At 65.2% G+C, this 54,118-nt stretch carries 62 protein-coding genes (1 of these 62 only partly in view); 20 read left to right on the top strand and 42 right to left on the bottom strand.

Annotated elements, in window-relative coordinates; translation table 11 throughout:
* Both BMX78_RS15830 and BMX78_RS15825 read right to left on the bottom strand, forming a co-directional pair.
* On the bottom strand, positions 1–118 hold the 5' end (the start) of the coding sequence (locus BMX78_RS15830; RefSeq protein WP_091421119.1) for a S8 family serine peptidase. The gene continues 3,011 nt to the left of window position 1, outside the view; 118 of the gene's 3,129 nt are visible here — the first part of the coding sequence; it begins with the start codon at positions 116–118; its stop codon lies beyond the left edge, outside the window.
* 258 nt (positions 119–376) lie between these two features.
* Entirely contained in the window at positions 377–562 is a 186-nt protein-coding gene (locus BMX78_RS15825; protein WP_091421117.1) for a hypothetical protein, read from the bottom strand.
* A gap of 282 nt (positions 563–844) precedes the next feature.
* On the opposite strand from BMX78_RS15825, the gene purS reads away from it, so the two are divergent.
* Genes purS through purL form a run of 3 tightly spaced genes read left to right on the top strand, consistent with a single transcriptional unit; the run spans position 845 to position 4,177 of the window.
* Positions 845–1,096 (top strand): phosphoribosylformylglycinamidine synthase subunit PurS, encoded by a 252-nt coding sequence (purS, locus tag BMX78_RS15820; protein ID WP_091421115.1) that lies wholly within the window; start codon positions 845–847, stop codon positions 1,094–1,096.
* A 1-nt stretch (position 1,097) separates the two neighbouring features.
* Entirely contained in the window at positions 1,098–1,871 is a 774-nt protein-coding gene (gene purQ, locus BMX78_RS15815) for a phosphoribosylformylglycinamidine synthase subunit PurQ (RefSeq protein ID WP_091421111.1), read from the top strand.
* Positions 1,868–4,177 carry a phosphoribosylformylglycinamidine synthase subunit PurL gene (gene purL / locus BMX78_RS15810; RefSeq protein WP_091421109.1) on the top strand — a complete coding sequence of 770 codons (2,310 nt, stop codon included), beginning with the start codon at positions 1,868–1,870 and terminating at the stop codon, positions 4,175–4,177. The genes purQ and purL overlap by 4 nt, the downstream gene beginning before the upstream one ends.
* 94 nt (positions 4,178–4,271) lie before the next feature.
* Here purL and BMX78_RS15805 read toward each other — a convergent pair whose 3' ends face one another.
* From BMX78_RS15805 to BMX78_RS15790, 4 genes are read right to left on the bottom strand one after another with little or no spacing between them, the layout of a single operon-like run.
* Positions 4,272–4,565, bottom strand: coding sequence for a DUF503 domain-containing protein (locus BMX78_RS15805; protein WP_091421106.1), 294 nt, complete (start codon positions 4,563–4,565; stop codon positions 4,272–4,274).
* Positions 4,565–4,882, bottom strand: a complete 318-nt coding sequence (locus BMX78_RS15800; RefSeq protein WP_091421104.1) for a putative quinol monooxygenase — start codon at positions 4,880–4,882, stop codon at positions 4,565–4,567. The genes BMX78_RS15805 and BMX78_RS15800 overlap by 1 nt, the downstream gene beginning before the upstream one ends.
* On the bottom strand, positions 4,879–5,439 hold the full coding sequence (locus BMX78_RS15795; RefSeq protein ID WP_286139065.1) for a DUF1990 domain-containing protein: 561 nt from the start codon (positions 5,437–5,439) through the stop codon (positions 4,879–4,881). The genes BMX78_RS15800 and BMX78_RS15795 overlap by 4 nt, the downstream gene beginning before the upstream one ends.
* Positions 5,439–5,855, bottom strand: coding sequence for an MmcQ/YjbR family DNA-binding protein (locus tag BMX78_RS15790; protein ID WP_091421101.1), 417 nt, complete (start codon positions 5,853–5,855; stop codon positions 5,439–5,441). The genes BMX78_RS15795 and BMX78_RS15790 overlap by 1 nt, the downstream gene beginning before the upstream one ends.
* Positions 5,856–5,900: 45 nt before the next feature.
* Between BMX78_RS15790 and BMX78_RS15785 the strand changes: the two genes are divergently transcribed.
* On the top strand, positions 5,901–6,929 hold the full coding sequence (locus BMX78_RS15785; protein ID WP_091421100.1) for an isopenicillin N synthase family dioxygenase: 1,029 nt from the start codon (positions 5,901–5,903) through the stop codon (positions 6,927–6,929).
* A 13-nt stretch (positions 6,930–6,942) separates the two neighbouring features.
* On the opposite strand, the gene BMX78_RS15780 is transcribed toward BMX78_RS15785, so the two are convergent.
* The 6 genes from BMX78_RS15780 to BMX78_RS15755 form a co-directional block, all read right to left on the bottom strand.
* Positions 6,943–7,368, bottom strand: a complete 426-nt coding sequence (locus tag BMX78_RS15780) for a CoA-binding protein (RefSeq protein WP_091421095.1) — start codon at positions 7,366–7,368, stop codon at positions 6,943–6,945.
* 24 nt (positions 7,369–7,392) lie between these two features.
* Positions 7,393–8,259 carry a hypothetical protein gene (locus BMX78_RS15775; RefSeq protein ID WP_091421092.1) on the bottom strand — a complete coding sequence of 289 codons (867 nt, stop codon included), beginning with the start codon at positions 8,257–8,259 and terminating at the stop codon, positions 7,393–7,395.
* Complete coding sequence (locus BMX78_RS15770) at positions 8,256–8,807, bottom strand: RNA polymerase sigma factor (RefSeq protein WP_091421089.1); 552 nt, start codon at positions 8,805–8,807, stop codon at positions 8,256–8,258. Before BMX78_RS15770 ends, BMX78_RS15775 begins: the two co-directional genes overlap by 4 nt.
* A 285-nt stretch (positions 8,808–9,092) precedes the next feature.
* The gene (locus tag BMX78_RS15765) at positions 9,093–9,446 is read right to left on the bottom strand and encodes a YegP family protein (RefSeq protein WP_091421086.1); all 354 of its coding nucleotides are present in this window, start codon (positions 9,444–9,446) and stop codon (positions 9,093–9,095) included.
* A 305-nt stretch (positions 9,447–9,751) separates the two neighbouring features.
* Positions 9,752–11,041, bottom strand: a complete 1,290-nt coding sequence (locus BMX78_RS15760; RefSeq protein ID WP_091421083.1) for an adenylosuccinate synthase — start codon at positions 11,039–11,041, stop codon at positions 9,752–9,754.
* 252 nt (positions 11,042–11,293) lie between these two features.
* Positions 11,294–12,355: a M14 family zinc carboxypeptidase gene (locus BMX78_RS15755; RefSeq protein ID WP_091421081.1), complete on the bottom strand. Its 1,062-nt coding sequence runs from the start codon at positions 12,353–12,355 to the stop codon at positions 11,294–11,296.
* Positions 12,356–12,695: 340 nt separating this feature from the next.
* Here BMX78_RS15755 and BMX78_RS15750 point away from each other — a divergent pair, with 340 nt between their 5' ends.
* Positions 12,696–13,325 (top strand): uracil-DNA glycosylase family protein, encoded by a 630-nt coding sequence (locus BMX78_RS15750; RefSeq protein WP_091421078.1) that lies wholly within the window; start codon positions 12,696–12,698, stop codon positions 13,323–13,325.
* Between the two features lie 203 nt (positions 13,326–13,528).
* On the opposite strand, the gene BMX78_RS15745 is transcribed toward BMX78_RS15750, so the two are convergent.
* The 4 genes from BMX78_RS15745 to BMX78_RS15730 all read right to left on the bottom strand — a co-directional run bounded on the left by BMX78_RS15745 (position 13,529) and on the right by BMX78_RS15730 (position 16,871).
* Positions 13,529–13,951, bottom strand: a complete 423-nt coding sequence (locus BMX78_RS15745; protein WP_091421076.1) for a DUF3151 domain-containing protein — start codon at positions 13,949–13,951, stop codon at positions 13,529–13,531.
* 2 nt (positions 13,952–13,953) lie between these two features.
* Complete coding sequence (gene fbaA / locus BMX78_RS15740) at positions 13,954–14,973, bottom strand: class II fructose-bisphosphate aldolase (RefSeq protein ID WP_091421073.1); 1,020 nt, start codon at positions 14,971–14,973, stop codon at positions 13,954–13,956.
* 174 nt (positions 14,974–15,147) lie between these two features.
* Positions 15,148–16,086 (bottom strand): putative endonuclease domain-containing protein, encoded by a 939-nt coding sequence (locus tag BMX78_RS15735; protein ID WP_091421071.1) that lies wholly within the window; start codon positions 16,084–16,086, stop codon positions 15,148–15,150.
* Positions 16,087–16,214: 128 nt separating this feature from the next.
* A complete protein-coding gene (locus tag BMX78_RS15730; RefSeq protein ID WP_255470962.1) occupies positions 16,215–16,871 on the bottom strand; it encodes a TrmH family RNA methyltransferase in 657 nt (218 codons plus the stop codon).
* 73 nt (positions 16,872–16,944) lie between these two features.
* Here BMX78_RS15730 and BMX78_RS15725 point away from each other — a divergent pair, with 73 nt between their 5' ends.
* Complete coding sequence (locus BMX78_RS15725; RefSeq protein ID WP_091421066.1) at positions 16,945–17,775, top strand: HAD-IIA family hydrolase; 831 nt, start codon at positions 16,945–16,947, stop codon at positions 17,773–17,775.
* Between the two features lie 2 nt (positions 17,776–17,777).
* Here the strand turns inward: BMX78_RS15725 and BMX78_RS15720 are convergent, their stop codons facing one another.
* The 4 genes from BMX78_RS15720 to pyrE all read right to left on the bottom strand — a co-directional run bounded on the left by BMX78_RS15720 (position 17,778) and on the right by pyrE (position 21,091).
* Complete coding sequence (locus BMX78_RS15720) at positions 17,778–18,818, bottom strand: alpha/beta fold hydrolase (RefSeq protein WP_091421063.1); 1,041 nt, start codon at positions 18,816–18,818, stop codon at positions 17,778–17,780.
* 83 nt (positions 18,819–18,901) lie between these two features.
* Entirely contained in the window at positions 18,902–19,555 is a 654-nt protein-coding gene (locus BMX78_RS15715) for a hypothetical protein (RefSeq protein ID WP_091421061.1), read from the bottom strand.
* 85 nt (positions 19,556–19,640) lie between these two features.
* Complete coding sequence (locus BMX78_RS15710) at positions 19,641–20,408, bottom strand: GAF and ANTAR domain-containing protein (RefSeq protein ID WP_091421059.1); 768 nt, start codon at positions 20,406–20,408, stop codon at positions 19,641–19,643.
* Between the two features lie 98 nt (positions 20,409–20,506).
* Positions 20,507–21,091, bottom strand: coding sequence for an orotate phosphoribosyltransferase (gene pyrE / locus BMX78_RS15705; RefSeq protein WP_091421057.1), 585 nt, complete (start codon positions 21,089–21,091; stop codon positions 20,507–20,509).
* A 74-nt stretch (positions 21,092–21,165) separates the two neighbouring features.
* Between pyrE and nadE the strand changes: the two genes are divergently transcribed.
* Entirely contained in the window at positions 21,166–22,020 is an 855-nt protein-coding gene (gene nadE / locus BMX78_RS15700; RefSeq protein ID WP_091421054.1) for an NAD(+) synthase, read from the top strand.
* 76 nt (positions 22,021–22,096) lie between these two features.
* Here the strand turns inward: nadE and BMX78_RS15695 are convergent, their stop codons facing one another.
* Positions 22,097–22,891, bottom strand: a complete 795-nt coding sequence (locus BMX78_RS15695; RefSeq protein ID WP_091421052.1) for an IclR family transcriptional regulator — start codon at positions 22,889–22,891, stop codon at positions 22,097–22,099.
* 182 nt (positions 22,892–23,073) lie between these two features.
* Between BMX78_RS15695 and BMX78_RS15690 the strand changes: the two genes are divergently transcribed.
* Genes BMX78_RS15690 through BMX78_RS15680 form a run of 3 tightly spaced genes read left to right on the top strand, consistent with a single transcriptional unit; the run spans position 23,074 to position 25,728 of the window.
* On the top strand, positions 23,074–23,805 hold the full coding sequence (locus BMX78_RS15690) for a CoA transferase subunit A (protein WP_091421050.1): 732 nt from the start codon (positions 23,074–23,076) through the stop codon (positions 23,803–23,805).
* Between the two features lie 31 nt (positions 23,806–23,836).
* Positions 23,837–24,547 (top strand): CoA transferase subunit B, encoded by a 711-nt coding sequence (locus BMX78_RS15685; RefSeq protein ID WP_091421047.1) that lies wholly within the window; start codon positions 23,837–23,839, stop codon positions 24,545–24,547.
* Positions 24,544–25,728 carry an acetyl-CoA acetyltransferase gene (locus BMX78_RS15680; RefSeq protein WP_091421044.1) on the top strand — a complete coding sequence of 395 codons (1,185 nt, stop codon included), beginning with the start codon at positions 24,544–24,546 and terminating at the stop codon, positions 25,726–25,728. Before BMX78_RS15685 ends, BMX78_RS15680 begins: the two co-directional genes overlap by 4 nt.
* 81 nt (positions 25,729–25,809) lie before the next feature.
* Here the strand turns inward: BMX78_RS15680 and BMX78_RS15675 are convergent, their stop codons facing one another.
* Both BMX78_RS15675 and BMX78_RS15670 read right to left on the bottom strand, forming a co-directional pair.
* Entirely contained in the window at positions 25,810–26,277 is a 468-nt protein-coding gene (locus tag BMX78_RS15675; RefSeq protein WP_091421041.1) for an ankyrin repeat domain-containing protein, read from the bottom strand.
* Positions 26,278–26,524: 247 nt separating this feature from the next.
* Positions 26,525–27,091 carry a GlcG/HbpS family heme-binding protein gene (locus tag BMX78_RS15670; protein WP_091421200.1) on the bottom strand — a complete coding sequence of 189 codons (567 nt, stop codon included), beginning with the start codon at positions 27,089–27,091 and terminating at the stop codon, positions 26,525–26,527.
* A 209-nt stretch (positions 27,092–27,300) separates the two neighbouring features.
* Between BMX78_RS15670 and BMX78_RS15665 the strand changes: the two genes are divergently transcribed.
* The 5 genes from BMX78_RS15665 (at position 27,301) to BMX78_RS15645 (ending at position 31,155) form a co-directional block, all read left to right on the top strand.
* Entirely contained in the window at positions 27,301–28,560 is a 1,260-nt protein-coding gene (locus BMX78_RS15665) for a sensor histidine kinase (protein ID WP_091421039.1), read from the top strand.
* Positions 28,557–29,183: a response regulator gene (locus BMX78_RS15660; RefSeq protein ID WP_091421036.1), complete on the top strand. Its 627-nt coding sequence runs from the start codon at positions 28,557–28,559 to the stop codon at positions 29,181–29,183. The genes BMX78_RS15665 and BMX78_RS15660 overlap by 4 nt, the downstream gene beginning before the upstream one ends.
* Positions 29,184–29,315: 132 nt before the next feature.
* A complete protein-coding gene (locus BMX78_RS15655) occupies positions 29,316–29,519 on the top strand; it encodes a cold-shock protein (protein ID WP_013599688.1) in 204 nt (67 codons plus the stop codon).
* A gap of 433 nt (positions 29,520–29,952) precedes the next feature.
* Positions 29,953–30,336: a hypothetical protein gene (locus BMX78_RS15650; protein ID WP_091421198.1), complete on the top strand. Its 384-nt coding sequence runs from the start codon at positions 29,953–29,955 to the stop codon at positions 30,334–30,336.
* A 33-nt stretch (positions 30,337–30,369) separates the two neighbouring features.
* The gene (locus BMX78_RS15645; RefSeq protein WP_170850840.1) at positions 30,370–31,155 is read left to right on the top strand and encodes a MerR family transcriptional regulator; all 786 of its coding nucleotides are present in this window, start codon (positions 30,370–30,372) and stop codon (positions 31,153–31,155) included.
* 56 nt (positions 31,156–31,211) lie between these two features.
* Here the strand turns inward: BMX78_RS15645 and BMX78_RS15640 are convergent, their stop codons facing one another.
* Together BMX78_RS15640 and BMX78_RS15635 are read right to left on the bottom strand one after the other, a co-directional pair.
* Complete coding sequence (locus BMX78_RS15640; protein ID WP_091421034.1) at positions 31,212–32,189, bottom strand: SDR family oxidoreductase; 978 nt, start codon at positions 32,187–32,189, stop codon at positions 31,212–31,214.
* 118 nt (positions 32,190–32,307) lie between these two features.
* Positions 32,308–33,498 (bottom strand): acyl-CoA dehydrogenase family protein, encoded by a 1,191-nt coding sequence (locus tag BMX78_RS15635; RefSeq protein ID WP_091421032.1) that lies wholly within the window; start codon positions 33,496–33,498, stop codon positions 32,308–32,310.
* A 104-nt stretch (positions 33,499–33,602) separates the two neighbouring features.
* Here BMX78_RS15635 and BMX78_RS15630 point away from each other — a divergent pair, with 104 nt between their 5' ends.
* On the top strand, positions 33,603–34,112 hold the full coding sequence (locus tag BMX78_RS15630; protein ID WP_091421030.1) for a MarR family winged helix-turn-helix transcriptional regulator: 510 nt from the start codon (positions 33,603–33,605) through the stop codon (positions 34,110–34,112).
* Positions 34,113–34,199: 87 nt separating this feature from the next.
* On the opposite strand, the gene BMX78_RS15625 is transcribed toward BMX78_RS15630, so the two are convergent.
* Positions 34,200–34,853: a DedA family protein gene (locus BMX78_RS15625; protein ID WP_091421027.1), complete on the bottom strand. Its 654-nt coding sequence runs from the start codon at positions 34,851–34,853 to the stop codon at positions 34,200–34,202.
* A gap of 150 nt (positions 34,854–35,003) precedes the next feature.
* Positions 35,004–35,579, bottom strand: a complete 576-nt coding sequence (locus BMX78_RS15620) for a helix-turn-helix domain-containing protein (RefSeq protein ID WP_091421025.1) — start codon at positions 35,577–35,579, stop codon at positions 35,004–35,006.
* A gap of 67 nt (positions 35,580–35,646) precedes the next feature.
* Here BMX78_RS15620 and BMX78_RS15615 point away from each other — a divergent pair, with 67 nt between their 5' ends.
* Positions 35,647–36,648, top strand: a complete 1,002-nt coding sequence (locus BMX78_RS15615) for an NAD(P)/FAD-dependent oxidoreductase (RefSeq protein ID WP_211482585.1) — start codon at positions 35,647–35,649, stop codon at positions 36,646–36,648.
* Here BMX78_RS15615 and BMX78_RS15610 read toward each other — a convergent pair.
* From BMX78_RS15610 to BMX78_RS15595, 4 genes are read right to left on the bottom strand one after another with little or no spacing between them, the layout of a single operon-like run.
* The gene (locus BMX78_RS15610; protein WP_091421021.1) at positions 36,611–37,387 is read right to left on the bottom strand and encodes an enoyl-CoA hydratase; all 777 of its coding nucleotides are present in this window, start codon (positions 37,385–37,387) and stop codon (positions 36,611–36,613) included. The two genes, BMX78_RS15615 and BMX78_RS15610, sit on opposite strands and share 38 nt — an antisense overlap.
* Positions 37,384–38,409, bottom strand: a complete 1,026-nt coding sequence (mmsB, locus tag BMX78_RS15605) for a 3-hydroxyisobutyrate dehydrogenase (RefSeq protein ID WP_091421018.1) — start codon at positions 38,407–38,409, stop codon at positions 37,384–37,386. Before mmsB ends, BMX78_RS15610 begins: the two co-directional genes overlap by 4 nt.
* Before the next feature lie 12 nt (positions 38,410–38,421).
* Complete coding sequence (locus BMX78_RS15600) at positions 38,422–39,507, bottom strand: enoyl-CoA hydratase/isomerase family protein (RefSeq protein ID WP_091421015.1); 1,086 nt, start codon at positions 39,505–39,507, stop codon at positions 38,422–38,424.
* On the bottom strand, positions 39,507–41,006 hold the full coding sequence (locus tag BMX78_RS15595; RefSeq protein WP_091421013.1) for a CoA-acylating methylmalonate-semialdehyde dehydrogenase: 1,500 nt from the start codon (positions 41,004–41,006) through the stop codon (positions 39,507–39,509). The genes BMX78_RS15600 and BMX78_RS15595 overlap by 1 nt, the downstream gene beginning before the upstream one ends.
* Positions 41,007–41,167: 161 nt before the next feature.
* On the opposite strand from BMX78_RS15595, the gene BMX78_RS15590 reads away from it, so the two are divergent.
* Both BMX78_RS15590 and BMX78_RS15585 read left to right on the top strand, forming a co-directional pair.
* Entirely contained in the window at positions 41,168–41,974 is an 807-nt protein-coding gene (locus tag BMX78_RS15590; RefSeq protein ID WP_091421010.1) for an exodeoxyribonuclease III, read from the top strand.
* A 34-nt stretch (positions 41,975–42,008) separates the two neighbouring features.
* Entirely contained in the window at positions 42,009–42,890 is an 882-nt protein-coding gene (locus tag BMX78_RS15585) for a DUF8083 family protein (RefSeq protein ID WP_091421007.1), read from the top strand.
* A 39-nt stretch (positions 42,891–42,929) separates the two neighbouring features.
* Here BMX78_RS15585 and BMX78_RS15580 read toward each other — a convergent pair whose 3' ends face one another.
* The 5 genes from BMX78_RS15580 to BMX78_RS15560 all read right to left on the bottom strand — a co-directional run bounded on the left by BMX78_RS15580 (position 42,930) and on the right by BMX78_RS15560 (position 47,593).
* Positions 42,930–43,982, bottom strand: a complete 1,053-nt coding sequence (locus tag BMX78_RS15580) for a LacI family DNA-binding transcriptional regulator (RefSeq protein WP_091421005.1) — start codon at positions 43,980–43,982, stop codon at positions 42,930–42,932.
* A 138-nt stretch (positions 43,983–44,120) separates the two neighbouring features.
* Positions 44,121–44,369, bottom strand: a complete 249-nt coding sequence (locus BMX78_RS15575) for a hypothetical protein (RefSeq protein ID WP_091421002.1) — start codon at positions 44,367–44,369, stop codon at positions 44,121–44,123.
* Positions 44,366–45,262 carry a carbohydrate ABC transporter permease gene (locus tag BMX78_RS15570; protein ID WP_091420999.1) on the bottom strand — a complete coding sequence of 299 codons (897 nt, stop codon included), beginning with the start codon at positions 45,260–45,262 and terminating at the stop codon, positions 44,366–44,368. Before BMX78_RS15570 ends, BMX78_RS15575 begins: the two co-directional genes overlap by 4 nt.
* Positions 45,259–46,296, bottom strand: coding sequence for a carbohydrate ABC transporter permease (locus tag BMX78_RS15565; protein ID WP_091420997.1), 1,038 nt, complete (start codon positions 46,294–46,296; stop codon positions 45,259–45,261). Before BMX78_RS15565 ends, BMX78_RS15570 begins: the two co-directional genes overlap by 4 nt.
* Positions 46,297–46,303: 7 nt before the next feature.
* Entirely contained in the window at positions 46,304–47,593 is a 1,290-nt protein-coding gene (locus BMX78_RS15560; RefSeq protein ID WP_091420994.1) for an ABC transporter substrate-binding protein, read from the bottom strand.
* 140 nt (positions 47,594–47,733) lie between these two features.
* Here BMX78_RS15560 and BMX78_RS15555 point away from each other — a divergent pair, with 140 nt between their 5' ends.
* Positions 47,734–49,536 carry a glycoside hydrolase family 13 protein gene (locus tag BMX78_RS15555; protein ID WP_091420992.1) on the top strand — a complete coding sequence of 601 codons (1,803 nt, stop codon included), beginning with the start codon at positions 47,734–47,736 and terminating at the stop codon, positions 49,534–49,536.
* Between the two features lie 11 nt (positions 49,537–49,547).
* Here BMX78_RS15555 and BMX78_RS15550 read toward each other — a convergent pair whose 3' ends face one another.
* The 6 genes from BMX78_RS15550 to BMX78_RS15525 all read right to left on the bottom strand — a co-directional run bounded on the left by BMX78_RS15550 (position 49,548) and on the right by BMX78_RS15525 (position 53,543).
* Positions 49,548–50,159 (bottom strand): hypothetical protein, encoded by a 612-nt coding sequence (locus BMX78_RS15550; protein ID WP_091420990.1) that lies wholly within the window; start codon positions 50,157–50,159, stop codon positions 49,548–49,550.
* Positions 50,156–50,764: a hypothetical protein gene (locus tag BMX78_RS15545; RefSeq protein WP_091420987.1), complete on the bottom strand. Its 609-nt coding sequence runs from the start codon at positions 50,762–50,764 to the stop codon at positions 50,156–50,158. Before BMX78_RS15545 ends, BMX78_RS15550 begins: the two co-directional genes overlap by 4 nt.
* Complete coding sequence (locus tag BMX78_RS15540) at positions 50,761–51,141, bottom strand: hypothetical protein (protein ID WP_091420984.1); 381 nt, start codon at positions 51,139–51,141, stop codon at positions 50,761–50,763. Before BMX78_RS15540 ends, BMX78_RS15545 begins: the two co-directional genes overlap by 4 nt.
* Positions 51,138–51,329 (bottom strand): DUF2273 domain-containing protein, encoded by a 192-nt coding sequence (locus BMX78_RS15535; RefSeq protein WP_091420981.1) that lies wholly within the window; start codon positions 51,327–51,329, stop codon positions 51,138–51,140. The genes BMX78_RS15540 and BMX78_RS15535 overlap by 4 nt, the downstream gene beginning before the upstream one ends.
* Positions 51,326–51,781, bottom strand: coding sequence for an Asp23/Gls24 family envelope stress response protein (locus BMX78_RS15530; RefSeq protein ID WP_091420980.1), 456 nt, complete (start codon positions 51,779–51,781; stop codon positions 51,326–51,328). Before BMX78_RS15530 ends, BMX78_RS15535 begins: the two co-directional genes overlap by 4 nt.
* Before the next feature lie 163 nt (positions 51,782–51,944).
* On the bottom strand, positions 51,945–53,543 hold the full coding sequence (locus tag BMX78_RS15525; protein WP_091420977.1) for a glycoside hydrolase family 68 protein: 1,599 nt from the start codon (positions 53,541–53,543) through the stop codon (positions 51,945–51,947).
* Positions 53,544–54,118 lie beyond the last annotated feature (575 nt).

Below are 54,118 nucleotides of genomic sequence, written 5' to 3'. Positions count from 1 at the left end.
GCGCCGCGGTGGCGGGAGTGACGGCCATCGGGGTGAGGAGAAGCGGCAGGGCCACGGCCAGCGCCGCAGCCCTCCGGAATCCCCCGCCCCTTACGGGGCTCTTTCCAGTTGATCTCACGTGCAACCCTTTCGAGAGGTACCGGCCCAGCCATGGTTGGGGGCCCGAAACGACTGGCCCGGCACACGAAGTTACAGATCTTGTCATTCCGTGACACCGGCCGATTCAAAGGGTACAGAGTGAGAGCCAAATATGACATAGGACACCAAGGCAGATTTTTTCTAGTCATGCGGTTCGCGGGCAGGCCCGGTTGCCGGGCACGAAAAAGGGCGCCCCGCAGGGCACCCCGACTACCTCACGCTGCTGTGTCCCGCGCTGTTATTGGCGGGGCGTCCTGACGACGTCGCTGATCCACTGCCTGGTTTTTTCGTCCACCGGTCCGGCAACACGGTTCTCCCGGGCAAACCGGTCTGCCTTGATCTTCTGCAGGACCATCCGGCCCAGCCCGGCGAATACAGCCGCGGCCATCACCGGCAACAGCACGGATCTCGATTTCTCAGCCATTCAGCAATCCTAATGACCCCACCCGCACAACTCCAGAATCTCTTCAATATGGGACTGCGGCGGAACCCTGTGAGTCCGGCTCCATATGCTGCCCGAACCGGTCAGCACGGCAGGAATCAGCCGAATACAGGGTGGGACGCTCCGGCCGGTAGAATGGACTAGCAAGCTCGCGGAGCGCCCGTCCACCAAGTCTTTCAAAGTGTCCCCCAAACACCTCGGTACGGCGTGAGACGGCACCACTGAGCTGCGCCCTTACCCAAGCTCACGCACAGGAGTTACCGGATGCCCCGGATCGTTGTTGACGTTATGCCCAAGCCCGAGATTCTGGACCCGCAGGGGAAGGCTATCGTCGGCGCTCTGCCCCGGCTGGGCTTCACCAGCTTCAGCTCTGTCCGCCAGGGCAAGCGTTTTGAACTGACTGTCGACGGCGAGGTGACCGAGGACATCCTGGCCCAGGCACGCGATGCCGCAAAGACCCTGCTGTCCAACCCCGTGATCGAGGACGTCGTCAACGTCGAGGTCGTCGAGGCCTGACATGACTGAACTCCCCCTGATCGGAGAAGCCGTCGCCGTCGCGGCGGAGCCGCGCCTCGCCGGGGCCCGGATCGGCGTCGTCACCTTCCCCGGGACCCTGGATGACCGCGACGCTGCCCGCGCCGTGCGCCTGGCCGGTGGCACCGCCGTCGAACTTTGGCACGCGGATACGGAACTTGGCGACGTGGACGCGGTGGTTATTCCCGGCGGTTTCTCCTACGGTGACTACCTCCGCGCCGGAGCGATCGCCCGGTTTGCACCGCTGATGTCCAAAATCATTGACGCGGCCAACAGCGAGGCCAAGCTGCCCGTGCTCGGCATCTGCAACGGCTTCCAGATCCTCACCGAGTCGCACCTGCTGCCCGGTTCGATGATCAAGAACGACCACCTGAAGTTCATGTGCCGCGACCAGGTGCTGCGCGTCGAGAACAGCAACACCGCCTGGACGCTGGACTACCAGGCGGGCCAGGAAATCACTGTGCCGCTGAAGAACCAGGACGGCCAGTACATCGCGGACGAGAAGACCCTCGATGCCCTTGAGGCTGAGGGCCGCGTGGTGTTCCGCTACGTCGGATTCAACCCCAACGGTTCCCGCCGCGACATCGCGGGCATCTCCAACGCCGCCGGCAACGTGGTGGGCCTCATGCCGCACCCCGAGCACGCGGTGGAGGCCGGATTCGGCCCCGAGTCGCTTGATGGCATCGGCGGGTCCGACACCGACGGCCTCGGCTTCTTCACCTCCGTTTTGACCAAGATTGTGGGAGGCGACAAGTGAGCATCGAAACCACCAAGAAGTTCAATATCGACACTGTCGAGAACGCCGCGAAAACCCCGGACACCGAACTGCCGTGGGCCGAGCTGGGCCTGAAGCAGAACGAGTTCGACGAGATCCTCAAGGTCCTGGGCCGCCGTCCCACCGGCGCCGAGCTCGCCATGTACTCCGTGATGTGGAGCGAGCACTGCTCCTACAAGTCCTCCAAGAACCACCTGCGCCAGTTCGGCGAAAAGGTGACCCCGGAGATGAAGAAGGACATGCTGGTGGGCATCGGCGAAAACGCCGGCGTGACCAACCTCGGGGACGGCTGGGCCGTGACCTTCAAGATCGAATCGCACAACTCGCCGTCGTTCGTTGAGCCCTACCAGGGTGCCGCGACCGGCATCGGCGGCATTGTCCGCGACATCATCTCCATGGGCGCCCGCCCTGTTGCCGTGATGGATCCGCTGCGCTTCGGCGCCATCGACCACCCGGACACCGCGCGCGTGATGCACGGTGCGGTGGCCGGTATCGGCGGCTACGGCAACTCCCTGGGCCTGCCGAACATCGGCGGCGAAATGGTGTTCGACTCCGTGTACCAGGGCAACCCGCTGGTCAACGCCCTCGCAGTGGGCGTGATGCGCCACGAGGACATCCGCCTCGCCAACGCCTCCGGCAAGGGCAACAAGGTGGTGCTGTTTGGTGCCCGCACCGGCGGCGACGGCATCGGCGGCGCCTCCGTGCTCGCCTCCGAATCCTTCGACGACACCAAGCCCTCGAAGCGCCCCGCGGTGCAGGTGGGCGACCCGTTCGCCGAGAAGGTCCTCATCGAGTGCTGCCTGGAGCTGTTCAAGGGCTCCCTGGTGGAAGGCATCCAGGACCTCGGCGCCGCCGGCATCTCCTGCGCCACCTCCGAGCTGGCCTCCAATGGCGACGGCGGCATGCAGGTTGAGCTGACTTCCGTGCTGCTGCGCGACCCCACGCTGACCCCGGGCGAAATCCTGATGTCCGAGTCGCAGGAACGCATGATGGCGGTTGTCACCCCGGAGAACGTTGCGGCGTTCGAAGCCGTGATGGACAAGTGGGCTGTCGAATACGCGTGGCTGGGCGAGGTAACCGATACCGGCCGCCTCATCATCACCTGGGAAGGCGAGGTGATTGTCGACGTCGATCCCCGCACCGTGGCACATGACGGTCCGGTGTACGACCGCCCGTTCGCCCGCCCCGAGTGGCAGGACGCTGTGCAGGCCGACACCTTCACCGGTTCCGTGCAGGACGCCGGCCGGCCCTCAGCTCCTTCGGAGCTCGCTGCGGCAGTCACCGAACTGGTGGCATCGCCCAACATGTGCTCCAAGTCCTGGATCACCAACCAGTACGACCGGTACGTTGGCGGCAACACCTCCATGGCGTTCCCGGACGACGCCGGCGTGGTGCGCGTGGATGAGGAAACCGGCTTGGGCGTTGCCCTGGCCACCGATGCCAACGGGCGGTACACCTACCTCGATCCCTACCACGGTGCGCAGCTGGCGCTCGCCGAGGCCTACCGGAACGTCGCCACCTCCGGCGCCGTCCCGATGGCCGTCAGCGACTGCCTGAACTTCGGTTCCCCCGAGGACCCGGACGTCATGTGGCAGCTGGCGGAGGCCATCCGCGGCCTGTCCGACGCCTGCAAGGTGCTCGGTGTCCCGGTTACCGGCGGCAACGTTTCGCTCTACAACCAGACGGGCACCACGCCCATCCACCCCTCCCCCGTGGTGGCGGTGCTGGGCAAGCTCGACGACGTCGCCCGCCGCACGCCGTCGGGCTGGCGTGAGGACGGCCAGGCGATTTACCTGCTGGGCACCACCGCTGCCGAGCTCGATGGCTCCGAGTGGGCCAACATGCGCGGCCACCTCGGCGGCCAGCCGCCGAAGGTGGACCTCGACGCCGAACGCGCCCTGGGTGAGATCCTGATCAACGCCTCACGCGACGGCATGATCGACTCCGCCCACGACCTCTCCGAAGGCGGCCTCGCGGCTGCCCTGGTGGAGTCCTCGCTGCGCTACGGCGTGGGTGCCCGGATCGCACTGCAGGATGTCCTGGACCGGGACGGCGTGGACCTGTTCACGGCGCTCTTCTCCGAATCCCAGGGCCGCGCCGTTGTGGGCGTTCCCCGGTCGGAGGAAGTCCGCTTCACGGATATGTGCACCGCCCGCGGCTTCACCCACACCCGTATCGGTGTGGTGGACGCTGCCAGCGGAACCCTGGACATCAACGGAGTGGAGAGCCTGTCCCTGGACGCGCTCCGCGAAGCCCACGAAGGGACCCTGCCGAAGTACTTTGGCTAGGCCCCACCCCTAACAAGCAACGCGGGGTCACTTACCGCCCAAAAATCCCTCCGGGATGGGCGCTGAGTGACCCCGCGTTGGTTTAACCCGGGCCCTAATCTTCGCTGTGGAGCTCCCGCTGGCGTGCGCTGAGCAGTTCGATTTCAGGGCGCCCTGCTACCAGGCGTTCGACGGCGGCCAGCACCTCCACGAGGTGGGCCCGGTCGGCTGCCACGAGGCCTGCACCCAACCGGGTGCGCCGGTACTGGTCATGGTCCCCTACCTCCGCCACGGAGACGTCAAAGCGGCGCTTGACTTCAGCGATCAGCGGCCTGACGACGGAACGCTTTTCCTTGAGGCTCTGCACGTCGCCCAGGAGGATGTCGAATTCGATCCAGCCGATCCACATCAGATGGTGAGCTCCCCCATGAGGTCCCAGGCGTCGCCGTCGAGCTGGCGGCTGATGATGCGGGGTGTTTCGGCGAGGGCCTGGGGCATGTCCGCCATGGCCTGCTTGAAGTGTGGGCTGTTGACGTGGTCGCCGGCGGCATCGTCCTTGAAGGCTTCCACCAGGACGTACTCGTTCGGGTCATCGAGGCTGCGCGACCAGTCGAACCAGAGGTTGCCCGGTTCCTGCCGCGTGGCCTGGGTGAAATCCGCCACCAGGCCGGGCCAGCGCTCCGACCACTCGGGCTTGACCTTGAATTTGACGACGATAAAAATCATGGGCGCAGTCCTTCCGCAGCGAGTTGCCGTGCCCCTTCAATGTACCGGGATGTAACGTGGCGCTGCGCCGCCCGGGTCACCAGTCCCCCGGCCGCGTAGAACCAGTTGCCCGGCTTGCTGAACGCGCGGATCCGTAGGTGAACATCGGCGTCGCTGTTGATCTCCACCTCGAAGGATTCCTCGCCGCGGGCCGGGTGCCCACGCAACGCTCCGTAGCCAAATCCAGCGGACTGCGGCACATCCGCCGTCAGCGGTTCGTGAACCCAGACCACCTCGCAGGGGGCATTCAAGCGAAAGGGTCCGACGCCGAAACCACTCACCACCAGCGCTCCCGGCACCACCTGTGGTGAATCCGTCCGGACGCGGAGGCCTGCGCGCCGCTGGAGCTCCCAGGATAGAATGCCCGCTGCCACCCGCCGGTACACGGCAAAGCCACTGCCCAGCTGGACCTCTTCCAGGACCCCGGCGTACCCCTTCGGAACGGCGCCGTGCTCCGTTCCTCCTATGCCGGGGTAATCAAGGTCATGCCGCATGCCCTGCTGCGGCCACTTGGGCATCACTGCTCGATGCCCCTGGAGCCGGCAAGCCGTGCCCAACCGAGCTGCTCCTGCTGTTTCCTGGTCAGCCCTGCCACCACCAGGTCGTAGGAGTCCTCCACCATGTCGCGGATCATGTCATCCGGCAGGGCCCCATCAAGGCGGACCCCGTTCCAGTGCGTCTTGTTCATGTGCCATGCGCCGGTGATTTCCGGGTGCGCGGCGCGGAGCTGCACGGCAAGGTTGGGCTCACATTTAAGGTTCACATACCAGTCCCGCAGGTCCATCCCGGACAGCGCGAAAAGCTTGGCCTCATGCCGCGCCCCGCCGGCGGTATCGGCCCGAACCTTGAAGACAGCCGTCTCCGGCCCGAACGGATAATCCTCGAACGCGCCGGGAAACGAGAGGCAGATCTTCCTCAATGCAGCAGGGTCCATTCACGAAGCCTACAAAGCCGGCTGCCGCGGTGCTAGTCTGCGAGGATGTCACACGATCAGGGGGCCATTCCTGTTCTGGACCTGGCCACGGCCCGGCAATCCGACGGGTCCTTCAATCCGGAATTCATCGAGCAGCTGCGCCATGCAACGCACCATGTGGGTTTCTTCCAGATCACCGGTTACGGTGCGTCGCCAGGCCAGCCGGAACGCCTGCTGGACCTTATCAGGCGGTTCTTTGCGCTGCCGCTGGAGGAACGGATGAAGCTGGACAACCGGCGTTCTCCGCACTTCCGCGGATACACACGGATGGGCACGGAGGTGACCCAGGGCCGTGCGGATGCCCGGGAGCAAATCGACTATTCGCCCGAACGCGAGCCGGTCACGGACTACCCGGACGACAAGCCTTACTGGCTGCTCCAAGGCCCCAACCTGTGGCCCGAAGACTCCTTCCCGGAACTCAAGCCTGCCGCAATGGAGTGGGCGGAACTGATGTCCCGGGTAGGAATGGAACTGCTCCGGGCCATCGCGGTCTCACTGAAACTGCCCGAAGACTACTTCGACGAGCCGTTCCAGGGCAGCCCGGCCTGGATGGGAAAGCTGGTTCACTACGTGGGCGGAGTCGTGGAAGCCGCAGGCGACCAGGGCGTGGGCTCACACGCGGACTACGGGTTCGTCACGCTCCTGCTGCAGGACGATATCGGCGGACTGGAGGTCCTTCCGCCCGGGGCCAGCGAATGGGCGCCCGTCGAGCCCATCCCCGGAGCCCTGGTGGTGAACCTGGGCGAGATGCTCGAAGTCGCGACCGAAGGCTACCTCGTGGCCACGATTCACCGGGTCCAGGCGCCGCCACCGGGCGTGGACAGGTATTCGGTCCCGTTCTTCTGGTCGCCCCGCCTCGACGCCGTGATCGATCCCGTCCCCCTCCCGCCGGAGCTCAAGGCCGAAGCGCGGGGTATCACTGACGATCCCGCCAACCCGCTGTTGGCTTCCTACGGGATGAATATGCTCAAAGGCAGGATGCGGGCCCACCCGGACGTCACGGAACGGCACTATCCGGGGCTCCTGACCCGCTGAACCGGCAGGAACGTCAGAGGTTGTATTTCCAGGCCTGCTGGGCGGGACAGGTGTCCATCACAACGTCCAGCCCGGCAGCCTTGGCCCGTTCCGCCGCGGCCTCGTCGATGACACCCAGCTGCAGCCACACCGCTTTCGCTCCCACCGCGATGGCCTGGTCCACGACATCCCCCACCTTCTGCGAGTTCACAAAACAGTCCACGACCTCGATGGGATGCTTTTCGGGCGGGATGTCACCGAGGCTCCGGTAGCCACTTTCCCCGTGTACGGCTTCGCCGGGAAGGTTGACGGGGATAATCTCCATTCCCAGCCGGTCCCGGATAAAAAGCGAGGTGTCGTAGGCTGCACGCCACTCATTCGTAGTGAGGCCCACGATGGCCCAGCGACCTTTGGTCCGCATCAGGCGTTCGACAACGGCAGGATCATTTTTGTGGCCCATGCGCTTAGCCTACGTCGCCCGCGGCTACCGGTTGAACTTCTGCAGCCAGCTGTTGCCGGGGATGGCCTTCAAGGCCTGGCCGGCGGTGTCCGCCGTCCCCTGCAAAGTCCCTCCGGCCACGTAGGCCAGCACACCCGGCACGGCATCACCAACCTTGCCCGGCGCATCGGAACCGACTTGGCCGTCCTGCCCCACGGCATGCCCCGGCTGCCCGTCCGCCTTCCCCTTAGCCGTGGCGGCAGAACCAGCATCCGTGGCGGCAGCACCGGCGTCGTTTCCGGTCCCTTTCGCCATGCCCTGCCCGGTGGCGGCCGCACCGCTCCCCTTCCCTCCGGGGGCGTGCGTGGCCGGGATTCCGGCGGAGGCCGCCGGGCTGCGGCGGGGACCAGCAGGATTCTCCGCAACGCCAGCGGGTTGGCTGTCAGCAGTATCGCCCAGGTCCGGTTCAGAAGCTTCCACTTCAGCTCCAGTGCTGCCGGACAGAGCCGTTGCCGGCAGCCCGGTTCCGAGGGCCTGCGGCGCCGGAAGACTCCAGGCGGGAGCCCAGTCCTTGAGCATGTGCTGGATGGAGAGGCTCCCCGCCTGCCCGGCAGGGGCCGTGCTGGCGGCAACCCCGCGCGCACCCATCCCCATCCCCGCTATCAGGGCAAGCCCCACCACCGTGGGCCGGTGCGCGCGGAGCCACCGGCGCCGCCCCAACTCGTCGCCCCCGGGCCCTTCGTTGTCTCCGGCCAGCAGCGCGGCAAGTTCGCCGGACGGGACGGGTGCGGGCAGCGACGCCAGGGATCCCAGCGAGAGGAGGGCTGAGCGAAGCGTGTCATCCTGCCCGAATCCGGCGTCGAGGAGCATCTCCTCCACGGTTTCCGGCAACACGTTGGCTTGCGGTGTCATGGCCTCAGGTACTCCTTCACTGCCGAAAGTTCCCGGAGCTTGCCCAGCGCCCGCCGCTGCAGCTGCTTGACGGCACCGGGACTTTTGCCCATGGCATCGGCTGACTGCTCCACGGTGAGCCCGGCCACGAGGCGCAGGGACAGGACCTCGCGCTGGTCCTGGGGCAACCCGTCCAGAAGGTCCAGGACTTCCCGCGGGGAGATTCGTTCGAGGGCTTCGGATTCGGCGGAGGAGTCTTCCCGCCGGTCCAGCTCGGGCTCGAAAGGCAACTTGGCGGGTGTGCGGCTTTGGCGCCGGTGGTCGTCCACCATCCGGGCGTGGGCCACCGAAAAGATCAACGTGCGCAGCCCGGCCGTACCGCCGTGAATGGTGCCAAGCCGCGGCAGGACGGAGAGGAACACTTCCTGCATGGCCGCCTCCGGATCCTCGACTCCCCGGGCAGTGAGATAGCCCAGGACCTGTGACGCATATGTCCGGTAGACGACGCTGAAGACGGCCGGCCCGGCGGAGTGCTCACCCAGGTCCTGGTCTGTCAGCGCATCAATCACGGACGTAGTGCTTTCGGTCAAAGAAGGGCCACTGGGGGGTGAGGCTGAATCCGCTTCACGGAATGCCTTTTCCCCGCATCACTTTACCCTTCGGTAACCACTGCCCGGGTGCGCCACGCGTTATGGTGCATCGGTCACGCCCCCGCCCCGGACATTGAAAGAGCCGGCCTGGAACGTGATGGGGGACAAGTTCCAGGCCGGCGCTACATAGGGGTAATCGCTCCGGGCAGGCCAAGGGTTACGCCCTGGGGCAAAAACTTTAGGAATTTTTTTGCGGGGCCTTTTTCAGCGGGCCGCAGCCGTCACCCAGCGGGGCCGGCTTCCCTGCCGGCGGGGACCGTTGGCCAAGCTGAAGGTGTGCCCGGAGGCGGGCACGCGCCGGTCGTCGCAGTCCTCCTGGGCGGTGGCGGCAGCCGACGCCGGAACTGCAGCAGGCGCCTGGCGCGCCACAGTGCCGGCCGGGCAAAGATCGGTCACCAGTCCGGTGCCTGCGCATTCCCGGACTGCGGCAATTCCGGCAGCGAGGGCGGTTTTGGTGTCAAAGGGGCCCGAGACGGCCATGATGGTGCCGTCCGGTGCAAGGAGGCGGAATCTGAAAAAGGAATCGTGGTCAACAAACGCTTCGAACTTACCGGCCATAACAAATCCTTCCGTTCTGCGGGTCCGTATGCGGGGGCGCCATTGCCACCGGCCGGTCCGGGCGCATCACTGCCCCTTATTCCCGCGGGTCTGGTCGAACGATTGGTGATCGGGTCACCGGGTGTACCAACGAGTCTCTCCGGTAGGCCCGCAACCCCGCAAGACCCAAGGCGTTAACCCTGTGTAAATTGCTGTAATTTACCGGCACAAGGCGACGGGGCGGGCCACCTTTGAAGGTGACCCTCCCCGCTACCTCCCCAATCCCGCAAGCTCGTTTGGGCCCCTCGGTAGCGTGGGCCCACCCGTCAGTCGTTGATGAGGTCGTTCAGCACAATGGTCTGGTCCCGGTCCGGGCCGACGCCGATGGCGGAGAACCGCGTACCGGAGAGCTTTTCGAGGGCCAGCACATAATTGCGGGCATTCTCCGGAAGGTCCGCCAATGTGCGTGCCCCGGTGATGTCCTCGGCCCAGCCCTCGAAGTACTCGAAGATGGGCACTGCGTGGTGGAACTCGGTCTGCGTCATGGGCATCTCATCGTGGCGGACGCCGTCTACGTCGTACGCCACGCAGACGGGGATCTGCTCGATGCCGGTGAGCACGTCCAGCTTGGTGACGAAGTAGTCCGTGAAGCCGTTGACGCGGGAGGCGTGGCGGGCCAGGACGGCGTCGTACCAGCCGCAGCGGCGCGGCCTGCCGGTGTTGACGCCGAATTCGCCGCCGGTCTTCTGCAGGTACACACCCATCTCGTCGAACAGTTCAGTGGGGAACGGTCCTGCACCAACGCGGGTGGTGTATGCCTTGATGATGCCGATGGAGCGGGAAATGCGGGTGGGGCCAATGCCCGAGCCCACGGACGCACCGCCCGCGGTGGGGTTGGAGGAGGTCACGAACGGGTAGGTGCCGTGGTCCACGTCCAGGAACGTGGCCTGGCCGCCCTCCATGAGCACTACCTTGCCCTCGTCCAGGGCCGTGTTCAGGACCAGGGTGCTGTCGATGACCAGCGGGCGGAGCCGGTCGGCGAAGGAGAGGAAATACTCCACAATCTCCTCGACCAGCACGCCGCGGCGGTTGTAGATCTTGACCAGGAGTTCGTTCTTCTGCCGCAGCGAGCCTTCCACCTTCTGGCGGAGGATCGACTCGTCGAAGACGTCCTGGACGCGGATGCCCAGGCGGGCCACCTTGTCCATGTACGCGGGGCCGATACCGCGGCCCGTGGTCCCGATGGCGCGGCTGCCGAGGTAGCGCTCCGTCACCTTGTCCAGCACCTGGTGGTACGGCGCCACGAGGTGGGCGTTGGCGGAGACACGGAGCTTTGAGGTGTCGGCGCCGCGTGCCTGGAGGCCTTCGATCTCCTGGAAGAGTGCCTCGAGGTTCACTACGCAGCCGTTGCCGATGATGGGGACGGCGTTGGGGCTGAGGATGCCTGCCGGAAGCAGCTTGAGTTCGTATTTTTCACCGCCTACGACGACGGTGTGCCCGGCGTTGTTGCCGCCGTTTGGTTTGACGACGTAGTCAACGCGGCCGCCCAGCAGGTCGGTCGCCTTGCCTTTTCCTTCGTCGCCCCACTGGGCTCCTACGATCACAATTGCTGGCATGGGATCCTCCCCCATTCGTTCGGGCTGCCGGTCCGGCCACAACGTGGCGGGACTGTACAGCGCCGTTCATGAGAATGCCCCGAATCGACCGCCCTTCGCCGGCCGCAGGGCGGCACAGCGATGCAAGAGTTCCGGGGCTCTTACCACCCAAGTTTAGCCGATTGGCGGGTTTGTCCACCCGTTGGCCCGCCGCGGCCCTTCTTGCGGAGTAAAAGGCCTCCGGGAGCGGACGCGGCGGGCTGCCGGCGGCTGCTACTCGTCCTCGGCCTCCCCGGCGGGGCGGGAGGTCTGGGTGGCGAGGCTGTCCCAGAAGGAGGTGTCGGCGTCGGCAATTGACCCGTCAGCGATGGCGGCGGCCGTTGCGGTCAGCGTGGTGACCGTCTGCTTGATCAGGTACCCGTTGCTGCGCAGGCCCAGGGCATAGCCGTCAAGGTAGTGGTCGGACATGCCGCGCATCTCGAACAGCAGGGTGGCGATGCCGTATTCGACGGCGATGCCGTTGCGGCTGATGGTTTCTGCGCTGCCGCCCACATACTTGCCCAGGTGGCCCCAGCCGGTGGAGTCGACGTTGTGGAACACCACTGCGCCCAGCTGCTTGGACTTCTCCACAACAGCAGGATCGGCGTTGGGCGTGGTGGGGTACAGGATGGAGCCGGATACCAGCTCACCGTCGCGCTGGCTGCGGGTGCCCTGGTGGTGGAGGTCGATCATGTAATCGATCCGGTACTTGCGCATCACGTTGTTGTGCAGCGCCTGGGTTTCCGGCTGGACCTTGTCCACGTGGTCGCGGTTGAGGTCCACTTCTTCGGCGTTGTAGCGGGTCATGTTGCGGTCACCTTTGGCCTGGTAGCCGTCAAGGGAAAAGTTGACGTCACCCATGGCACCGTCTGCGTTCAGCATGGGAACGATGAGGATGTTGACTCCATCCAGGACGTGCCCCGACTTTGCGGTGCCGAGGTGCTTGACAAATTCCAGGGCACCTTCGGTGGTGAGCTGCTCGTTGCCGTGCTGCTGCGTCAGGTAGAGGATGGTGGGCTTGGCCGGATCCGAGATGTATTTGACCAGGTGGATGTCCCGGCCCTTCACCGTCTGGCCGATGACTTCCAGTTCCATGGCCTGCTGGCGGGCGTCCTGGTCTTTGAGGAATGACACCATCTGGTCGTACGTGGCCAGCTTGGAGGTGGTGATCTGGCCGTTCCCGTCGTAGTTGGGCCCTTCCCCTACGGCCATCGCCGGTGCCGGAACGGTCACTGCTGCCAGGGCCAGGGCTCCGGTTGCGGCCAGGGTCCTGAAAGTTGCCAGGGTTTTTCTCACGGTGCGTTACCTCTTTCGAGTGCATTGGGTGCGTCCAGGCCGCCATGTCCCCCATTGCGGCCCGTGACAAGAGCCAACCAAGCTGGACGAAAGCTGTCAATGGATATAACAGGTTCCGGCATGCAGTTATTACGATCCGGAACATACGCCGAAACCGCGCGGAGCATCACTTTTCCCGTGGCCCTGCACCGGCGTTTCGTTTCCCGGGGCTTGCTAAACTGGGAAAGGCCGACCCGGAATCGGCCCACCCCATTTCAACCACCTCGAATGTGTTGCGCCACCGTGCGCCCATTTTTCGCGGTGGCAGCAACACCAATCCCCGCAGGAGACCCAGCACTACATGACCGCACTGGCACCCGAATCCTTCCATGAGCAGCTTCTGAGCCGCCGCTACGAACCCAATGTTGCCGCCGTCAACGAGCTGTGCGATTCCCTGCAGGAGGCAAAGCCCGGCACAACAGTGCCCTACGTCGACCCCATGCACGACGTCGAGGAATGCCGGATCATCAGCCTCTACTCGAACATTGGCGAGGCCGACAAATCCGGTTTCATCACCTCCGGGGACGCTGACGCCGCCACCCGGATGCTCGGCATCCAGTGGAAGCTGGGCCTTCGCCCCGAGTACGTGATGCCGTGGAACGTCCACCCGTGGCACATCCCCGGCGAGCCGAACGGGAAGTTCACCCCGGACCAGATCGCCGCCGGCCTGAAGCCACTGCTGAAGTTCCTGGCCGTGGTGCCCCGCGCTTCTGTGATCGTGGCTCACGGCACGGAGGCCAACCGCCTGGCCAACCTGCTGCTGAAGACCGAAGTCCCGCTGCTCTGGCGCCGCGGCCTGAAGACCTACAAGGTGCGCTCCCTCAGCGGCCGCGCCTTCGCCGGTTCACCCGCCCGCCAGGAGGAATACCTCGAAGCCATGCGCGTGGCCTACGCCGACGCCATGGCCCGCACGGGCCTGCAAAAGGCCTAACCAGCCCGTTGAGGTTGCTGTTTTCCGGTGATTGAGCTTGTCGAAATCAGGTTTCGACAAGCTCAACCACCGCTGACGACGACGGCCGGTCACCTTTCTCGAAAAGGTGACCGGCCGTCGTCGTTCTTTTAACCCAACGCGGGGTCACTTCCCGCCCAATCCGGTAGCCGGAGAGGGCGGAATATGACCCCGCGTTGGTTGTGCTATTTCGCTTCGATCGCTGATTTCGCCGTGGGATCGGAGTCGTTCAGGAACTTCTCGATCCGCTCCGGCTCCTCGGCCTCACCGATCGCCGATGCTGCGCGGCCCAGCGAATACAGCGCCCGCAGGAAGCCTCGGTTGGGCTCGTGCTCCCAGGGGATGGGACCCACGCCGCGCCAGCCGTTGCGGCGCAGCGAGTCCAGTCCGCGGTGGTAACCCACCCGGGAGTACGCATAGGAATCGATGGTGCGCCCCTCGGCCCAGGCCTCTTCCGCGAGCAGTGCCCACAGCAGCGAGGACGTTGGGTGCTGGGCCACGAGGTCCAGGGGCTCCTGGCCCGCTTCCAGCTGCTGGTTGACCTCGGTCTCGGCAGGCAGGAGCGTGGGCTCGGGGCCCATGAGGTTCCGGCGGAACTCGTCGGACATTCCTAGAAGGTCTTTCCGGCCGAGCCGAGCTGCTTGGTGGCCTCCACCACGCGGGCTGCCAGGCCGGCTTCAGCCGATGCGCCCCAGACGCGGGGATCGTAGGTCTTCTTGTTGCCCACTTCGCCGTCCACCTTCAGGACGCCGTCGTAGTTGCGGAACATGTGGTCCGCCACCGGACGCGTGTAGGCGTACTGGGTGTCGGTGTCGATGTTCATCTTGATGGTGCCGTAGGAGACAGCGTCCGCGATTTCCTGGTCCGAGGAGCCGGAGCCGCCGTGGAATACGAGGTCGAACGGGCTGTCCTTGCCGATCTTGGCGCCAACCTGTGCCTGGATGTCCTTGAGGATCTCCGGGCGCAGCTTCACGCCGCCGGGCTTGTACACGCCGTGGACGTTGCCGAAGGTCAGCGCGGTGATGTAGCGGCCGTTCTCGCCGGAGCCCAGCGCTTCAATGGTGGCCAGTGCATCTTCGACCGTGGTGTAAAGCTTTTCGTTGATCTCGTTCTCCACACCGTCCTCTTCGCCGCCCACGGTGCCGATTTCGACCTCGAGGATCATCTTGGCGGCAGCGGTTCGCTCGAGCAGTTCGCGGGCGATGCGCAGGTTCTCCTGCAGGGTCTCTGCGGAACCGTCCCACATGTGGGAGTTGAAGAGCGGGTTGCGGCCGGCCTTGACCTCAGCTTCGGAAGCAGCCAGCAGGGGCAGGACGAAGCCGTCCAGCTTGTCCTTGGGGCAGTGGTCCGTGTGCAGGGCGATGTTGACGTTGTAGTTCTTGGCAACTTCGCGGGCGAACGCGGCGAAGCCCAGCGAACCGGCAACCATGTCCTTGGTGGAGGCGCCGGACCAGTACGCCGCACCGCCGGTGGATACCTGGACGATGCCGTCGGACTCAGCGTCTGCGAAGCCGCGCAGGGCTGCGTTCAGCGTCTGCGAGGAGGTCACGTTCACGGCGGGGAATGCGAAGCCGCCCGCTTTTGCGCGGTCGATCATCTCGGAGTAGATCTCTGGGGTTGCAATGGGCATGCTGACTCCTATGCTGAGGTTCGTCTGTGGGCTGGTAACCCTGGAGTACCGCTTACGGCTAGCACCATCCTAGTCATTTCCGCCGGGGGTGTGCTGTGGGTTACGCCCCACCCTGGCCTCCCATGACCCAGCCGAGTTGGCACTTAACGGCAATCGCGGGGCCCGCCATTGCCGTTATCTGTCATTTCGGCTCCAGCCCCGGCTTTGCAAGGCCAGCCTGACCTTGGATACAACGGCGGGATGCTCGCCTTCGATGTGTTGCTTCCCAATCCGGACTTCCAACCAGCCCTGCGAGGCAGTCATGTCCTGCCGCCGGATATCCCTGAGGTGCTGCTCCGCCCCCGCATGGTGTTCGCCGTCGTACTGGAGTGCAATCCCCCATTGCGGGTAGGCCGCATCCGGCCAAAGGACAGCAACTCCACGCCGGTCGAACAGCACGTGGTTCAGAACCGGCTCCGGCAGCCCGGCATCAACGAGCAGCAGGCGCATCTGGGTCTCGGGTGCAGAATCCGATCCCACTCGAATCAGGTCAAGGGCCTCGCGCGCACTGCGAACGCCCCTCATCCCGGGATGCCGACTGATGATGTCGCGCAACTCCTCCATGCTGCAGATGGCCTCCTTGGAGCGTGGGAACGCGGATCCATGGGAGCAGACGAGATAGTCGCCCACCGCCACCAGTTCTGCCACATTCAGCACAGAAGCCAAGTCCAGCCAGGTCCGCGCAGGCGAGGTGAGCCGGACGCAGTCGTACTCCATCACCTCTTCCGGGAGGAAGGTCAACAGGTGCCCTACGACGTTGGCACGACGCGGGAAGCTGAAACCGCGGCGCCGGGCGAGGTGGATCCGCCAGTCACCGCTCCATCGGGCTGACAAGGGAGCGCCCCAAATGTGCGCAGCCGACAAGGACGCCAGGATGGACGTGTCGTCGAGGTCAGTGTAGGCCCGCAATGCCAGCGATCCCGTGGCTCCAGACTTGGCCGGGACGCGGATTCCGCGTGAAACAGTTACCAGGTCCTTCGCCGCGGTGCGCGTACGTGTGACCCCGGCTTTGTCGGAGGCCCGGAGGGAAAAGGAACCGTTGGTCAGGTGGTCTGGAAGGGCGGCCCTGCGCATCCCTCATTGTCGTCCGGGAGGATTGGCGGGAAGGAGTTATCCACAGCTCGGGTGCCAAGGACGCAGCGAGATGGCATTTAACGGCAATCCCCGGCGCCGGCATTGCCGTTAAGTGTCATCTCGCGAAGCTAGACGTGCTGGTTGAAGACGTGCCGGCGGACCCAGGCGTGCATGGCGATCGCGGCAGCGGAGGCCGCGTTGATGGACCGGGTGGAGCCGAACTGTTCGATGGACAGCGTGGCGACGGCGGCTTCGTGCACTTCGGGGGTGAGGCCGGGGCCTTCCTGCCCGAACACCAGGACGCAATCCCTGGGCAGTTCGTAGGTTTCCAGCGGTACCGAGTCGGGGAAGATGTCGATTCCGATGATGGCCAGCCCCTCCCCGTCCGCCCACGCCACGAAGTCCTCAACAGTGGGGTGGTGGCGGACGTGCTGATAGCGGTCGGTGACCATGGCGCCGCGCCGGTTCCACCGCCGTCGGCCGATGATGTGCACCTCTTTGGCGAGGAACGCGTTGGCGGTGCGCACCACTGTGCCGATGTTGAGGTCGTGCTGCCAGTTTTCGATGGCGACATGGAAGCTGTGGCGGCGGGAGTCCAGTTCCGCCACGATCGCCTCGTGCTTCCAGTAGCGGTACTTGTCCAGCACGTTCCGCCGGTCACCGTCCGCGAGGAGATCGGGGTCCCAGTGGTCGCCGTCGGGCAGTTCGCCTTCCCACGGCCCGACGCCGACCTCCGCCTTTTCGGGCGCGGCTTCCGCCGGCTCGGGCTGGGGTTGGGACGTCATACCGGGGGTTTGGTTCACCCCTCAACACTAGACTGGACCTTTCGGGCTTTCATCACGGGTGAAGAGGTAGGGCATGGCAGAAGCGGACAAGGTTGCAGGCAATCCGGCGGTGTACCGCAGCGGCCAGGAGATCGAGTGCTGGCTCACGGACATGGACGGGGTGCTGGTCCACGAAAACCAGGCGGTGCCGGGCGCCGCGGAACTCATCCAGCGGTGGGTGGACACGTCCAAGCGCTTCCTGGTGCTCACCAACAACTCAATTTTCACCCCGCGGGACCTCGCTGCAAGGCTGAAGGCTTCCGGCCTGGAGGTTCCGGAAGAGAACATCTGGACCTCGGCTTTGGCCACCGCCCAGTTCCTCAAGGACCAGGTGGAAGGTTCAGGGTCCGGCAACCGCGCCTACACCATCGGCGAGGCAGGGCTGACGACGGCGCTGCACGAGGCTGGATTCATCCTCACCGACCAGGATCCTGACTTTGTGGTGCTTGGCGAGACGCGCACGTATTCCTTTGAAGCCATCACCACGGCCATCCGCCTGATCCTTGCCGGGGCCCGTTTCATTGCCACGAACCCGGACGCCACCGGCCCATCCAAGGACGGGCCCCTGCCGGCCACCGGAGCGATAGCAGCACTGATCACCAAAGCCACGGACCGGGAGCCTTATATTGTGGGCAAGCCCAACCCGATGATGTTCCGCTCGGCGATGAACCAGATCGACGCGCACTCGGAAACCACCGCCATGATCGGTGACCGGATGGACACGGACATCATCGCCGGCATGGAAGCCGGGCTGCACACGGTCCTGGTGCTCACCGGCATCACGCAGCGTGAGGACATTGGCGCCTACCCGTTCCGGCCCAACCAGGTGCTGAACTCTGTGGCGGACCTGAAGAACCAGGTCTAGGCCTAGAAGACACTCACGCGGGATCCGCCCCGGGGCAGCGGAAAGTTTTCGTCCAGCAGCTGTTGCAGGAGGGGCCGGTAGATGTTCGGGTTCCAGCCCGGACTGGCATGGGCCGGAGCAGCACCCACGGTCTGCAAATCACTGGACACCATGTTCGCCTTGAACGCCACCGCCCAGGACTCAACCGCCGTCTGGTAGCGGACGGTGCGGTCTCGCGGGTTTCCGATGTAGGCCATCTTGGCGTGGCCCAGCTTGTCCACGAACCGCAGGCCGTCGAAATGATAAATATAAGCGGACTCCGACTGGATGAGCAGGTTGGACGGGGCGATCGGGGACAGCTGTTCGAGCGTCTGGTCAAGGATCTGGCGCCAGGTGCGTTCGTCCTTGTGGATGACCCGCTCGCCCAGCTCGTACCCGCCCCGCACCGTGGACGGGAACCGGATGCCGCGCTCATACAGGAACACGACGCCGTCGAACCAGCTTTGGTCCAGCACATCATGCTTGCTGTAGGGACTGGAGTCCAGGACGATGAACTCCACCTCCACTCCGTGGATTTCGAGCAGCCGGGCAGCTACCTGTGTTGCCACCATCCCGCCGAAGCTGTGCCCGTAGAAGTACAGTTTGGTCAGCTTCTGCGCGCGGACGTACTCGATGACGGCGATGACCAGCTCATCGATGTCCAGCCCCTGGTTTGAATAGCCGACGGCGGCCAACCGGGCGCGCTTGTCCAGCGCACCGCGGAGGGAGTTCAGGATCCACTGCGCCTCCTCCCAACTGGTTTTGTAGCCGGGAAACAGGAACCAGCTGGCGTCCGGGTAGTAGGCGTCGGCGAAGTCGTCCGGAACCGCGAGGATCCTGTTGGAACGGCGCTGCGACTGCACCTCCCGGGTGAGGATCATGTCGGCGGCGAGTACGCCGGAAGCACCTGCCCCGGTCAGGAACGCGCGGCGTGAAAACTGTTTGAGGGCAGCGGCTTCCGCCAGCAGCCGGGCTCCGGAAGCCCCCCGCTTGTCCTGCGGACCTGTGTCCCCCTCGTACGGCACACCCCTACCGTAGGCACAACGGAAGACGCCGCCGCAAGAAGGCGGCGGTAACCATTCAGTGACGCCTGGTCACCCGCAGCAATTCAGCTGGCCGCCTGGCCTTCCGCCAGCGGGAAAGGGCTGGCGGTGTCCTGCTGGCGCCGCGTGATCTCCCGGCCAATGTCCTCGTACCGGGCCATCAGGTCCGAGCCGGCGAAAGCCCCGGGGTTGTCCAGCAGGCCGAAGAGTGTGTCGCTGGCCAGCAAAAGTTCCTCATCCGAATACTCCTGCAGCGCCCGGCCGCCCCACGCCCCGAGCCCTGCGAGTTCCAGGGACTGCCCCTCATCAAGGCCGCGCGTGGCTGCCGCCGATCCGAGAGGGTCGAGTTCAGGCAAGGAATCAGCTTCTGCAAAGGCGAGAACCGAAAGGGCGTCCGTAACCGTCAGCAGTGCTTCATCCGGGAACTCGTCGCCGGAAGGCGAAAGGTCCAGCGATACGCCGGCGCCGTGGATTCCCATCAGGGTGCTGGCATCGATGGCGTTGAGTTCATGCCGAAGGCCAGCAAGTGCGGAAGACTCTACGAGCACAGCCCGTGAAAGCTCAACGAGAATATGCGAACGGATCCCCATGCGCCGGATACGCCGGACGATCTGGACGAGGCTGGGGCGGGAATCCTGGTTGAGGCTACCCTGGACATCGATGCGGACAACGTCGGCAGGGACATCTAGATTGACGAGGGCATTAAGGGTCTGGTCCATAGGTACTCCAAAAAAGGGTGTCTATGGCCGACGGCTCAACCTCGGTAAGCGTAACCTCCAGCGGGAGTCCGGCACAAGCCGCCCGCTACGCTGATTGATCCGCCTGCAGCTGTCCAGGTTCCTGGAAGTGGGTGCGCGTTCCAGCTCCCCCTACCGAATCCACAAGGGATTTGGCGATGTCCCGCAGCTTGGTGTTGCTGTTGCTGGACGCCTCCGTGAGGATACTCACCGCAGCCTCCTGGCTGCACCTGTTCTGCGCCATAACGATGCCTATGGCAATGTCGATGATGGTCCGGGACTGCAGCGTGGCCCGGAGATTGGCCGCACTGTCCGTGTGAAGCGAGAACCGCACAGCCAGCCGGAGCGCTTGCGAAATTTCCCGGGTGAAGCCCCGGGCCTTGGCGGTGGCGCGCTCATCAAACTTGCGCGGGACGTCGGAATAGAGATTCAGTGCCGCCTTGGCGTCGCCCTGGAGGTTGAACGGCAGGGACAATACCGACCGCAGCCCGTGCGAGGCCACGGCACTTGCGTAGTCCGGTCCCCACCGGTTCTCCTCGAACAGGTCAGGTACATGGACTTCGCGTTCCTCTTTTGCCGCAGTAAGGCAGGGCCCCTGAGACAGGGAATACTGGATCTCGTCCACTTCCCGGGCAGAGTCGCTGCTCCAGCCGATGGTGGCGGCCTTCCGGTCCCGCAGCAGAGTGATGCCGCAGAGGGCGTCCTCGCCGCCGCCGGCCACCTGATGTGCCGAAAACCGGGCAAGTTCATTCATGAAGTCCTCGAAGTCGGCACTCTCCAGGATCAGGTTCTGGACCTGCTCGGTGGCGCTCAAGGGATGTTCAGGGGGGACCATAGTGCACGTTCTCTGTACGGAATAAGGGGGATAAGGCAAATGATAAAGGACTCCCGCCCCGGATCCAACACGCTGCCCGGGCAGCAGTGGAAACAGGGCTATGAAAGGCCGAGTTCGTCCTTGCCGAAGGCGAACAGGTAAGGCACTCCGGTCTCGGCTTCAATCTTTTCCTTGGCCCCGGTATCCCGGTCCACGATCACCGCAACGGCCACCACATTGCCACCGGCTTTCCGGACGCCTTCCACTGCCGTCAGCGCCGAGCCGCCGGTTGTGGAGGTATCCTCCAGGACCAGCACCTTGCGGCCCTCCACCGAGGGACCCTCCACCTGCCGGCCCATGCCGTAGGACTTCTGGGCTTTGCGGACCACAAACGCGTCAACGCTCCGGCCGGCGTCACGGGCCGCATGCATCACTGCCGTCCCTACGGGGTCGGCTCCCATGGTGAGCCCGCCGGCGCACTCAAAGTCGATGCCGGCGTCGTCCGCCAGCGCGAGCATCACCTGGCCCACCAGCTGCGAGGCTTCATGGTGCAGGGTGATGCGGCGCAAGTCGATGTAGTAGTCGGCTTCCGCTCCGCTGGACAGGATCACCTTGCCGCGGACCACGGCAAGTTCCTTGATCAGTTCCAGCAGGCGGGCGCGGGCGGCTGCAGTGTCTACTGCAGTATCACTGGGGGAAGTCATGGTCTCCAGTTTAGTGTGGGCGTGCCGGTGTGGATGCTTGAGCGCTGTTGACACTGCTGGCTAGGCTGGACCACATGCGCGAACTCCAGGCCAGGATCATTGAGGAAATGGGCGTACAGCCCCGGATCGACCCCGCCGGGGAGGTGCGCAAACGCGTCACTTTCCTGAAGGAATACCTTCAAGCCACCCACACCAAAGGCTTTGTCCTGGGCATTTCCGGCGGCCTGGACTCCTCGCTGGCCGGCAGGCTGGCCCAGCTGGCAGTCGAGGAGCTTGAGGCAGAAGGCGTGGACGCGAACTTTGTGGCCGTGCGCCTGCCGTACGGCGTTCAGCATGACGAGGAGGACGCCCAGGCTGCGCTGGACTTCATCCAGCCCAAAACCGAGTGGACGTTTAACATCTCAGCGGCCGTGGACGGCTTCGAGGACGAGTTCGAAAAGACCGTGGGCTCTGAGATCTCCGATTTCCACAAGGGGAACACCAAGGCCCGCACCCGCATGATTGCCCAGTATGCGCTCGCCGGGGAACACAACTACCTGGTCATCGGCACCGACCATGGCGCCGAATCCGTCACCGGTTTCTTCACCAAATATGGCGACGGCGGCGCCGATATCCTGCCGCTGTTTGGCCTGAACAAGCGGCAGAACCGCGCCCTGCTGGCCGAGCTGGGCGCCCCGGCGCGGGTGTGGGAAAAGGTGCCCACTGCGGACCTGCTTGATGACAGGCCAGGCCGCACCGACGAGGACGAGCTGGGCCTGAGCTACGACCAGATCGACGATTACCTGGAAGGCCGGGACGTCCCGGAATCCGTGGCGGAGTCGATCGAAACGAAATACCTGCGCACGCGGCACAAGCGCACCGTCCCCGTCACGATTTTTGACACCTGGTGGACGGGCGAAGGCCCCGAGGAGCCCCGCGCAGGGCTGTAGCCCTGAGGAAAAACGACGGCGCGCCGCCCCCGGAAGGGGTAGCGCGCCGTCGTCGTTCCCTGGCAAAGCCGGGGGCTCAGCGGGCCCGAGCGCCTTTCCCCACCGCCCCCAACTGCTGGGTGATGCGGTGCGCCTCGGCCATCAGGAGATTGCCCAGCTCCTCCTGCCGCTCCGGTTTGAACCGCGGCTCGATGCCGGTCAGTGACAGTGCCCAGGCAGGCCGGCCGGACTGGTCGAACACCGCGGCACCCATCCCCCAACTGCCTTCCAGCACCAGCCCGGGGTTCACTGAGTAACCCTTCAGCCTGGTCTGAGCCAGGTTGGCCCGGACAATTTCCTCGGGATGGCCCGCTGCGAATGTCCCGGCATGCGCTGCCCAGTCATGCAGCAGTTCCTCTTGCTCGGCCTCCGGCAGGAAAGCCAGGATCGCGGTGCCCGCCGAGGCGACGCCCAGCGGGAACCGGACACCCTCGTGCAGCACAAATGACCGCACCGGAAAGCTCCCCTCCTCCCGCAACAGGCATACCGTCTCAGAGCCGCGGCGAATGGAGAAGAAGGCGCTCTCGCCGGTTGCCTCGGCCAGCCGCCGGAGGCTCGGGCGGGCTACCTCCTCCAGGGGGAAGCGGGCCGACGCCACCGACCCCATCAGGAAAACCTCCGGACCCAGCACCCAGTTGCCGCTGCCGGGGTCGTGGTCCAGCAGGCCCTCGGACGCCAGCGAGGACAACAGCCGGTGGACCGTGGGCCGGGTAAGGCCGGATTCGATCACCAGGGCGGACAGCGGCATGCCGTCCGCGTTGCGTCCGATGAGACGCAACAAGCCCGCAACACGGCTGACCACCTGGGCTCCCGGAACTGGGGAATTACTCACTTTTCACCTTTTTCTATCCATAATATGGACACGGACTACCTTACCGTCCACAGTGTAGAAACGGGCAGAAATGCCGAATTTTGATGCCTTGACAGCCCTCCCAACCCACCCGTAATGTCCATCTCCAGACCCATAGTCCACAAAGTGGACGATTATTGCGGGACTCTCAACGAGGAGGCGCCATGTCCAAACTTCAGCCAGCTCCCGCCGTCGCCCTGGAAGGGGCACTGCGGGACGGAATGACTCTCGCCGTGGGCGGATTCGGCCTTAGCGGCATCCCCGCGGACCTGATCGAAGCCGTCCGGGATTCAGGCGTGAAGGACCTGACAGTGGTCTCGAACAACATGGGGGTGGACGGCAAGGGGCTGGGCATCCTGATCGAGGCGGGCCAGGTCCGGAAGGTCATTGCCAGTTACGTGGGTGAGAACAAGCTCTTCGCGGAGCAGTATCTCGCCGGCCGCCTGGAGGTCGAGTTCACCCCGCAGGGCACCCTTGCGGAACGACTGCGGGCCGGCGGCGCGGGCATCCCTGCCTTCTACACCAAAACCGGCGTTGGCACCCTGGTTGCCGAAGGCAAGCCGCACGAGGTGTTCGACGGCGAAACGTACGTCCAGGAGCGCGCCATCACGGCCGACGTCGCACTGGTCCACGCCCACACCGCGGACACGGACGGAAACCTCATCTACCGCTATACCGCCCGGAACTTCAACCCGGTGGTGGCGACGGCAGGCCTCCTGACCATTGCCGAGGCGGAGGTGGTTGTGCAGCCGGGCGAACTGGACCCCAACCACATCGTCACCCCTGGCGTCTTCGTCCAGCGCCTGGTCCAGGCCAGCAACAGGGTCAAGGACATCGAGCAGCGCACCGTCCGGCCGCGCGGTGTCCCGGCTGATGCCGAAGCCCTGGCCGTCTGACCACCAAATACCTAGCTAAAAGGAGAACCCCATGGCCTGGACCAGGGATGAAATGGCCGCCATCGCGGCCGAGGAACTGAACGACGGCGACTACGTCAACCTGGGCATCGGCATTCCCACGCTGGTGGCCAACAACCTGCCCGACGGCGTCCGGGTTGTCCTGCAGAGCGAAAACGGGCTGCTGGGCATGGGCCCGTTCCCGTACGAGGGCGAGGAGGACGCCGACCTCATCAACGCCGGCAAGCAGACCGTCACGGTGCTGCCCGGCGGGAGCATCTTCGATTCCGCCACCTCGTTCGGCATGATCCGCGGCGGCCACGTCAAAGTGGCCATCCTGGGCGCCATGCAGGTCTCCGGCAGCGGGGATCTCGCCAACTGGACCATCCCCGGCAAGATGGTCAAGGGCATGGGCGGTGCCATGGACCTGGTGGCCGGAACACCGCGCGTCGTGGTCCTCACCGAGCACAACGCCAAAGACGGCAGCGCCAAAATCGTCCGCGAATGCACCCTGCCCCTGACTGGTCTCGCCGTGGTGGACCGCATCATCAGCGACCTCGCGGTCTTTGACCTTGCGAAGACAGACGACGGCGGGCGGCAGCTCACGCTGACCCGGCTGGCGCCCGGGGTCACCGTCGAGGAAATCCAGGAGAAGACGGAGGCGGAGTTCACTGTTGCCCTGGACAGATCCGCCGTCGGGGAGTCCGGCGTCGGGGAATCCGCCCTGGAAGGAGCAACGGCATGAGCCTGCAGGAACAGTTCGGTAAAGACGTCCTGCTCACGGGTTGGGGCCACAGCCGTTTCGGGAAGCTGGTGGACGAGACCTTGGAGTCACTGATCGTCCAGGTGGCCACCGAAGCAATCACCAACGCCGGCATCGAGCCGGGCCAGATCGACGAGATCTACCTCGGCCAGTTCAACTCCGGCATGATGCCCCTGGCGTTCCCGTCCTCGCTGGCACTGCAGGTCTCGGACCAGCTCGCCAATGTTCCGGCCACACGGGTGGAGAATGCGTGCGCCTCAGGTTCTGCCGCCTTCCAGCAGGGCACCAAGTCCCTGCTGGCGGGCACCGCGAAAACCGTGCTGGTGATTGGCGCCGAGAAGATGACCCACGCCGGAGCCGACGTTGTGGGGGCCGGCCTTTTGGGGGCCGACTACGACATGGCCGGCAAGGCCTCCACCACCGGCTTCACGGGGCTGTTCGCCGAGGTGGCCAAGCACTACGAGAAGCGCTACGGCAGCGTTTCGGACGTCCTGGGCTCCATCGCCGCCAAGAACCACCGCAACGGCGTGGACAACCCCTACGCTCAGCTCCGCAAGGACCTCGGCGTCGAATTCTGCCGCACGGTGTCGGACAAAAACCCGATGGTGGCGGACCCGCTGCGCCGCACGGACTGCTCCCCTGTGTCTGATGGCGCTGCCGCCGTCGTGCTGTCTACTGCGGCGACCGGCGGTGCCACCGCTCCGGTACGCCTCGCCGGCTTCGGCCACGCCAACGACTTCTTCCCCGCCGCGCGCAGGGACCCCGTAGCCTTCAACGCCACCCGGGTGTCATGGCAGCGGGCACTGGCGATGGCCGGCGTCGGAATCGATGAGCTGGACTTCGCCGAAGTGCATGACTGCTTCACCATCGCGGAGCTGCTGATGTACGAGGCCATGGGCCTGACGGATCCCGGGCAGGGCGCCAGGGCCATCGAGGAAGGCTGGGTGTACAAGGACGGCAAGCTGCCGGTCAACGTCTCCGGCGGCCTGAAGGCCAAAGGCCACCCGGTGGGCGCCACCGGCGTCTCGCAGCACGTCATCGCCGCCATGCAGCTCACGGGGACCGCCGGGGACATGCAGCTGGCCGGCCCCCGCCGCGCCGCCGTCCAGAACATGGGCGGCGTGGGCATCGCCAACTACGTCAGCGTCCTCGAGGCCGTCTGAAAAGCAACGCGGGGTCAGATATGGCCGTTCCGGAGCGGATTATCGGGCCATATCTGACCCCGCGTTGCTCTTACCAGGAGGCTACCGGTTGCGGATCAGGGCTGCGATCCCGGCGAAACCGAGGCGCTCCGCGTTCTGCAGCGCCGTTCTGCCCTCCCGGTCCCGGATGTTGGGGTCGGCGCCGGCATCGAGGAGCATCCGGACCACCTCCTGCTGCCTGGGTCCGCCGTTGTTCAGCAGGATGGCTTCCTGCATGGCGGTCCAGCCCAGGTTGTTCACGTGGTTGACCGGCACCCCCGCGGCGATCAGGATCCGGACAGTCTCCACGTGGCCATGTTCGCTGGCCGGGATCAGGGCGGTCCCGCCGTACCGGTTGGTGCTGGCGACGTCTGCCCCGGCGTCCAGCGTCAACCGGAGCACCTCGTTGAATCCTTCCGCGCCCGCGTAGAGGAACGCCGAATCCTGGATCGCGTCCTTGGTGTTCACATCGCCGCCCCGCCCGATGAGTTCCTGCACCAGCGGCACGTTGTTGGCCTTGGCGGCGGCGATGAGTGCCTGGTCAAGCTACGCTTGTTCCTCCGCGGACAGCATCGGAGGAGCAGCTGCCGGCGCCGGGGACGGGGACGGGGCTGATGGGGTTTCCGCCACGGCCGTCGTCCCTTCCGCCCCGGCAAGGGACGACGGCGGCGCAGGCTGCGGCGGCTGCGTTGCCTCCGGACCCGCCTGGCACGCAGTCGTGGCCAGGGTCAAGGAGACGGCAAGGCAGCAAACCCCAACCCACTTCATGCGGCCCAGCCTACTGAGCGGCAGCAGCAACGATGGCATCAGCACCGGCAGTGGCGCAGGCCTCGTCCAGGGCCCCGTCGGGAGCACCTCCGACGCCGATCCCGGCCACGGAAACACCGTTCACCTTCAGCGGGACGCCGCCGGCCAGGAAGAGGGTGCCGGGGAGGTCGGCGATGCTGGGGCCGTTGCCGTTGATCCGCTTGGCCAGTTCGCTGGTGGGGGTGCCAAACGCTGCGGCGGTGTAGGCCTTTTGCTTCGCGGCTTCAATGGTGTGCTCGGCGGCGTTGTCGCCCCGCAGGAGCGCCTGCACCGTGCCGAAGCGGTCCACCAGCGCCACGGTGACGAACGGCAGCTTGTCCGCCTGGCACTTCGCGAGCGCCGCGGACACAGCCTTTGCGGATGCCCCGACGGAAATACGGTTCTGCTGGACCACGTTCTCCGGCACGGGCTGGACGTCGGCAGCAGGAACGGCTGCTGGAGCAGCACCCGGGCCGGCATTTGCTGTGACCGTCGCAACGGCGGTGAGCGCAAGTGCGCCGGCGGCTGCGGCGGCGAATACTTTCGATGACTTCTTCATGGTGTTTTCCTTATGGTCAAAGCCCAGCCACGGTTCAGCGCCGGGGTACAGTCCCATCCTTTCGTGGGCACGTGAGCAGGGCATCGGGCCTTTGGCTGCGGCCTCCTGCTCCGAAAGGCCAGCCGTATCAGCCAAAAGGCTGAGAGACGGGCAAGGGCGGGGGCAATAGCATGGGAGGTAGCTGTCCCCCATTCGAACCGGAAATTTCCATGCCTCCCCGAGCCACCGCATCCCACGCCGCGCCCGCACCGGACCCCGGCGCCAACGGGGGTACAGGCGGGGCTGCCGCATCCAGCAGCACACCGGAGAGGCTCCCGCGCCTGGGTAGGATCGATACCGCCGTACACCTTGGCTTCGGCGTCCTGATGGTGGCGTCGCTGGTCCGCTACGTGATGCGCCACAGCCCGGCAGACAACATCCTGGTCCTGGGCCTGGCCGCCGGCGCCTGCCTGTTGTATCTCGCCGTCGCCATCCAGGCGCAGCGCGCCAGGCCCGGCGCACCGTGGATGGTTGCCCTGGTGGGCGTGTGGGCCGTCCTGGTCATCGCCGCTCCCAGCTTTGCCTGGTGCTCGTTCGCGCTCTTCTTCCTCTGCCGGATCGCCTTCAACGGAGCAGCCGCCTACATCACAGCAGGGGTTACGGCCGCTGCCACCGCCGCAGGCCTGTTCAAGCTGAGCGACGGCACTGACCTGGCAATGCTCCTGGGGCCGCTGGCCGTAGGCGTGATGCTGACGCTGGTTTATGACCGGATCCAGCACGACGCCGAGGAACAGCGCCGCCTGCACGCGGAAGTATCGCTCGCACAGGGACAGCTTGCGGCCAGCGAGCGCCGGGCGGGCACCATTGCCGAACGGGAACGGGTGTCCCGGGAAATCCACGACACCGTGACCCAGGGCCTGGCGAGCAGCCTCCTCCTGCTGGAAGCGGCCGGGAGGGCATGGCCGGCTGATGCCGCGAGGGCAGACCTTGGCCAGGCCACAGCGCTGTTGAGGGGCAATCTCTCCGAGACCCGCAACCTGGTCCACGAACTCGCCTCCCCCGGGTTGGACGCCTCGCCGTTGCCGGACGCCCTGCTTGTCGCGGCCAGGCAGTATGTCCCGGCGGCCCGGCTCCTGGTCACCGGCGAACCCCGCAACGTGCCGGCCGACGTCCGGCACGCACTCCTGCGGGTAGTCCAGAGCGCGGCCTCGAACATCAAGCTGCACGCTGCCGCCTCCACTGCCACCGTAACCCTCGGCTTCCTTCCGGACGCCGTCACCTTGGATGTGTACGACGACGGCACCGGCTTTGATCCGGCGGCGGCAGCACCGCCGTCGGGCGCCGGAGGGTATGGCCTCCGTGCCATGCGGCAACGGGTGGAACAGCTGGGCGGCGCCTTCTCCGTGGAAAGTGCGCCCGGTGAAGGGACCATCGTCGCAGCCCAACTGCCCGCTGCGGCCGAGCCGAAGATCCCGGGAGAGGCACCGTGAACGCCATTACCGTGCTGCTGGTGGACGACCATCTCGTGGTGCGAAGCGGGCTGCGGGCCCTGCTTGGCACCCAGGCGGATATCGACGTCGTTGCCGAAGCAGCGTCCGGAGAGGACGCGCTGGACCTGCTGGCGCAGCACCCCGTGTCCGTGGTGGTGATGGACCTCGCCATGGGTCCCGGGATGGACGGAATCGAAGCCATCCGCAAAATCCGGGAGCGGAACAAGAGGCAGGCCATCCTGGTGTTCACCACGTACGACTCCGATGCGGACATTGTCCGGGCAGTGGACGCCGGTGCCATGGGGTACCTGCTGAAGGATGCCGCACCCGAGGAGATCTTTGCGGCCATCCGGGGCGCAGTCCAGGGCAAGAGCGTGATGAGCGCGCCCGTTGCGTCGCGGCTTTTCCAGCAGCTGCGCAACCCCGACGAGATCCTGACACCACGCGAGGCCGAACTGCTCAGCCTCCTGACAGAGGGCCTCAGCAACCGTGAACTGGGCCAACGCCTCTTCATCTCCGAGGCCACCGTCAAGACCCACCTTGCGCACATTTATGCCAAGCTCGGGGTGGACACCAGGGCCGCTGCCATAGCCACCGCGATCCGCCGTGAGGGCATGCGCTGACGACACTTAAAATCCCGTTACCCTTGCAAGGTTGGCGCCAGCCCCGTACGTTGGGGACTGCGGGGGACGTTCTCCGCGCACTTCGGGCCGGTGGCCCGGGGGAGAATCAGAGTCACACGAAGGAATGCAGCCATGGCAACAGGCACAGTTAAATGGTTCAACGCCGAAAAGGGTTTTGGCTTCATTGCCCCCGATGACGGGTCCGCTGACGTTTTCGCCCACTACTCAGCAATCGCCAGCAGCGGATACCGCTCACTCGATGAGAACCAGAAGGTTGAATTCGATGTGACCCAGGGTCCGAAGGGCCCGCAGGCAGAGAACATCCGCCCGCTCTAAGGCTTCGGCTTTCCTCCTGCACCAGCAGGAGGAGGCCGCCAGGCAGCGGCCTCCCCAACACATGTTGGGGAGGCCGCTGTTTTTTGTTGGCTTCTCCCCCGTCCAACGCTCTATCACTTAACGCGGACTTCCGGCCGACGCTCTATCACTTAACGCGGACTTCCGGCCGACGCTCTATCACTTAACGCGGGCTTCCTACCGTCGCTCTATCACCTAACGCGGGCTTCCCACGGACGCTCTATCGCTTCGCGGCAGGGCCGACGGCGGTGCTGCCGCGGTCATCGTGCCGGAGGTCACGTCCGGGACTCGGGGTGTGATAGAGGGTTCCTCAAAAACGCGCATCAAGTGAGAGAGCGTTCCCCAAAACCCAGCATCAAGTGAGAGAGCGTTCCCCGGCCCCCTGTCCCGTTCGCAGATTTGGGATAATGGGATGATGACGGGACAGCCCCCGGACAATGTGCCAGGCAACGATGCAGGGAAGGACCCCTGGGAGGAGTTCGACCAGCTCCCGCCTGCCGGCCCGGACCTCGTCCCCGGCCATCCCGGCGGGGAACCATTGGGCTTCGGCTTCCGAACCGGGGTCCGCAGCGCCCGCGTCGCGGTCGGGTTTGCCGTCTACACACTAGTCCTCGGAACCATCCTCGCGCTCGCAGGGTGCATTGTGTTCATAGCCGAGGAACAATGGCTGCTCGTAGCCCTGATGCTCATCATCGAGGCCGTCTTCATTTTTGCGTTCACCCGGCTCGTTGCCCAGGCCCGCACGCGTTCCCCCCGCCCCAGGCCACCGCGTAAAAGGCATCCCGGAAAACCCGCTTGACCTTGACGCAGCGTCAACCCCTACGCTCAGAGCATGGACGCATCCGGAACAGCAGCAGGCATTGACTGGTCCATCCAGGATGTTGCCCGGATGGCCGGCACCACCAGCCGGACGCTGCGCCACTACGACGACATCGGGCTCCTGAAGCCCAGCCGCGTGGGCAGCAACGGATACCGCTACTACAACGCCGCGGCACTGCTGCAGCTGCAGCGGATCCTCCTGCTCCGGGAACTCGGGCTGGGCCTGCCGGCCATAGCCGATGTCTTCCATCACGAGATGGATGCCGTCAAAGCGCTAAGCCGCCACCTGGACTGGCTCCGGCAGGAGCAGGAACGGCTGGCGCGGCAGGTCCTGTCTGTCCAGCAAACGATTGAAACAGTGAAAGGAGGAGGCGAACTCATGGCCGAAAAAATGTTTGACGGCTTCGACCACACCCAGTACAAGGACGAGGTGGAGGAGCGCTGGGGCAAGGACGCGTATGCCAAGGGCGACGCCTGGTGGCGTGGCATGGGAACCGCTGAGAAACAGGAGTGGAAGGCGCGGGCCGAAAAGCTGGGCCGTGACTGGACGGCCGCCGCGGAATCGGGCATCGCCGCGGACAGCCCCGAGGCGCAGGACCTGGCCCGGCGGCACGTTCAATGGCTGACCTCCATCCCCGGCACTCCTGCCTCCGAGCAGGGCGGGGACGTCAAGGGCTATGTAGTGGGGCTGGGCGAAATGTACGTTGCCGATCCACGTTTCGCCGCCAATTACGGTGGCGAGACGGGCGCCGGCTTCGTGCGGGACGCGCTGCGGGTCTACGCCGACAGGAATCTCTAGCAGCCAGCACGACGGCGGAGGCTGGTTTGGCGGGGCAGGACACGGCCCAGCGGCAATCAGCCCAGCCTCTTCCGCACGGCGACCACGGCGGCGGCGAGCGCCGCTGCGGTTCCAATCCGCCGCTGTGCCGTCCGCCGTCGGCCGTGCCATCCGCCGCCCACGGAAGGCTTGCGGACCGCCTGCGACGCCTGGCTGAGGTTTCCCGAGGTCAAAGTCGCGGACCGCCGCCGGGACAACTGGCGCGTGTCCACTTGGCGGGCGGTGGCCGCTTCGACCGCACCGGGCGCCAGCTTGTGCTGCAGCACCAGGAGCCGGCCGGCCAGGCCTCCCGCCACGAGCTCCCTGCGCGGGTGTTCCACGAGCCTCACCACGGCTTTTGCAACCCGCTTGGCAGTGTAGACCGGAGGCATGGCCATCGGCCGGCGCCCGGTGTAGTTGGCGGCATTCTGGTAGAAGGGTGTGTCAATGGTGGCGGGGAGGACCGTGCACACGTCCACCCCGGCCACGCCTTCACGGGCCAGTTCGGAGCGCAGGCTGATACTCAACGCCCGGACCGCCGCTTTGGACATGGAGTAGGCGGCTGAGTAGGGCAACGGAATTTCCGCCACGACTGACGCAACGTTGATCAGTACACCGGACCCTTGGGTGCGCATTCGGGGTAGAGCCGCCCGCGCCCCATTGACGTAACCGGAGATGTTGACGTCAAGCACCCGCTGGAAGTCCTTCGGCGGAATCTCGGTCAGCAGTCCGAATGCACCCACCGCAGCATTGTTGACCCACACATCCAGGCGCCCGAACTCTTGTTTTGCACGCGCCGCCAGCTCCTCCATCCCGCCCACGTCCGTCACGTCGGTGGGGACGGCGATGGCTTTGGCGCCGCGCCTCCTGCAGGCCCGGGCCACGTCCTCCAGGGATTCCGCTCCCCGCGCGGCCAGGACCAACCGGGCTCCCCTGGCGGCGAAGCGAAGGGCCGTGGCGCGTCCGATCCCGCTGGAGGCTCCGGTAATCACCACAACTGGATTTTTGACGCGCATTCGGCATCCCCTTCTGTCCGCGGACGGCCCAGCCATAAAACTAAGTAGGCTTAGTGTTTGATGCTACCGATCACGGCGTGGCGGGACAACGCCCGCTGGACCACCGGGGCAGGGGTATCTAGTGGAAGGCGGATTTTCCGGTGACAGCCCTGCCCACAATAAGAGAGTTGATCTCATAGCTGCCCTCGTAGGTGTAGAGGATTTCGGCGTCACCGAAGAGCTTGCCCATCTCATAGTCGCTGCTGATGCCGTTACCGCCCAGCAGCGAACGGCCCATGGCCACCGAGGCCCGGGCCAGCCTGGTGACCGTGGCTTTGGCCATGGCAGCCTGGACCATCTCCAGCTTTCCCTCCTGCTGGACGCGCGCCAGCTGCGCCATCAAGGCCAACGAGGCAGACGCGTTGCCCAACATATCGGCGAGTTGCTGCTGGACCAGTTGGAAGCTGGCCAGTTCCTTGCCGAACTGGCGCCGGTTCAGGGTATAGGCCCGCGCGATATCGAAGGCGGCCAGCTGGATTCCCGCACCCTGCCAGCCGACCCAGGCGCGGGAGTCGCGGAGGAGCTCGTTCGTCCGGGAGAAGCTTGTGGCTCCGGGCAGCAGGTTTTCCGCCGGAACCCGCACCTCATCCAGCACAATGTCCGCGTTCTGCATGATCCGCAGGCCGATTTTGTGGGAGATCTTGGTGGCCGTGTAGCCTGGCCTGTCCGTCTCCACGATGAAGCCCTTGATCTCGCCATCCGCCGCGTCCCGCGCCCACACCAGCGCGAAGTCGGCGATGGTGGCGGCTCCGATCCAGCGCTTGGCTCCGCTGAGGACCCACTCGCCGCCGTCCAGCCTGGCCGAGGTTTCCAACCCGCCGGCAATGTCCGAGCCGTGGTCCGGCTCCGTCAGGGCAAAGGCGCCCAACTGGCTGAAGGTTTTCAGGCCGGGCAGCCACCGGGCCTTCTGTTCATTAGAGCCCAGCTCGCTGATCATCCCGAGGATGAGTTCATTATGGATGCCGGCGAGCGCTGACAGGGATACGTCCGCGCGGGCCAGCTCGACGTACATCAGTCCCTTGAACAGCGCGGAGCTGCCGTCCAGCTGGAGGGCTCCGAGGCCATGTTTTCCCATGTCCGCCAGCAGCCCGAACGGAAACTCTTCGCGATTCCAATACTCGATTGAGGGCTGCCGGACCGAGGATTGGAGGAACTCGCGGATGCCGAAGTACCTGTCCCGTTCAGGAGGCGCGAGGAGGTCGACAATGTACATCAGGTCGGCATCCGGAAAGGGTGACACTCCGTTGTGTCCCGTGGCCTGCACTGGCATTGGTCCCCCTGCTCTGCCGCACCGCACTACCAACCGTTGGATGTCCTAGTATATTGCACACACCCCGCCACAGGTGAGGTGCATCACATCGTGAAAGGCTGGCTATGGGCACTCCGCTTCCCCGAGACCCCATCGCTGATGCCCGCCGGAACTGGGAAGATCACGGCTGGGCGGACGAGGCGGCGCCCATGGCAGCCGTCACCGCCATCATGCGGACCCAGCAGATCCTGCTCGCCAGGATCGAATTCGTGCTGAAGCCTTTTGGACTGACGTTCGCACGCTACGAGCTGCTCGCCCTGCTGAGCTTCGCCAGGAACGGGTCCCTGCCGATGAAGAAGGCCAGCACGCTCCTCCAGGTCCACCCCACGTCCATCACCAATGCTGTTGACCGGCTGCAGGATGCCGGGCTGGTGCGCCGTTCGCCGCATCCGACGGACGGCCGCACCACACTGGTTGAGCTCACCGCCGAGGGCCGCACCGCGGCGAAGCGTTCGACGGCGGCACTCAACGCCGAGGTCTTCGGCGCCTCCGGCTTCGGGCCGGAGGATATCGATCAGCTGATCCGGATACTCGGGGACTTCCGCCGGAACGCGGGCGACTTCATCGGCCCCTGAACGGCCCCGGATGTCCTGAACCGGCCGGTGTGCTGAACCGGCCGGATGTCCCGAACTGGCCGGTTTCCTGAGCTGGAGAAAACTGGGTCAGCGCGGCGTTTTGGCGCGCTTGATCCGCCGGGCAACCAGCAGCACCACGGTAACGCCCACAGCGGCATACACGGCGTAGTTCAGGAAACGGGAGTACTCCTCGATCACCCGGTACTGGGTGCCGAGCAGGTACCCGAGCCCCAGCAGCAACCCGTTCCACAGCCCGCTGCCGGCGACTGTGTAGATGGTGAACTTTCCCAGCGGCATGGCTGCAGCTCCGGCCGGAAGGGAAATGAGGCTTCGCACGCCGGGAAGCAACCTTCCGAAAAAGATGGACGAGCGTCCATGCCGGCGGAACCAGCCTGCCGCGTGTTCAAAGTCTTCCCGGTCCACCAAGGGAAGCTTGGATAACCCTCGGATGGACCGCTCCAGTCCGAGCTTGGCCCCGAGCCAGTACAGGAACAGGGCGCCAAGATAGGCCCCGAGGGTGCTGGTCACAAATACGAGGACCAGGCTCAGGGAGCCCTGCCTGGCCAGGTAGCCGGCCAGCGGCAGGATCACTTCGCTGGGGATGGGCGGCACCACTGTTTCAGCGAGGGTGAAGAGCCCCACGCCCCACTCACCGAGCTGCTCAATGCCCCGGGCAGCCAAGCCCACCAGCCCGGTCAGATTATCGGCCGAGCCGCCCGCGTCCGCTGCCGTCCCCCACATAGAACGCCCCCTGTCCGCGTCGCCGCCATACCCGTTTCCCGGTCCTGTCTACCTTACGCACCTGTGTAAAAGCTGGGCCCGGTGCGGCGGCCGCGGCCAGCGTAATTGCCGCCCACCGCTCCCCGGCCACAGTCCGGTCTGGGCCAGCGATCAGGCAGGCTTGGCCCGGACGTGCATCCGCTCTCCCTGCGTGCCGAAGAGGCTCAGGAACTCCACCGGGTTGCCGTCCGCACGGCCGAACCAGTGCGGGACCCTGGTATCGAATTCCGCGGCCTCTCCCGCATGGAGCACCAGGTCCTGGCCACCCAGGACCATCCGCAGCTTTCCGTTGAGCACATACAGCCACTCGTAGCCTTCGTGCACTTGAGGCTTGGGTTCCTCCAACCGTCCGGCGGGCAGGATGTGTTTATAGGCCTGGATGCCGCCAGGCCTTTTGGTCAGCGGAATGATGGTCATTCCCCGTACCTGGAGGGGTCGCAAGTGCACCCGGGGATCTCCAGTGGCCGGAGCTCCCACCAGTTCATCCAGCGGAACCTGGTACGCCTTGGCCAGCGGCAGCAGCAACTCGAGGTTGGGCCGGCGCTGGCCGGACTCCAGCCTGGATAACGTGCTCACGGATATGCCAGTGGTTTCAGCCAACGCTGTGAGAGTGATGCCGGCGGCCTGCCGAAGCGCCCGCAATCTGCGCCCCACCGCGGCCAGGACATCGTCAATCTGTTCATCCATACCGCCATCTTGCCATTGCGGCAAAATACTTTGCCAGTACCGGCGGCGGTGGAACACCATGGGAACCATGACAAACCACAATTCATCAATCTCTGACGTCTTGATCATCGGCGGCGGCGCGGCCGGCCTCAGCGCGGCACAAATGCTCGGCCGGTCGCGCCGCTCCGTCGTGGTGCTGGACAGCGGCGAACCCCGCAATGCCCCTGCCCAGGGAGTCCATGGGTTCCTGTCCCGTGATGGCGTCCGCCCAGCGGAACTCCTGGAGACCGGCCGGGCCGAAGCAAGGCAGTACGGCGTCCGGACGATCCAAGGCGAGGCTGTGGCCGCGGCCGGAAGTGTTGCCGAAGGCTTTACCGTCACCGCTGCGGACGGCGGCGTCCTTCGGGCGAAGCGGCTCCTGATCACCACCGGGCTCGTGGACGAGCTGCCCGGGATCCCCGGACTCGGCGAGCGCTGGGGCAGGGACGTGCTGCACTGCCCCTTCTGCCATGGCTGGGAGGTCCGCGACCAGGGAATCGGCGTCCTTGGAAATGGTCCCTGGTCTGTGCATCAGGCATTGCTGTTCCGGCAGTGGAGCGCCAACATCACGCTGTTCCTGAACGAACTTGTGCTGCCCTCCGCCGAGGAACTGGAGCAGCTGGCCGCCCGTGGCATCAAGGTGGTTGCCGGTGCCGTCGAGTCGCTCCGGGTGGAGCAGGACCGGTTGCGCGGCGTTGCCTTGGCAGGCGGGCCGGAAGTAGCCGTGGATGCCGTGGTGGCAGGAGCCCAGGTCCGGGCCCGGCTGGACGCCTTCGCCGGCCTCGGCCTGAAGCCGGAACCGCATCCGATGGGCATCGGGGATTTCCTGGCGACGGATGCCGACGGAGCCACCGCCGTCCCGGGCGTATGGGCGGCAGGCAACGTGACGGACATGCGCGCGCAGGTCCTGGCATCAGCAGCGGCGGGCGCCTGGGCCGCCGTCGTCATTAACAACCACCTGATGGCGGAGGAGATGGCAGCAGATCTGTCCGCCTACCGGCAGACGTTGATGCTTAACGATGCCGGAATTCGGGCTGGCGTTTCTCAGTGAACGCCGCCATGCCTTCCTTCTGGTCCTCCGTGGCGAAGAGCGAATGGAAGAGCCGGCGCTCGAAAACCACTCCCTGGGTAAGGCCGGTTTCGAAGGCCGCGTTCACGGCTTCCTTCGCCACCATCGCCACGGGTTTGGACTTGGACGCGATCACTTCCGCGGCCTTGATGGCCTCGTCTATTACATCCTCGGCTGGAACCACGCGGGACACCAGGCCGCATCTGTCGGCTTCCTCCGCACCGATGAACCTGCCGGTGAGGATCAGGTCCATCGCTTTGGCCTTGCCTACTGCCCGGGTGAGCCGCTGTGACCCGCCCATGCCGGGCAGCACGCCCAGGTTGATTTCGGGCTGGCCGAACTTGGCATTGTCCCCGGCGATGATGAGGTCGCACATCATGGCCAGCTCGCAGCCGCCGCCCAGCGCGAACCCGGAGACCGCAGCGATGGTGGGAATGCGCAGCCGGGTGAAGTCCTCCCAACCCCGGAACCAGTCCGCGGCATACATGTCCATGTAGCCTTGGGCAGCCATTTCCTTGATATCGGCGCCGGCGGCGAAAGCCTTGCTGGAGCCGGTGATCACCACCGCTCCTACCGCGGGATCGGAGTCCATGGTGCGGACGGCCTGCACGAGCTCTTCCATGGTGGCCTTGTTGAGGGCATTCAACGCCTGTGGCCGGTTGAGCGTCACCAGCCCCACCCGGCCGCGCTGCTCCACCAGGATGTTCGTGTATTCCGTCATTCAGGGCTCCCGTCGTCCTGTGCCGCACTGTTTGCTGTGGTGGTTAATGCCGTTCCTGGGGCGCCGCCGGCAACATTTGCGGGCTGGTTCTTGTGTCCCGCTCCATCGGGACCATCGGATCTGTCCCGGATGTCCGTGATGATTCCGGAGAAGTCCCGGCCGGCGCCGCCTTTCGCGGCAAACGTATCGTAGATTTCCGCGGCGAGCGGACCCACCCGGGCCGCCACCCCGGTACTTTGCAGTGCATTTACGGCAAGCTTGAGGTCCTTGGCCATCAGGGCTCCGGCAAAACCGGGCTGGTAATCGCGGTTGGCCGGGCTGGTGGGGACCGGCCCCGGCACGGGGCAGTTGGTGGTCAATGCCCAGCACTGACCGGACGCTGCCGATGCCACATCAAACAGTGCCTGGTGGCTCAGGCCCAACTTCTCCCCCAGCACAAAGGCTTCGCTCACGGCAATCATGGAGGCACCCAGGATCAGGTTGTTGCAGATCTTTGCAGCCTGCCCCGCGCCATGGGCACCACAGTGCACCACCCGCCTGCCCATCACTTCCAGCAGCGGACGCACTGCCTCGAAGTCCTCAGGATCCCCGCCCACCATAAACGTCAGCGTCCCGGCCTCGGCACCGACCACGCCGCCTGAAACCGGAGCATCCACCGAGCGGTGGCCGGCGTCGATGGCCAGCCGGGCCGCTTCCCGCGCTTCGTCCACATTGATCGTGGAGCAGTCCAGGAACATGGTTCCGGGGGCAGCAGCAGCCAGCAGGCCGGGTCCGCCGTCGCTTCCCTGGTAGGCGTCCAGCACGTTGCGGCCGCTGGGGAACATGGTCAGGACCACAGCAGCACCGGAGGCTGCGTCAGCAGCGCTGGCAGCAACGGGAACCCCGGCCGCCCGCGCTGCGTCAAGCGCGGCAGGCACCACGTCGAAACCGGCCACGGTGTAGCCGGCTTTGACCAGGTTCACCGCCATGGGCCCGCCCATGTGGCCAAGGCCCAGGAACGCGATGGTGTAGTCCTCAGGCATGGCCGCTCTCCTTCACGTCGTCTCCTTCAATCCAAGATCCAGTTCCCTGCTGCCCAGCGGTTCAAAAAAGCGCTCCACCTGTTCCGGCAGCACCCCAGCGAGAGTTGACGGGTTCCAGTGCGGCGTCCGGTCCTTGTCCACCACCTGCGCCCGGATCCCCTCGCGGAAATCGGGTGCTGCCAGGAAACGCAGTCCCACCCGGTATTCCTGGGCCAGGGCTTCATCCAGGGTCATGCCCTTGACCCGCCGCAGCGACGCCAGTGTGACTCTTACGGACGTGGGCGACTTCGCCTCGATAGTGTCGGCGGCCAGGGCGGCTTCCACGTTTCCTTCGCCGTCGAAGGTCCGGAGCCTGCGGACGATCTCCCCGGCGTCGTCGGAGGCGTAGCAACTGTCAATCCAGTTGCGGTGCTGCTCCAGTGTGGAGGGCGGTGGGGCTTCGCCGCAGCGTCCGACGGCGGCTTCCGCAGTTTCGTTTTCCAACGCCAGCACCAGCTCCTCCAGCCTGGCGGACGGGACGTAGTGGTCTGCGAGGCCGAGGTACAAGGCATCGGCCGCACTTAAGTGCGCGGCGGTCAGCGCCGCGTGGGTTCCCGCCTCCCCGGGCGCGCGGGACAACAAAAGCGTCCCGCCGACGTCGGGCGCAAAACCAATGGTGGTTTCCGGCATGCCCATCCGCGTGCGTTCCGTCACCACCCGCACAGAGCCGTGGGCTGAGATTCCCACTCCCCCGCCCAGTACGAGCCCGTCCATCAGGGCGACGTAGGGCTTGGGATAACGGGCGATCAGCGAATTCACCCTGTACTCCGTTTGCCAGAAGTCCGCGGTCTGCCCACCGCCGGCGAGCATGTCCTCATAAATGGCCACAATGTCGCCACCTGCACACAGGCCCCGTTCCCCGGCCCCGCGGATCACAACCGCGGCAACACCGTCGTCGTCCGCCCATGCGATGAGCTGCTCCAGAAGGGCCCCCACCATCCCGGCGGTCAGGGCGTTGACTGCGCGGGGCCGGTTGAGGGTGACCACCCCCAGCTGCCCGTGGCGCTCAAACAGCACCTCTGCATTGTTGTCCGTACCGGTTTGCGTGCTGTCCGCCATCAACTTCCTTCCGGCATCACGAAGCTGGCCCCGTGCCGTATCCCAGACGGCCACCGCGTGGTGACCGTTTTCGTTTTGGTATAGAACCGGAAGGCGTCGGCGCCGTGCTGGTTGAGGTCCCCGAACCCCGATGCTTTCCAGCCGCCGAACGTGTAGTAGGCCAGCGGCACCGGGATGGGCACGTTGATGCCCACCATTCCCACATCCACCCTGGTGGCAAAATCCCTGGCTGCGTCCCCGTCGCGGGTGAAGATGGCCACGCCGTTTCCGTACTCATTCCGGCTGCAGAGCCGGAGCGCTTCATCGTAGTCGGCAGCGCGCACCACACTCAGGACGGGGCCGAAGATTTCCTGACGGTAAATGGCCATCTCCGGTGTCACGTGGTCGAAGAGGGTGGGGCCCACCCAGAAGCCATCCTTGTAGCCTTCCACCGTGACGCCACGGCCGTCCGCCAGCAGCGTGGCGCCCTCGTCCACGCCCGCCTGGATGCAGCCTTCGATCCGTTCCTTGGCGGAGGCGGTGACCACCGGCCCGAAATCCGTGCCGTGGTCCAGGCTGTGCCCTACCTTGAGCGACATGATCCGTTCCTGGAGCCTGGCCACCAGCTTGTCAGCTGTTTCCTGCCCCACCGGAACCGCAACGGAGACGGCCATACAGCGCTCCCCCGCGGAGCCGTACCCGGCCCCGATGAGGGCGTCCGCGGCCTGGTCCAGGTCTGCGTCCGGCATCACCACCATGTGGTTCTTGGCACCGCCGAAGCACTGCGCCCGCTTTCCGTGGGCGGCTGCCGTGGCGTAGATGTATTGGGCGATGGGGGTGGAGCCCACAAACCCGATGGCCCTGACAAGGGGGTCCTCCAGGAGCGCGTCCACGGCTTCCTTGTCCCCGTTGACCACGTTGAACACTCCGTCCGGGACGCCCGCTTCGGAGTAGAGTTCGGCCAGCCGCAGCGGCACGGAAGGATCCCGTTCGGAGGGCTTGAGGATGAATGCATTGCCCGCAGCCAGGGCCGGGCCGGACTTCCACAACGGGATCATGGCCGGAAAGTTGAACGGGGTGATTCCGGCCACCACGCCCAGGGGCTGCCGCAGCGAGTGGATATCTATCCCGGCTCCGGCCTCGGTGGAGAACTCGCCCTTGAGCAGGTGCGGCGCGCCGGCGGCGAACTCCACCACTTCGAGTCCGCGCTGGATGTCTCCCCGGGAGTCGGCAAGGGTCTTGCCGTGTTCGGAGGACAGCAGCCGGGCCAGCTCGTCCATGTCCCGGTTGACCAGGTCCACGAACCGGAGCAGGATCCTCCCCCGGCGCTGCGGGTTCATGGCCGCCCATTCCTCCTGGGCCTTCGCGGCGGCAGCCACGGCATTATGCACCTCGTCCCGGCCTGCCAGCGGGACGCGCGCCTGGACTGCCCCGGTGCAGGGATCAAAGACGTCGCCGAAGCGGCCGGACATGCCCGCCACATGCTGGCCGCCAATGTAGTGGGAAAGCTCGCGCACCATGAGCAGACGCTCCTTCGCATGTGACCTGGGCCATTTCTGGTTGCGAATATACTCGGGCTTCCAACTAAACTCCACCGGTCCCTTGCACCCGGATTGGACCTGTGGGCGGCTGCCACAGCGTGCTTTACCGGCGGCAGCACGGCCAAGGTAAGTTAGGAACTGTGAAGATTGCTACCTGGAATGTGAATTCGCTCCGTGCCCGTGCCGACCGTGTGGAAGCCTGGCTCCAGCGCAGCGACTGCGACGTGCTGGCCATCCAGGAAACCAAGTGCAAGGACGACAACTTTCCCTGGGAGCTGTTTGAACGGATGGGCTACGAAGTGGCCCATTTCGGCGTCAACCAGTGGAATGGCGTGGCGATCGCCTCCCGCGTGGGCCTCGAAGACGTTGAGCGGACGTTCCTGGACCAGCCGTCGTTCGGTAAGGCCGGTACGGAACCCGTACAGGAGGCGCGCGCCATGGCCGCAACCTGCGCCGGCGTCCGCATCTGGAGCCTTTACGTTCCCAACGGCCGCTCCCTCGACGATGAGCACATGCCTTACAAGCTCAAGTGGCTGGAAAGCCTGAAAACTCACGCCCAGGAGCTGGTGACCCGGAACCCTGAGGCCCAGGTGGCGCTGATGGGCGACTGGAATATCGCCCCGTTCGACGAGGACGTGTGGGACATCGATCTCTTCGTCAACAACCGCTACACGCACGTCAGCCCGCCCGAGCGCGCCGCGTTCCACGCCTTCGAGTCGGCAGGTTTCACCGACGTGGTGCGGCCGTACACTCCCGGTCCGGGCGTCTACACCTACTGGGACTACACCCAACTGCGCTTCCCGAAGAAGGAAGGCATGCGGATCGACTTCATCCTGGCTTCCCCGGCCTTGGCCACGCGCGTCACCGGCGCCTCGATCGACCGCGAGGAGCGCAAAGGCAAGGGCGCCTCGGACCACGCCCCCGTGCTGGTGGAACTGGCGGACTGATGACAGAATCCTGGACCCATTCAAGGAGACCGTGATGACGGGAAACCTCTACCGGGGCCAGGCCGGCCTGCCATTCTCCTCAACCCTGCGCGTCTACGAACCGCTGGATGCCTTTCCGGAGGAGCAGCGTGCCGCCATCCAGGCCGCCGGAGCCCGCTCTGCCTCCCGTGCCGCCGTCGAAAACGCCGAATTGCTGGCCTCGCTGGGACGCATCACGCGCTCCGGCGGTGACCCTTTCCCCACCGGGCGAACCGACCTGGTGCGCGTCACCACTGCCCCGGCGGGGCCGGGCGGAACGGACGACGCCGGCGACGACGAACCGGTGCTGCTGTACTGTCCCAGCCAGCTGGTTTTGCGTGCGGGCCTGGCTGCCAACGCCCTGATGGAGGGGATCCACGGTCCGCTGGCGGAACTGCTGATTCCGGAGGAGCAGCGGGACAAGCACCAGGAACGGATCGATCAGGTGAAGGCCCGTGACGGGTCCATCCGCGTGCACACCCGCGCGTCCACCTGGGGCATCCCCTTCAGCTGGTTTTCCCTGTTTATGGAACAGGACCATAAAGACGTGGTGGAGGCTGCCGGCCGGATCCTCACAGTCCGAGTGTGGGCACCCATCACCGAAGCCCTGGAGCGCGCCCGGTACGCCGTGGCCAATCTGGCCCTCGCGGCGCCGGACCTGGATATGCTCGACGACCTGGCCCAGCTCACCGAGTGGCTGGAAACGTTCCATGTGGAATCGATGGTGGAACTGGACTACGGCGCGGTGGCGGACAAGGTGTATCCGGACGATTCGCCCATGGACATCAGGCTCGGCATCGAATGCCTGGCAGAGGGCGACATGACCGGCGCGGCTGCGGCCTACCGGCGCCTGGCCTCCCGCTGGATCCCCATCCGGCAGCTGGCCCGCGCTTCCTGAACCGCCGCTTCCTCAACCAGTCAAAAGGCAAGTTAACCGCTAGGACTGCGGCGGCGCCGTCGTCCTTCTGACGATCAGTTCATGGGGCGCGACGGCGGACCGCACTGATCCTTCGGCACCGTCCAGCTCGTCGAGGAGCATTTTGGTGGCCAGCTCGGCCTGCTCGTCGGGCCGCTGGCCAACCGTCGTGAGGCCGATGGCGTCGGCAAAATCATGGTTGTCGATGCCCACCACTGAAACTTCCTCCGGCACGCGGACGCCCAGCCGCGAGGCTTCAAAGATGACACCCATGGCCATCTCGTCTGAGGCGCAGAAAATCGCTGTTGGTTTATCGCCCGGCTTCGCCCAGAGCCGGCGGAAAGCCTCCTGCCCGCTCCGGACCGTGAAGTCCCCCCACTCGTCCCACTCGGGGCGGGTGGGGAGGCCGGCGGCGGTCATCACATCCTTGAAAGCCAGGATCCGGACGCGCGGAACATCGAAGTTCAGGTCCGTTTCGTCATCGCCGTGCAGCAGCGCGATGTTCCGGTGGCCGAGGTCGATCAGGTGCCGGACGGCTGTGGAGGCGGCAGCGTAGTCGTCGATGCCGATGTAGGCGCACTCTTCCACGTGGCCGCCCACCACCACCAGCGGGATGTCGATCTTCTGGAGGTGGTCGAGTTCATCATGGGACAGCGCCATACAGAGGACCAGCAGGGCGTCGATCTGTTTGTACACCATGGTCTTGCTGAAGAGCCGCTCCCGGTTGCTGCCGTGGCCGCCGAGGTTGAACAGTGACAGGTTGTAGTTCCGGGCGTGGAGTTCCCGGTCCGCTCCTTCGATGGCTTTGGAGAAGAACCACCGGCTCACGAATGGGGCGAGCACGCCGATGGTCCTGGTTCTTCCCGTGGCCAGGCCGGACGCGGAGCTGGAGGCTACATACCCCAGGTTCCCGGCTACCTCGAGGATTTTTTCGCGGGTGGCGGGTGACACCCGGGGCAGGCCGCGGACTGCCCGGGAAACCGTGGCCGTTGAAACTCCCGCTGCCGCGGCCACGTCCTCGATACTGACACCGCTGTGGCCGCCCCGTTGGGACCTTTCACTTGTGCGAGCCACGGTGCCCCCTCAATACTTCCTGCAGGCCTCCGCCATGCTTGGTGCGATGCCCCCAGGCCATAGTATTTGCGGCCCGCGAGTGTATCGCAGTGTTACTTTTCGGCCCGATGCCCGATAGCGGCGGGTCAAGCGCGTACCCTACCTCCGGTCCGGAAGCTTCCGCCGCAGCCGAACCATCCCGTAGATCGCCAGGAGAGAGGCCAGCAATCCCAGTGCCCAGCCCAGCGCGGGCTGTGCCGTCACTTCCATCCAGACCGTGACAACGAGCAGCACCACCGCCCAGAAACCCAGGAAGCCGATGATGATGTCGAAGTCCTGCCCAGACCTCATCAGCCGGCGGTTACTTCCCGCCCCCGTGGACCGGGGGCGGGAAGGGCCGCTTGTCACTTGACAGCACCTGCCGTCAGGCCGGCGACGATCTTGCGCTGGAAGACCAGTACCAGGATCACCAAAGGAATGGTGACGATGGTGCCGGCTGCCATGATGGCCGTGTAGGGGATCTGGTTCGGCTGTGCGCCGGCGAAACTGGCGATGGCAACCGTAACTGGCTTCGTAGCCTCGCTGGACAGCTGGCTGGCGATCAGGAACTCGTTCCAGGAGGAGATGAACGCCAGGATGGCCGTCGTGAAGATCGCCGGAGCCGCCAGTGGCATGATCACCTTCCGGAACGCCTGCCCCTGCGTACAGCCGTCAACACGGGCTGATTCCTCCAGTTCCCACGGCATTTCTCGGAAGAAGGAGGTCAGGGTGTAGACGGTGAGTGGCAGGACAAAGGAGATGTTCGGAATGATCAGGGCCTGGTAGGTACCCATCCAGCCTATGTTGGTGAAGAGCTGAAAGAGCGGGGTAATCAGGGCAACGCCGGGGAACATGGAAGCACCCAGGATGAAGCCCAGCACCAGGTACTTGAACCGGAAGTTCAAGCGTGCCAGTGCGTACGCGGCGAAGACGCCGATCACCAGCGAGATCACTGTGACGGTCACACCGATAAAGATGCTGTTGAGCAGCGCTTGACCGAATTTGTTGCCGAAGGAGGTATCGAAGGCGGTGATGAAGTTGTCCAGCGTCACGTGCGTTGGCCAAGGCGTTGTGTCGTATGTGAACCCCACCTCGCGGAAGGCCGTGACCACCATCCAGTAAGCGGGTGCCAGGCACCAAATCAAAATGACTGCGGCGCTGATGTAGGTGCGCGCCTGCGCCCACTTTTCCCTGTTCTGGGCAGCCTGCCGTCCTTTGTCCTGGCGTGCCCGCAGGCCTGAATCTGCTGTTGCGGTGGTCATTTCTTCCCCTTACCGGTGGCTCCGCTTTGCTCCACAACGTTCGCCCCAAGGAACCGGACAAAGATGAACGCGACCAGGAAGATGATGATGAACGTGATCGTGGACAAGGCAGCCGCAGCGTTGAACCCTTGCCTGATCTGGTTGATCACCAGGATGGACAGGGTGGTGGTGTTGTTGGCACCGCCAGTGAGGATGTACGGCAGGTCGAACATACGCAGTGCATCCAGGGTACGGAACAGGATGGCCACCATCAGAGCCGGTTTGACCAGCGGAAGGGTGATCATCCGGAACCGCTGCCACGCAGTGGCTCCGTCCACCTTGGCCGCCTCATAGACCTCGGCGGGAATCATCTGCAGGCCGGCCAGAATCAGGAGGGCCATAAACGGGGTGGTCTTCCAGGTGTCAGCGATGATGACTGCCCACTTGGCCGGCCATTCGCTGCCGGTCCAGAGGATGCTGACGTTGAACAGCTTGTTGATGATTCCATTGAAGTCGAACATAAAGAGCCACAGCTGTGCGGTGACGGCCGTGGGGATAGCCCAAGGGACGAGGACGGCCGCGCGGACCAGGCCGCGGCCTTTGAAGGTGCGCGCCATGATCATGGCCATCCAGAAACCGAGGACAGTTTCGAAGGCGACCGTAATGACAGTAAATATGAAGGTGGTGCCGGTAGCCGTCCAGAATTGGCCGGCCAGGGTACCCGGCGGACAGGCTACTGTGCCGCCACCCTGGGCTGCACACTGCTGCGCCAGCCAGTTCACGTAGTTCTGGATGCCGGCCGGTCCGCCCTCAGTGAAGAGACCCGTGGCCGGGTCCAGCCCCGCGTCCTTCGTGAAGGACATCACGATGGCACTGATGATCGGGTAAACGATGACTACGCCCAGGGCGATGACGGTGGGGGCAAGGAGCCACGATGCCCAGCGGCCCTGGCTCGCAATCCTGTTGTCCTCACCTACGCCTTTGGGTGCCTGGTGGACTGGAGTCCCGCCCGACGCCGGCTTGGTGACCGGCGTCGGGCCTAATTCTGTTGCCATGGCTGAATTACGATCCTGCGCTTGATGACTCGATGGACTTCTGCATGTCAGAGAGTGCCGTCTCGACGGGCTTCTCGCCCTTAAGAGCTGCGTAGGCATTCTCCTGGATTGCCTTTGTGACCGCCGGGTAGAAGGGCGTCACGGGGCGCGGTACCGCGTTCTGGATGGACGTCTGGAGGACACTCAGGTAGGGCAGTTTAGCCACCAGTTCCTTGTCCTCGTACACCGAGGTCAGGATCGGAGCCAACGAAGCCTGGTTTGCAAAGAACTTCTGGTTTTCCTCGGTCTCGATGTACTTGATGAAGTCCAGTGCCGTTGCCTTGTTCTTGGAGTAAACACTGATGGCTGCGTTATGCCCACCGAGGGAGGACGCACCGGGGCCGTCCTTGCCCGGCAGGGGCGCCATTGCGAACTTGTCCTTTACAGCAGACGATCCCTCAGTCGTGATCAGGCTGTAGATGTAAGGCCAGTTGCGGTGGAAGAGCAGGTTGCCGGACTGGAAGGCGCGGCGGCTCTCCTCTTCCTGGTAGGTGATTGCCTCCTGCGGAATGTTGCCGTCGGCGTACGCCTTAACCAGGTTCTCCAGGCCGGCCTTTGCCTCAGGCGTGTTCAGGCTCGGCTTGCCTTGGTCATTCAAAACGGATCCACCGGCCGAGTTGATCGCTTCAGAGGCGTTAACCGTCAGGCCCTCGTATTGCTTGTATTGCCCGGAGTAGCACCCGATGTTGTTTGCCTTGGCAATCGAGCACATGCTCATCATTTCGTCCCAGGTCTTGGGTGGCGTTGGGACGAGGTCCTTGCGGTAGTAGAGGATGCCGCCGTCGGAATCCTTGGGTCCTGCGTATAGCGTCCCCTTGTAGGTGGAAGCCTCAACCGGAGCCTTAAGCATTTTCGAGGTGTCGATCGCCATCTTGTCCTTGAGCGGCTGCAGCCAACCCTTGGCAGCGAACTCAGCAGTCCAAATGACGTCTACGCTGACCACGTCATAGTCGGACTGCTTAGCCTGGAAGTGCTGGACCAGGTCGTCGTGCTGCTGGTCCGCTTTGTCTGTCTGTTCCTTGAACGTGACCTTTTCATCAGGATGCGCTGCATTCCACTTCTCGATGAACGGACGGACGACGTTGTTGTTGTCCTTGCCCTGTACGTAGGTAATGGGACCCCGGCCGTCCAGGTTGGCTTCGGCATCACTGCCGCCGCCGCCTCCAGTCGCGCCGCCACCGCCTCCGCCACAAGCGGACAAGGTGAGGGCCAGGATGCCGGCAGTAGCCGCCGGAAGTAGGAATCTACGGGTTTTCATTAGCTTGAAGCTCCTCGCTGAGTGACAAGTAAGTACACGTTGCGCTTGCTAGGTGAGGTTGATGTGGTGACGCTCACACTAGTAAGGTTGCTCCGGGTAATGCAAGCGTTTACATCAAAAAGTTATCTGAGAGGAACCAAATGTCCAACCCAGACGTTCCTGCTGATCGGCCGGCCCGCAGCGAATGGTGGACGGACGCTGTGGTCTACCAGATTTATCCGCGGTCCTTTGCCGACGGCAATGGCGACGGCATGGGCGATCTTCGCGGTGTCACTGATCGTTTGCCCTATCTTCAGCAGCTTGGAGTGGACGCCCTCTGGCTCTCTCCCTTCTACAAATCACCCCAGGCGGACGCCGGATACGATGTTGCGGACTACCGCCAGGTGGACCCGCTGTTCGGCTCGCTCGAGGACTTCGACGCGATGTTGCAGGAAGCTCACCAGCGCGGCCTGAAGGTCATTGTTGACCTGGTTCCCAACCACACCTCCGACGAGCACGTGTGGTTCCAGGAAGCGCTGGCCGCGGCCCCTGGCTCCCCCGAACGCGGCCGGTACATCTTCCGTCAGGGCAAGGACGAGGTACCGGGCTCCGGAGACGGCGACAGGGCGCCCAACAACTGGAAGTCGATCTTCGGCGGCCCGGCCTGGAGCAGGATTACCGAGGCGGACGGGTCTCCGGGCGAGTGGTACCTCCATCTCTTCGACACCAAGCAGCCGGACCTGAACTGGGAGAACACGGAGGTGCAGGAGGAGATGCGCTCGGTGCTCCGCTTCTGGCTGGACCGCGGTGCGGACGGATTCCGGGTGGACGTGGCCCATGGCCTGGTCAAGGAGCCCGGGCTGCCCGACTGGGAGGGCGTGGCAGCCATGGTTGAGGGAACTCCGGAAGTGCGGAGGGAACCTTCCCCTCCCGGCGACGCCCCGGGCGCCCATGCCGATGCCGTGGAACCGCACCGTGCCGTCTCCCCGGTTTATCCACCCTCACCGTTTTTTGACCAGGACGGTGTTCATGACATCTACCGCGACTGGAACCGGGTCCTGGCCGAGTACGACGGCGACCGCATGATGGTTGCCGAAGCCTGGGTGGAGCCGGCCGAGCGTCTGGCCCGCTACACCCGGCCAGACGAGATGCAGCAGGCGTTCAACTTCGACTTCCTGCTGGCCGGCTGGGATGCCGAGCGGATGGCGGTGGCCATTGAGGCGTCGTTGGAAGCAGCCGCGTCAGTGGGAGCCCCGTGCACTTGGGTGCTGAGCAACCATGACACCGTCCGCCATCCAACCCGGTTCGGGCTCAAGGACCCCACAACGTTTCCGAAGGGCATCGCCTCGGAGGATGAGCAGCCCGACTCCGCTTTGGGGCTGGCCCGCGCACGCGCAGCCACTTTGATCTCCCTGGCCCTGCCGGGTTCCGCCTACCTTTACCAGGGGGAGGAGCTGGGGCTTCCCGAGCACACCACGCTGCCGGCCGAGGCACGGCAGGATCCCACATTCCACAGGACCCGGGGTGCGGAGATCGGGCGTGACGGCTGCCGGGCACCCCTGCCATGGACGCAGGACGCACCAGGCTACGGTTTCGCGGTAAGCGGGAACACAGGTGCAGCTCCCTGGCTTCCCCAGCCGGAAAGCTTTGGGCCGCTCGCCGCCGACCGGCAGGACGGAGTGGAGGGCTCCACTCTGGAGCTCTACCGCGCTGTCCTTGCTTTCCGGTCCGCCCGGAAACTCGGCAGGGGCTCGCTCGCATGGGCTGAGGTCCACGCACCCGAGAGCGGAGTCCTGGCCTTCCACAACGGGGAGGTGCTGGTTCTGGGCAACTTCGGTTTCGCCTCGGCGCCGGTGCCCGAGGGGTATTCCGTGGTGCTTTCGAGCGCTCCTGAGCCCGCTTCAGACTGGAGCGGGCTGGACGAGGTGCCGGTGGACTGCACCGTCTACCTCACTAAGGACTAGGACCAGCCTGGTCAGCGGACGCGCTCTGCCCTGCTGAAGCGCGTCCGCGCCCCGGCTCCAATGTGGATCAGCACCGGAATCCGTTTCCCCACCACGGCCTCCAGTGCGGCCACCAGGGCGTACACCTCGTCGGCGAGCAGGTGCGGCGCCACTCCCTGTCGCGGGAGCAGGCGGACCTTGAGGGCCGGGCTGCCCTTGACGTTATAGGTGGTCACAGTGGCGCCGGCCAGGTCCGGACGGTTCGCGAGTGCGTGCTTCAGGGCTTGCTCCGCCACTCCCCCGCCGATCCGCACATCGCCGGGGACGTCACCGGGATCGTATTCCAGGGCCAGGAGGTTGGCCCGGCCTTTTCCTTGCTGGGCCACCCAGGCCACCATGAGCGCGATCAGGACCAGCAGGGCCAGGGCCACGAGGACCCACAACCAGCTTTGGGGCCGGCCCGGGAACCGTGTGGCGTTGAATGCCTGGTTGATGCCGGCCCAGACGCCCGCGGACCAGGAATGCCACCAGGAAGCAACGGCCGGGACGGAAGCCAGCAGTACCAACAGGACGCCGATGGCCAGCATCTTCAGGCCCAGGATGGCGATCAGGATCCGGTTGAGCAGGGTGGGTGTGCTGTTCATGCGCCGATGACTCCGGATTGGGCCACGTTGACATGCACCTCGGGGGACGGGCTCAGTGCCATGGCAGCAAGTTCGCTTCCAACGGCTGCGAGCACGGCATCGGGATCCACTGGCACCCCCGACGTGGGCCGGACATTGACCACCACCTGGCGCTGCGAGACAACGACCATCACCTGTTCGGGGGTGACATTCGCGGCAAGCCTGGCCCGCCGTGCCAGCGAGGAGGCCACGACTTCGTCGTCCACCACCACGGCAGGACCATCCGCATTCCGGCCGCCGGCCAGGAGGTGCCGGGCACGGCGGCCGGGCAGGATCCCGTTGAGGAAAAAGACGAGGCCGAACATGGCCAGCACCGCTCCGATGGCTCCCAGCAGCAGCGGCGGGATCCCGGCGGGCAGCGCCACCAGACGCTCGGCGGCCACTTGCGGCTCGATCAGCCACGCCGGCTGGCCGATCGCGTGCACGCCGGCCTCAAGGAGCCCATAGGCGGCGAAAACAATAACCAGGACTGCCGCGGCGGTGGCAACCACAGCACGCGATGAATGTGTTTCGCGGCGCAGGATCCTGCCCATGTCCGGCGACTGGTCTTCCTGGTTCCGCGTCATCGGACCCTGCCCCCTTCGCTGATCCTTGCTCCGCTGATCCTGATATCGACGCGGCTCAGCCGCGCTCCGCTGAGCTCAGTTACAGTTGCCAGGATGTGTGCCTTCGCCTGGACAGCACGGCCCCTGATAGAGCCGCCGGCAGCGTCCACCCGCGAGGGATCGGCAGCCACCGCTTTCAAGGGCGGGATGCTGATAGGTGTGACGAGGGACAGCGCCAGCATGCCGTCGTCGTCCGCCCAGTCCGCACGGACGTCCTCCGCCTCCACTCCCAGGTACTGGGCGGCGGCGGCTTTTGCAAGGCTGGTCAGCGCCTGGGTGCTGATGCGGTTGTGGCCGCTGAACTCCTGCGCCCGGACCAGCGGGGCGGCGGAGCTCATGAGGACGAGCGCCGGCCGGTGATGGCGTCCAGGACGCCGCGGAGGTCCAATTTTCCTTCCGCCGCGCGGCCCAGGAGTGCCCCGATGGCCATAAAGAGCAGGGAGACAAGGAAGCCCCACAAACCGAACTGCAGGGACATAAAGGCGACAAAGGCGCCGATGGCAACGCCGGCGACGGTGAGGCTCACAGCAGTGCCTCCCGTTCCGCGGGCCCGGAAAGGCTGGGTTTGACCGGCGGCGGGACATAGACATCGGTGATTTCGACGTTCACCTCGATCACCTGCAGCCCCACCAGTTCCTCGACGGCCCGGTAGACCGCCGCTCGGACCTCATTTGCCAGGGAATGCAGCGGCGTCCCGTAGCTTGCCACCAGGCTGATGTCCACGGCCACCTGCGTTTCGCCCACTTCGGCGTGGACCCCGGCGGCATGGTCTGAACTTCCGACGGCGTCGCGGATGGCTCCCAGGGCTCGTGACGGTCCGGAGCCCAGCGAGTAAACGCCGGGGATGGCGCGGGCGGCAATTCCTGCCACCTTGGCTACTGCGGTTTCGGAGATTACGGTGCGGCCAAGGCCGGGCACGGGAACCGGAGCCGGCACTGCGTGGCTGCCCTGGCTGGGTTGTGGGTTCTGGTATTCCATCAGGCACTCCCCCTTCTGTTGATCCCAACCCTATCCCCTGGCTGCTTCGATGTGCTGGATACCCTGCCGCCAGTGTTAAAGGACCCAGGCGGGGACGCCCCCAAGGACATCCCCGCCTGAGCGGTGCCGCCGGTTTCAGCGGCTGCGCGGCAGGTGCCGCAGTCTATTTGTAGAGGCCTTCGCCGCCAACCTTGACGTTGGTGGGCAGGTAGCCGAAGGGGCCAAGCCCGTTCTGGCCGAAGCTGCGGTCAACCTGGGTCACGCCGTTCTTGAAATTGATCTTGACGGTCGGGGACAGCGAGCCGCCGCGCACCCCGTTGACGTTGTCGATGAACGACTGCACCAGGCCGCCCGGCTGCACGTAGTGCGAGTAGGCCTGGAACTGCCGGCCGTTCTGCTGGCCGGAGATGGTCCCGCTCGGGTTGTTTGCGGGCAGGTTCAGGTCGGTCGGGGAACCGAGGGCCAGGCCGCTGTTGTTGACCGGCTGGAAGTCGGAACGGACGCCGTCGCCCACGAAGCCGTAGACGCCGTCCGGGCCGCGCATGCCTGCGGCGTAGGTGAACTGGTGGCTGATCGTGTACAGGTAGTACTTGTTCTTGCCGTTTTCGTTCTGGATGAAGATCTGCGGGCGCTCAGTCTGGTCGTTCACGCAGTTGGCGGAGAGGATGGGCGGCAGGAAGGACCACTTGGTCAGGTCCTTGTTGTCCGCCACGGCCAGGCCCACATTGGCGGTCTGGTAGTGCGCGCCGCTGTTCTGGACGTCGTTGACGTTTTCGGCCTGCGGGTCGCCCGGCTGGTAACCCAGGTCCTCGCCCTTGCACTGGTATTCGCCACGGTTGCCGGCGGTGTTGCCCTCAAAGACCATAAAGGTCTTGCCCGGGTGGGCGGGATCGGCAAACGTGTACGGGTCGCGGAAGGCAAAGCCCGGGTTCTGGGCCTTGGTCTGGTACATCGTTCCGTCCGGTTCCAGCAGCTTGGTGTGCTCGAAGCCGTCGAAGGTGACGCCGTTCTGGTCGGCGTGGATGTTGCCCAGGGCCTTGGCGATGGCCGCATCGTTAGCGATCCCGCCGCCGCCTGCGTTGCGCTCCGCAATGTCATGGAACGTAGTGGCCGTGTAAAACACGTTCACGTGGTTGCCCTGCATCAGGCGGGTGGAACCGGACCACTCCGTGTTCCCGATGGATGACCCCTCGGTAAAGAGGTGTCCGCCGTAGTTCCACTTGTCCTTGGCCGGGTCCGCGTTCGTTTTGCGGAAGAAGTAGCCGATGCGGGCGTTCCAGTGGCGCTGGTCGAAGCCGTAGCCGGCGTGGCGGTCGGCCACCAGGGAGAAGACGACGTCCCAGCCCTTGTAGCTGATCTGGTTGGCGTTCTCGTCCGTCAGGGACCAGGTGTCCCAGACCCAGACATCGTCATTCATGGCCGGGAAGTCCTCGGGGATTTCCGGCATGGAAACATCGGGGCTCATGGAGTTCTGGCCGGGCGCGACGGTGGGATCGCTCTGGGCCATGATCTGCTTGGCGTCGGCGCGGGTCCACTTGGACGTGAAGTCCGACGCCGGGTCGAAGGCCTGCTGGGTGTGTTCCGTGGGGAGCGCGAAGCCGGGGGTCGGGGCCGGCAGTTGCTGGCTGGCCGGCGGATCCGCCGGCTCGTTGGCCTGTGCGGAGGGAACGGCCAGGAAGGCCGAGGCCGCTACGGCCGTCGCCAGTGCTGCGGCGGCAGGACGCCACCGCAGCAACCGGGGGGTTCGGGGGTGCTTGTGCATTTTTGCTCTTCTCGCGGAGTTGAAACTGTTCGTGGAAGACGGGCTGATGCCCTGGTCCTTCGAACTCCGGCGGCCCCAACAACACTGCAGGCGTTATGGGGGACGCCTTTGTATCGAGGGGAACGGGGTTGGGTAGTCCCCGTAGAAGTGGCCCAGGAGCGTTGTGCTTTCCTGGCCGGCCTCCACGCTAGGCAGCTTTCCTGATGCATTTCAAAACGTGTTTCCTGCCCGGAATCTGTGTCCGCTGCTCGACTGCGCAAGCGCTTACATTACCCAAGGCGCGCGCGTGCCACAACGGTTTGGCGGGAGTCAAATGTTTCAAAGGTCAGTCAAATTTTTCTGTGCGGCGTTTGCTGCGGCATGACCGGGCCCGCCGGGAATGTGGCCAATCGCACCTGGACAGGCGCGATGTACTTCACTCAACACCCGCATCCGGACAATTCCCCCGCGCACGCCACGGTGTTTTGTCCGGAACCGGGTGCATCGTCGCGGGCCCCGGCAGGGAGGCGGCGCTGGCCCCAGGCAGGATATGGGTGGCGCAGGACGGAGGCAGGGCAGGACGGGGGCAGCGTAGG

Origin of the sequence: Arthrobacter sp. OV608 (genome assembly GCA_900110595.1) — a bacterium.
Lineage (GTDB): Bacteria > Actinomycetota > Actinomycetes > Actinomycetales > Micrococcaceae > Arthrobacter.
The sequence above is the reverse complement of the archived record's forward strand: the minus strand, read 5'-3'. Positions and strand labels throughout refer to the sequence as shown.

Coding starts and splice junctions, on each gene's coding strand:
- BMX78_RS15825 (WP_091421117.1), bottom strand. CDS start 562: ATGGCTGAGAAATCGAGATCCGTGCTGTTGCCGGTGATGGCCGCGGCT.
- BMX78_RS15685 (WP_091421047.1), top strand. CDS start 23,837: ATGGCCTGGACCAGGGATGAAATGGCCGCCATCGCGGCCGAGGAACTG.
- BMX78_RS15635 (WP_091421032.1), bottom strand. CDS start 33,498: ATGCCAGTGCAGGCCACGGGACACAACGGAGTGTCACCCTTTCCGGAT.
- BMX78_RS15735 (WP_091421071.1), bottom strand. CDS start 16,086: ATGCGCAGGGCCGCCCTTCCAGACCACCTGACCAACGGTTCCTTTTCC.
- BMX78_RS15595 (WP_091421013.1), bottom strand. CDS start 41,006: ATGGTGCGCGAGCTTTCCCACTACATTGGCGGCCAGCATGTGGCGGGC.
- BMX78_RS15780 (WP_091421095.1), bottom strand. CDS start 7,368: ATGGGCCACAAAAATGATCCTGCCGTTGTCGAACGCCTGATGCGGACC.
- BMX78_RS15790 (WP_091421101.1), bottom strand. CDS start 5,855: ATGGACCCTGCTGCATTGAGGAAGATCTGCCTCTCGTTTCCCGGCGCG.
- pyrE (WP_091421057.1), bottom strand. CDS start 21,091: ATGACTTCCCCCAGTGATACTGCAGTAGACACTGCAGCCGCCCGCGCC.
- BMX78_RS15730 (WP_255470962.1), bottom strand. CDS start 16,871: ATGACGTCCCAACCCCAGCCCGAGCCGGCGGAAGCCGCGCCCGAAAAG.
- BMX78_RS15550 (WP_091420990.1), bottom strand. CDS start 50,159: ATGAACAGCACACCCACCCTGCTCAACCGGATCCTGATCGCCATCCTG.
- BMX78_RS15525 (WP_091420977.1), bottom strand. CDS start 53,543: ATGCACAAGCACCCCCGAACCCCCCGGTTGCTGCGGTGGCGTCCTGCC.
- BMX78_RS15715 (WP_091421061.1), bottom strand. CDS start 19,555: ATGGACCAGACCCTTAATGCCCTCGTCAATCTAGATGTCCCTGCCGAC.
- purQ (WP_091421111.1), top strand. CDS start 1,098: ATGACTGAACTCCCCCTGATCGGAGAAGCCGTCGCCGTCGCGGCGGAG.
- mmsB (WP_091421018.1), bottom strand. CDS start 38,409: ATGCCTGAGGACTACACCATCGCGTTCCTGGGCCTTGGCCACATGGGC.
- BMX78_RS15600 (WP_091421015.1), bottom strand. CDS start 39,507: ATGGCGGACAGCACGCAAACCGGTACGGACAACAATGCAGAGGTGCTG.
- BMX78_RS15775 (WP_091421092.1), bottom strand. CDS start 8,259: ATGACACCGCAAGCCAACGTGTTGCCGGAAACCGTGGAGGAGATGCTC.
- BMX78_RS15665 (WP_091421039.1), top strand. CDS start 27,301: ATGCCTCCCCGAGCCACCGCATCCCACGCCGCGCCCGCACCGGACCCC.
- BMX78_RS15800 (WP_091421104.1), bottom strand. CDS start 4,882: ATGATTTTTATCGTCGTCAAATTCAAGGTCAAGCCCGAGTGGTCGGAG.
- nadE (WP_091421054.1), top strand. CDS start 21,166: ATGCGCGAACTCCAGGCCAGGATCATTGAGGAAATGGGCGTACAGCCC.
- BMX78_RS15670 (WP_091421200.1), bottom strand. CDS start 27,091: ATGAAGAAGTCATCGAAAGTATTCGCCGCCGCAGCCGCCGGCGCACTT.
- fbaA (WP_091421073.1), bottom strand. CDS start 14,973: ATGCCCATTGCAACCCCAGAGATCTACTCCGAGATGATCGACCGCGCA.
- BMX78_RS15725 (WP_091421066.1), top strand. CDS start 16,945: ATGGCAGAAGCGGACAAGGTTGCAGGCAATCCGGCGGTGTACCGCAGC.
- BMX78_RS15655 (WP_013599688.1), top strand. CDS start 29,316: ATGGCAACAGGCACAGTTAAATGGTTCAACGCCGAAAAGGGTTTTGGC.
- BMX78_RS15585 (WP_091421007.1), top strand. CDS start 42,009: ATGACGGGAAACCTCTACCGGGGCCAGGCCGGCCTGCCATTCTCCTCA.
- BMX78_RS15615 (WP_211482585.1), top strand. CDS start 35,647: ATGACAAACCACAATTCATCAATCTCTGACGTCTTGATCATCGGCGGC.
- BMX78_RS15785 (WP_091421100.1), top strand. CDS start 5,901: ATGTCACACGATCAGGGGGCCATTCCTGTTCTGGACCTGGCCACGGCC.
- BMX78_RS15545 (WP_091420987.1), bottom strand. CDS start 50,764: ATGACGCGGAACCAGGAAGACCAGTCGCCGGACATGGGCAGGATCCTG.
- BMX78_RS15555 (WP_091420992.1), top strand. CDS start 47,734: ATGTCCAACCCAGACGTTCCTGCTGATCGGCCGGCCCGCAGCGAATGG.
- BMX78_RS15620 (WP_091421025.1), bottom strand. CDS start 35,579: ATGGATGAACAGATTGACGATGTCCTGGCCGCGGTGGGGCGCAGATTG.
- BMX78_RS15530 (WP_091420980.1), bottom strand. CDS start 51,781: ATGGAATACCAGAACCCACAACCCAGCCAGGGCAGCCACGCAGTGCCG.
- BMX78_RS15650 (WP_091421198.1), top strand. CDS start 29,953: ATGACGGGACAGCCCCCGGACAATGTGCCAGGCAACGATGCAGGGAAG.
- BMX78_RS15690 (WP_091421050.1), top strand. CDS start 23,074: ATGTCCAAACTTCAGCCAGCTCCCGCCGTCGCCCTGGAAGGGGCACTG.
- BMX78_RS15560 (WP_091420994.1), bottom strand. CDS start 47,593: ATGAAAACCCGTAGATTCCTACTTCCGGCGGCTACTGCCGGCATCCTG.
- BMX78_RS15710 (WP_091421059.1), bottom strand. CDS start 20,408: ATGGTCCCCCCTGAACATCCCTTGAGCGCCACCGAGCAGGTCCAGAAC.
- BMX78_RS15745 (WP_091421076.1), bottom strand. CDS start 13,951: ATGTCCGACGAGTTCCGCCGGAACCTCATGGGCCCCGAGCCCACGCTC.
- BMX78_RS15645 (WP_170850840.1), top strand. CDS start 30,370: ATGGACGCATCCGGAACAGCAGCAGGCATTGACTGGTCCATCCAGGAT.
- BMX78_RS15680 (WP_091421044.1), top strand. CDS start 24,544: ATGAGCCTGCAGGAACAGTTCGGTAAAGACGTCCTGCTCACGGGTTGG.
- BMX78_RS15750 (WP_091421078.1), top strand. CDS start 12,696: ATGACCGCACTGGCACCCGAATCCTTCCATGAGCAGCTTCTGAGCCGC.
- purS (WP_091421115.1), top strand. CDS start 845: ATGCCCCGGATCGTTGTTGACGTTATGCCCAAGCCCGAGATTCTGGAC.
- BMX78_RS15795 (WP_286139065.1), bottom strand. CDS start 5,439: ATGCCCAAGTGGCCGCAGCAGGGCATGCGGCATGACCTTGATTACCCC.
- BMX78_RS15765 (WP_091421086.1), bottom strand. CDS start 9,446: ATGGCCGGTAAGTTCGAAGCGTTTGTTGACCACGATTCCTTTTTCAGA.
- BMX78_RS15610 (WP_091421021.1), bottom strand. CDS start 37,387: ATGACGGAATACACGAACATCCTGGTGGAGCAGCGCGGCCGGGTGGGG.
- BMX78_RS15540 (WP_091420984.1), bottom strand. CDS start 51,141: ATGAGCTCCGCCGCCCCGCTGGTCCGGGCGCAGGAGTTCAGCGGCCAC.
- BMX78_RS15625 (WP_091421027.1), bottom strand. CDS start 34,853: ATGTGGGGGACGGCAGCGGACGCGGGCGGCTCGGCCGATAATCTGACC.
- BMX78_RS15805 (WP_091421106.1), bottom strand. CDS start 4,565: ATGTGGATCGGCTGGATCGAATTCGACATCCTCCTGGGCGACGTGCAG.
- BMX78_RS15640 (WP_091421034.1), bottom strand. CDS start 32,189: ATGCGCGTCAAAAATCCAGTTGTGGTGATTACCGGAGCCTCCAGCGGG.
- BMX78_RS15630 (WP_091421030.1), top strand. CDS start 33,603: ATGGGCACTCCGCTTCCCCGAGACCCCATCGCTGATGCCCGCCGGAAC.
- BMX78_RS15565 (WP_091420997.1), bottom strand. CDS start 46,296: ATGGCAACAGAATTAGGCCCGACGCCGGTCACCAAGCCGGCGTCGGGC.
- BMX78_RS15760 (WP_091421083.1), bottom strand. CDS start 11,041: ATGCCAGCAATTGTGATCGTAGGAGCCCAGTGGGGCGACGAAGGAAAA.
- BMX78_RS15570 (WP_091420999.1), bottom strand. CDS start 45,262: ATGACCACCGCAACAGCAGATTCAGGCCTGCGGGCACGCCAGGACAAA.